Source organism: Bacillus nitratireducens (assembly GCF_036320425.1).
GTDB lineage: Bacteria > Bacillota > Bacilli > Bacillales > Bacillaceae_G > Bacillus_A > Bacillus_A nitratireducens.
The window spans coordinates 1-57,671 of sequence record NZ_JAUMJO010000004.1; the positions used below are offsets into that span (position 1 = coordinate 1).

Here is a 57,671-nt window from a genome sequence, read left to right on the forward strand (position 1 = left end):
CGGAAAACTAGATGGATAAGTGGAAAGCCGTATACATCGAGAAATGTACGTACGGTTTGGAGGAAAGTACACGAAAACCTAACATAGTAATATGTCAAGGCGTCGGGTGCTCATCCTACCATTTACATAGTAATGGGATTGACTTTAGCAGAATAGCAGAGAAATATGTTCCAGCGACAACATCTATAGCGAAAAGCCAAATATTATTTCGTGATTATTCAATTGAAGAGTTCATCGTTATTTTATTAGAGCATATAGAAGAAGTTTGTTACAGATTGAGAAGAGAAAAGAAATGCGCGCAAACTATTAGAAAGTGAAAATGAGCACTTAAAAACACAACTGAAAAAAGATTTAGGAAAGGTTTATGAAAATTTATAAATATGTGATATCGTCCTATCAGTTTTAAAATAACACCCTTAATAAAGCAGGATTTGAACATTTTCATTTTAAGAAATAGAATTTAAATCATAATGATACATATTAAAATCTTTTGCAAATACCTCTTGAACCAACTGAATTGTTTCTGCGTCATAAAAACTATCATAAGTAGGTAATCGTGGAAAAACAGGGGTTGTAATATCAGCGTCTGCATAAACTCCTTTGTAAATCATCTTACTCCCTTGATAATGCCAAGATTTTGATAATAGATCTAATGGTGATTTTTTTAATTTATATACCTCTTCTAGCTTCGAAATGTCTGTGTTAAAATTTTCTAGATGGATATAGTTTGTAACAAATTCTTCTTCTCCTTGTATATATTGTTGTGTAAAGTGAGGATCTACTTGATCTAATTTTGTCATGTGTGCTTTTAAGTAATACAAAAATAGTTTAAAGGAAATGGGTTTATTGCAAGTTTCATCACCATACAGAAATTGCCGAATGGGTTTCCATACGGGATTCTCAATATTTGGTGGTGGGACCAGAGCAACAAAAGAACTTACTGCCCTTCTATAAGGATTTCTTACTAGTTTGTACGTCTTCTTCTCTTTAGCTTGTAATTCACTAGCTAATTGTGCTAAATAATGTGTAGAGTTCTTATATACTTCATACTCATAGTTGTGAATGAACGGGTTGTACTTTATCGCTTCTTTAAATAAATTAATTTGATAAAAAAACCAGTGGGCTAGCGAAGTACATCCGCTTTTTTGGCTCCAAAACAAAATGAGTGGAAAATCTTTATGAAAATGAGGGACACGCCCTTGCTTGTATATAAAATTATATAGTTCTATATGATCCATTTTGAACCTCCATTCTTATATAGCAAAACATGAAATATTTTTAATAAGGGATAACTAACTTTAGTCCACTAACACCAATAATGATAGCTAAAAATATTTGAAGAGGTTTAACAGGAATCTTAGTGGAGAATTTACTACCAAGTATGACACCTGGGATAGAACCAATGAGTAAGTGAATTAATAAAAGATAATCTACGTTTCCTAAATTCATATTTAGTATGCTTGCAACCGTCACTAATAAAAAAGCATGTGTAATATCTGTGCCTACTAATTCGGATGGTTTCATTTGATATAAATATATCATTGCAATAGCAAATAAAGAGCCTGATCCAACGGAAGTAAGTCCCACAATAAAACCGAGTATTGCACCGATAAGAATTGTTAGATTCTTTTTTTGTACCATAGTCTGTTTTTGAAAAAAATTTTGTGTAGATTCATTATAGAAAAATATTTTTATAAAAATAGAAATTGCCGCAAGGATTAAAACATATCCTAATATATATTTTATAATTCCCTCTCGATTATCATGAAAAATTGGCAAGAAATGAATTGTTATTACTGCGATAATTGCACTAGGCAAACTCCCAACAGCTAAATATTTTACTAGTTTAAAATTGATGGTCTTCTGTTTCCAGTGTTGGGATATTCCAAACATTTTAGTGATAGAATTATATACTAGATCCGTTCCAACAGCTACAGAAGGACTTATGCCTAATGTTAGAAGAAATGGAGTCAGTAATGCGGCCCCGCCTATCCCTGTTACTCCAACCAATCCCCCTATGATGAAACCCATCATTATAATAGAAATACTCATTATAATTCCCCTTCCATACTGCTGGCTTTTAATAGTGGTTGTCGTTTTAAATACATAGTGGGGGTTATAGGTATAGTAGTTGAAAATTTATTTCATTCTTTTTATATCCATATGCTTCAAAATCGTCATTATATATTTCTGAAACAAGTTTTAGAGCTTCTTCATCATAAAAACTTCGATAGGTTGGTAATGAAGGGAATTGTGGATTTGTAATATCATTATCTGCATAGTTTCCTTTATGAATCATTTGATGTGACCTGTGATGAGAGGAATTTGTAAGGAGTGATATATCTGATGGCAGCAATCCATATTCTTGCTCTAGATTTGGAATTGTTTTGTTAAAATTCTCTAGTTTTATATATTTTTTGATGAACTTTTCTTCTCCTTCAATATATTGTTGTGAAAAATGTTGATCTAACTCACTGAATTTAGGGCCTATATTCTTTACATAATATAAAAATTGTTTAAACGAGATTCCTTTTTGAATATTTTTATGGTTATAGAAATACTTTCTAATACTTTCCCACTGTTTCGTTGCATAAGGGTTATCATAAAGTGTTAAAAATGAGCTTACAGCTCTTTTATAAGGGTTTCGTACAAGTTTTATAGTTTCTTTTTTTAGCTTCAAGAGTTCTAGTTCTAAATCTTTATAATAATTGGTTCTGTTTTTGTATATATCGAATTCATAATAATGAATAAACGGTGCATAATTCATCGCTTCCTCATATAGCCCAATTTGGAAGAAAAACCAGTTCGCTGGGGAAGTGCAACCACTTCTGTGACTCCAAAATAGAATTATGGGGAAATCTTTATGAAAATGTGGAATATGTTCGCCATATTCAATCAATTCTTTAATATTGTCCTTCATCAGCCAATCCCCCTTCGTTATTCTGATATTTATTGAACACTTAAATACAATGGTAGCTACTCATACCATTGTATTTAAACACCACTATAAAGGTACTTAAGTTTGCATATAAAATCCCAGTGTATTAAAAATAACTTACATATGTGTCTGGATTTTCCGGGCATATCAAAATGCAATAATTGCTTATCAAATTTTAAAATATAGAAATCTATTATAAGGAGAATTATGTATGAAGATATGTGTACAAAGATAGAGGTATTAATATCGTTATAATAATCTAAAAAATGTCTTGATAATATGGAAACCGTTTGCCAGTATGCCAGAACAGTTCGCAGTTATTAAAGAAATTATAAGTGAACAAACGAAAGTCCCACGTCCAATCTTAACGCAGGATGCAAAGGAAATGATTGAAAATCAGCTGTTAATTTCATTTTTAGGTGAAGAAGAGGTTTTACTTACATATTATAAAGATGGCTATCTATATAAAAATTACATAACAGTAATCAATATTAATCCAATAAATGAGAAGATTATATGTACTGATGTGATGCATTTTATAATAAACGAATGTTTAAGTTTGTTGATGTAATTGAAGTGAATTAGAGGGGGAGAAATAAAAATAATTATCCCTTCTAACTTAATTATATCATGTAAATCAAGTTCGAAATAGACTGTTTATTCGTATTTACTACTGCTACAATCAAGAACACATGCATAGTAAGGAGAGATGTTACATGAGTTCTTTCGTTCTCGATTTTCAGGAAATAGAAAACGCGCAGCTTTCACTAGTTGGTGGAAAAGGTTTGAATTTAGGGGAGTTAACAAACATTCAAGGTATACAAGTACCTGAGGGTTTTTGTGTTACAACGGTAGGATATGAAAAGGCTATCGAGCAAAATGAAGAGCTTCAAACTTTGTTGCAGCAGCTAACAAAGTTAAAAATGGAAGAGCGAGCTCAAATTGGTGAAATGAGTAAGAAGATTAGAGAAGTTATTATGGCGGTAGAAATCCCTTCTGATGTAGTGGAAGCGGTAACTCATTATCTCTCACGTTTTGGAAATGAACATGCGTATGCCGTGCGCTCTAGTGCTACGGCTGAAGATTTACCGTATGCTTCGTTTGCTGGTCAACAAGATACGTATTTAAATATTATCGGAGAAGAAGCGATCCTGCAGCATGTAAGAAAGTGTTGGGCTTCTTTATTTACAGAGCGAGCAGTCATGTACCGAATACAAAATGGTTTTGAACATAGCCAAGTTTCTATATGTGTTGTCGTTCAAAAAATGGTTTTCCCGCAGGCTTCAGGCATTTTATTTACTGCTGATCCGGTTACTTCTAACCGAAAGGTGTTATCGATTGATGCAAGTTTTGGACTTGGTGAGGCGTTAGTATCAGGACTGGTTTCGGCCGATAATTATAAAGTAAAAGAAGGCGAAATTGTCGGAACGATGATAGCGACTAAAAAATTAGCTATCTATGCTTTAAAAGAGGGCGGAACAGAGACAGGGCAGATTGAACCAGATCAGCAAAAGCTTCAAACATTACCTGAACAACAAATATTACAGCTAGCACGCATCGGAAGACAGATTGAAGCTTATTTTGGTTGTCCACAAGATATTGAATGGTGTTTAGTTGATGATACATTTTATATTGTCCAAAGCAGGCCGATAACGACTTTATATCCAATTCCAGAAGCAAATGATCAGGAAAATCATGTGTATATATCGGTTGGTCACCAACAAATGATGACTGATGCAATGAAACCACTAGGGTTATCTTTTTTCCTGTTAACGACTAATGCTCCTATGCGTAAAGCGGGAGGAAGGCTATTTGTGGATGCTACACAAAGATTAGCTTCACCTGCTAGCAGAGATTTCTTAATAAATACTTTAGGAAAATCGGATCCGCTCATAAGAGATGCATTAACGACTGTAGTCGAGCGAGATGATTTTATTACATTGTTACCGGATGATGAAAAAGAAAAGAGTGTTGGTAAAAGTGTGCCACCTGCAAACTCGCAACCACAAATCGAAAACGATCCGGCAATCGTTACGGATTTAATAAAGACTAGTCAAGCATCACTTGAAGAGTTAAAACGAAATATGCAAACAAAATCAGGGGTGGATGTATTTGATTTTATTTTGGAAGACATCCAGCAATTAAGAACAGTATTATTCAACCCACAAAGTATAGCCGTCATTATGGCAGGTATGGACGCTTCATCATGGATCAATGAAAAGATGGAGCAATGGCTAGGCGAAAAGAATGTAGCAGACACACTTTCACAGTCTGTACAAAACAATATTACGTCAGAAATGGGGCTAGCATTACTCGATGTTGCTGATGTGATTCGGCCATATCCAAAAGTCATTGAGTATTTACAGCATATAGAAGATGACAGCTTTTTAGATGAGCTAGTTACGTTTGAAGGTGGAGATAAAGTACGAGATGCAATCTATGCTTTTCTGAATAAATACGGAATGAGATGCAGCGGAGAAATCGACATTACGAAAACACGCTGGAGTGAAAAGCCAACTACAATTATCCCGATGATTTTAAATAACATAAGAGATTTTGAAATGGGTGCTAGTAAGCGGAAATTTGAAGTAGGGCTGCAGGAAGCTTTGAAAAAAGAGGAAGAGTTATTAGATCGATTGCAGCATTTGCCGGATGGCAAACAAAAAGTAGAAGAGACGAAACAAATGATTCGTAACATCCGTAATTTTATCGGTTATCGTGAATATCCAAAATACGGCATGATTAATCGCTATTTCATATATAAGCAGGCAATATTGAAAGAAGCCGAGCAACTCGTGCAAAATAGCGTTATTAATGAAAGAGAAGATATATACTATCTAACTTTTGAAGAACTTCACGAAGTCGTCCGCACGAATAAACTGGATTACGGGATTATTCATAAACGGAAAAATGAGTACAAATTATATGAAAAACTAACGCCTCCGCGTGTTATCACGTCTGATGGAGAAATCATTACTGGGAAGTACAAACGAGAAAATCTCCCGGCTGAAGCAATCGTAGGGCTGCCTGTTTCTTCAGGAGTGATTGAGGGGAGAGCACGCGTTATTTTAAATATGGAAGATGCGAATTTAGAAGATGGAGATATATTAGTTACTGCCTTTACTGACCCTGGATGGACACCATTGTTTGTGTCTATAAAAGGGTTAGTCACCGAAGTTGGCGGACTGATGACGCACGGGGCAGTTATTGCACGTGAATATGGATTACCAGCAGTCGTCGGAGTAGAGAATGCTACGAAACGAATAAAAGACGGACAACGAATTCGGGTACATGGAACTGAAGGATACATTGAAGTGTTGTAATGAAATAAAAGATCATCCGCTATTATAGTGGATGATCTTTTATTATATAGCGGACTTATTTTTTTAAGCCAGCCGCATAAAAAGGTCCATGAACTGCGATTGTTGATAAAATACGAGCAATTTCTTCAGGTGTTTCTTTTTGCCCGTTATTTAACCATTGCTGAATAACACCAATATGAGCAGATGCCATATAAGAAGCTAAGTATTGGCTTGGGACAAGTAAATTCTTCTTATTAATGAGAGGACCATTCGTATCTTCAAATAGCGTTTTCCACATAAAGTCTTTCAGTTTTGTTTGGAAAGATAAATCTCCTTTTGGGCTTAATACAGCTTTCATAAAATCACTATTTTCATTTAGAAATTCAAGAATAGAAGTGATAAGTATAAACGGCATTGTTGGGGAAGGATTTGACCCAAGATCAGCAATAACTTCAGGCAATCTCTGTTTGGCAATGCTAGAAAACTCATACATAATTTCTTCTTGGCATTTCGTCATTAAATCAAATTTATCTTGATAATGCGCATAGAAAGTACCGCGATTAATGTTTGCTTTCGTTGTAATATCTTTTACTGTAATGGCGTCAAAACCTTTTTCTTCAATTAATTCCACCAATGCATTTCGTATGGCAGTTTTCGTACGAACAACACGTAAATCTAAATTACTATCACGCAAAGCATGTCCCTCCTTCTTTTTAGCCAACACATTTCAAGGATGTGTCTTATAACCGACACATTCACGATTTTTGATTATTGTATAAGGTTCAACTCGAACATATAATTCAAATATAAATGAACAACACGTTGTTGGTTATTATAAATCAAATTATAGGAGGAGAAAAGAAAATGTTTAAAAATAAACTTTTATATGTATCACCAGTTATTGCACTACTTGTTGTTTTTATTTTTTCATTAACGTTATTTCCAACTGTTCAACCTCAGCCGAAAAACTTGCCAATTGCAATTGTAAATGAGGATCAAGGAGTAGAAATTCCGAATCAACCGAAAATGAACATGGGGCAAACGATTGTTGATAATATGAAAAAGACATCAAAATCAGATGAAGAACCTGCGGTGAAGTGGGTAGAAGTGAAAAATAAAGAAGCGGTTCAAAAAGGTTTAAATAATCAAGAGTATTACGCAGCGTTAGTTATTCCGAAAGACTTTAGCACAAAACAAGCATCATTACGAACACCACAGCCATCGTCACCAGAGGTAGAAATATTCATCAATCAAGGAATGAATACAGCGGCATCAACTATGGTAGGACAAATGTTAAATGCGATCGTTGATAATATGAACAATACTGTTCGCACACAACTATTAGAAGGATTGAAAGCAAAAGGAGCTACATTAACAGCAGACCAAGTTTCAAATGTAGTAACACCTATTGCAAAGAAAGTGACAAACGTAAATGAAATCGGAAAAAATAGTGCGAACGGTAACTCGCCAATGTCTTTATTCCAGCCGTTATGGATTGCAAGTTTAGCGAGTGCAGCAATTATCTTTATTGCGATAAGTAAAATGCCAGTAGGTACAAGAAAAGAAAACTTCGTATTAAAACTAAAGCAAATAGTAACAGGCGCAATTGCCGCACTTGTTATTGGGTTCGGTCTTACATGGATTGCGGATGGTATGGTAGGACTTAACATTTCAAATTTCATCGATACGGCACTGTTTCTATCTATTACGTCCTTTTGCTTCTTCTTAATGATATCGGCGGTACTTTCATTAGTCGGACTAAAGGGAATCGGTTTATTCGCTCTCTTACTATTCTTCGGAGCACCGTTATTATCGTTAGCACCTGAAATGTTGTCACCGTTTTATCAAGATTGGGTGTACGCATGGTTGCCAATGCGATTTATGATTGAAGGACTTAGAGAAATATTCTTCTTCGGCAAAGGATTAAGCTGGAATACACCTCTTACTGTACTCGTTTGGATTGGTGTAGTGAGTATGGTTATCGTACTTGGAAGTGCTTTAAAGCGTAGTGAGATGAAGGGGAAGATAAATGAATTAAATATGTAAGGAATAAAAACCGTTTCACTAGTAGTGAAGCGGTTTTTTATGTTGAAATTTGAAGGGAGTTTAAAAATTTAATAAAAATTTAAAGTTTATCCTACTTTTTATTTTAATAGTTTTTTCTATTCTAAATGTACGTTAAGTCAAGGAGGAAATAGAGCTTATGTTAGCGTGTGTTGTTATAGAAGATTGTTGTTTGAAACAAAATTAATTTCATTGTTTGTATATTGTTTTAAAAAATAAATTGAATAAAAAAAGTGAGGATAATATGAAAAGAGCAAACAAATTACTCATCGTTGGTGTGATAACAATTGGTTTAGGAGTCGGATCGTATATGACATTTGCAGGAGAATCTGAACCGGTCAAAACTTATAAAACATATGAAGTGACAGAAAAACAAATAGAGAATGAGCAAAAATTAGGTGGCGAAGTTATCCCAAATGGTATAGAAACAATTTCATTCGACCCAACAAAAGGTACGTATGAATTAGCTGTTAAAAAAGGTGATGAAGTAAAAAAAGGGCAACTTCTTTTTAAATATAATGACCCTATTACTAAACAAGGTGTAACAGAAGCGGAAATGCAAAAGAAAATCGCACAAAAAGAAGTAACACTGCATCAGAAACAAATTGATACAGCGAAGCAGAAACTAAAAAAAGATAAAAATTCTGCTCTTCCTGAGGAAGCGTTAAAAGCATCAGAAATCGAAGTACAACAATTAGAATCGCAACTTGAAATGAAAAAGTTTGAAGTAGAAAAAGCTGATGAAATGATTAAAGCAGCAAAAGAGAAAGTAAACACACTTTCTGTAACGAGCCCGGCTGATGGTGTAATTGATGACATCGTCAAAAATAATGATGCTGGTATGAGTGGAATTACACTTCGTCACGCTGGTCCATTTAAAGTAAAAGGTCAACTGTCTGAATATGAGCTTGCGAGTGTAAAAATTGGGCAAGAAGTAACAGTTTCATCCAAAACTATATCTGGTAAGACGTGGACCGGAAAAGTTACAGAAATCGGATCTACACCATTAAAGAATATGGATGAAAACAAAACAGTTTCTAGCTATCCATTCACTGTTACATTAAACGATAGTGAAGGATTACAAAACGGTTTCCACGTAAACGTGACAAACAAAACAGGTGAAGCAACTGGTACAATCGTTCCGAAAAGCAGTATGGTGAAAAAAGGTGACAAAGATGTTGTATTCGTTGTCAAAGATGGAAAAGCGAAAGAACAAGTAGTTACGGTTGAATTTGAAACGAATCATGAAGCAAAAGTTTCTGGAGTGAAAAAAGGTGTACAAATTATCTCTGAACCTATGAAAAATGTAAAAGATGGTATGGAGGTTAACATAAAATGATTCATTTAAAAGGCATCACGAAATCTTTTCAAAACGGTACAGACTCTGTCCAAATATTACATGGAATCGATGTAATACTGAACCAGGGAGAATTCACTTCCATTATGGGACCATCAGGTTCTGGTAAGTCAACCTTAATGAACATTATCGGTTGTTTAGATAAACCAACTGCAGGTACGTATGAGCTAGCTGGTCAAAATATTTCAACTATGTCTGAAACAGAACTTGCACACGTTCGTAATAAAGAAATCGGATTTGTATTCCAAAATTTCATGTTACTACCAAGGCTTACAGCACTTCAAAATGTCGAATTACCACTTATTTATGCAGGAGTTGATAAAAAAGAGAGACGCGAGCGTTCGTTAGCTGCTCTAGCGAAAGTGGGGTTAGCTGACCGTGCTACTCATCTTCCAAGTGAGTTATCAGGTGGTCAAAAACAGCGTGTTGCTGTAGCGCGTGCAATTGTAAATAATCCGAAATTTATTTTAGCAGATGAACCAACAGGTGCACTTGATACGAAAACGAGTGAACAAATTATGGACCTCTTTTACGAATTAAATAAACAAGGTTCAACGATTATTATGATTACTCACGATCGTGAAATCGGAGAAGCAGCAGCACGTCAAATTGAAATCCGTGACGGTAATATCGTTCAAGATTGGAGAGAATAAATTTGAATACGAATGAAAATATACGCATGGCCATATCTTCTATTTTTGCGCATAAAATGCGATCTATATTAACAATGCTAGGCATTATTATCGGAATCAGTGCAATTATTACCATTATTTCAATGGGAGATGGACAGACTGCAAAGATGCAAAAGGAACTTGCAGAGAATCAGCATATGGATGAACTTAAAATAGAATACTTCAACCCTGATTCTCCGACAGAAAAAGCAAAAATCACACCAGATATGGTAAAACAATTGCAAGCGATACAAGGTGTAAAAGATGTGTATCCCAATGCACATATGGATGTAAAAGTATATACAGGATCAAAAAATGTCTCTTTTAGTTTAAATGTGGGAACAGGAAACTTTATGCAGGACTCTAAAATGAAAATGGTGCATGGGCGAGAGTTAACAACGGATGAACTGAAAAAGCCAATTCCTGTTGTAATTGTAGCTGAAGATTTATTTAAAACACTATTTGATACCTGGAAAGATAATTTATATATAGATATAAAAGGAAAACCATATAAGGTTGTCGGGGTGTACAAATATGAAGACGGTTTTCAACGTCAATTTAAATTGTATGAAGGATATACATCAATTGACAATGCACCTTTAATTGCAGGGATTGAGGAATACGATACAGTGAAAATTAAGTTATCTTCTCCAAGTGAGCGAGAGGCTGTAGAAAAACAAGCTATATCTGTATTGAATGAATTGAAATCCCCAGAATTTGAGCATTCTTTTACAGTCGAGGATACGAAAGCATATGGTCAAAAAATAGAAGAGTCAACACGAACGATGAAAATAGTATTTGCTAGTATTGCTGGGATTTCCTTACTTGTAGGTGGTATTGGTGTGATGAATATTATGTTAGTATCCGTTACAGAGCGTACACGTGAAATAGGTATTCGAAAAGCACTCGGTGCAACGAGAGGAAAAATATTAACACAATTTCTCATCGAGGCATGTATTTTAACGTCATTAGGCGGGGCGATTGGTTTTGGATTAGGTATGTTTTTTGCTTGGATCGCTTCATTAATAGGTGAATGGCCACTAGTTATTTCTGTAAGTCTTGGATTACTCTCAGTTGGAATATCGATGTCAATTGGTATTGTCTTTGGCATACTTCCGGCTAATAAAGCAGCTAAATTGGATCCGATTGAGTGTCTGCGATATGAATAGGAAGAGTGTGGTTACGAACCATTGGGGACGAGCCAACTGGAGTACTGGAATCTAAAACAGCGACAGATTTATTAGAAAGTATGAAGTCATTAAATAAAGATGAGACCTCAACGATTTTAATGGTAACGCATGATACGTTTGCAGCAATAGTTTCTGGAGGTTAAGATAAATGAATTTATTTGATATAGTTCAACGTAACATACGGCGTAATTTTAAAGAGTATATACTCTATTTTGTATCGTTAGCTTCAAGTATGCTTATCTATTTTATATTTGCATCACTTCGATATAGTACTCAAATAAAAAAAGAAATGGTTAATAATGTGATGATTAATAGCGTTCTTCAATCTTCAAAAGTGATTCTCATTATTTTTATAGCCATATTTATTATTTATTCTACTAATTTTTTTATAAGGAAACGAAAAAAAGAGGTAGGATTATATTCTTTACTAGGAATAACTAAAAAACAAATTGGTACGATGTTATTTTGTGAGACTATGATAATGGGAGGCGTTGCTTTAGTAGTTGGCATACTGATTGGTAGTGTGAGCTTCAAGTTATTTTTAGAACTGCTAATGAATTTAATGAAATTACATGTACCTATTCATTTCGAGTTATCTATAAAAGCAATAATAGACACGTTCATCGTATTTTTATCTATTTTATTATATACAGCATGGAAAAACTCTCGCATCATTTATAAATTTCCATTGATTGAAATGTTTCAAGCTAATCATCAAGGAGAACGTATGCCAAAAGGTTCGGTACTTAGGGCGTATATAGGTCTTATTTTAATGGGATTAGGATATATATTAGCAGGCTTCTTCCGTGAAGTAGTAAATATTGTGCGGAATCCTATTGATCCTATGAACCCTATAATAAACCCTATAATGATTCCAGTTTTTATTTTGTTTGTAGTTGTTTTTGGGACATATCTTCTATTCACTTCTTATACAGTTATTGTATTAAAGAAAATTAGAAGTAAAAGAGAAATATTTTATAGCGGTATAAATATAATAAACATTTCGCAATTACTATACCGAGTAAAAGGGAACGCTAAGTTGCTTGCAACAATTGCTATATTAAGCGCTACAGCTTTAACGGCAATTAGTACAGTCGCAGCAGGTTATTATGTAGGACAATCTGAAACAAATGGAGATTTTATGCAACTGTATGGAGTTTCATTATTTATTGGAAGTTTTTTAGGGGTAATATTTGTGTTGGCGACAGGTTCAATTATATATTATAAACAATTATCTGAAGCGTATGCTAATCAGAGATATTATGAAACTCTTCGGAAAATAGGTGTTACGAAAAAAGAGGTAAGAAAGTCAATTTCGAAACAAGTTAGCTTTAGTTTTATTTCACCTCTAATAGTCGGACTCGTTCATAGCTTATTTGCGATACCGATAATAAACAACATGCCTATATATAATATCATTATTCCTATTTTAATTAGTAGTGGTGCATATTGTGTAATTTACTTTGGGTATTATGTGTTAACTGTTTATTCGTATTTTAAAATTGTGTATAAATAAGAATCAATACATTTTTTGATGTGATGTCAATAAAATAAGAAGAGGAAATAAAACTGAATTAAACATTTAAAAGATAAAAACGTTTCACTAGTAGTGAAGCGTTTTTTTTTGTGAAATCATTATAGAATATTCAATCGATAGGAAATGAAAGTAGTGATGGTTAGGCTTTTTCAATGTTTTAAAAGGATTAGAGTAAAAGGGCTATAAGAATGAGTCCATACTGTTCTTTTATGTATACATGCTCCTACTATTTCGAAATGCATAAAATGTTATGCGAAATAATGGAGGGGATACGATGTATAATTCGAATTATGATGATTGGTATAGACAGAATGATAAGCTAATTAGTGATATTGAAAAAGCTATAAACGGAGAGTATAGCGCTATAAGCTGCTATGCAAAATTAGCTAACATGGCTCCAAGTCAAGTAGAACAAAAACAAATTCTTGAGATCCGTAATGATGAAATAAGGCATTTTCATCATTTTGTACAAATCTATACAAATTTAACTGGCAGACAGCCGAAACCACAGATTACGGAAAATTGCCCTAATACGTACTTACAGGGATTAGAGTTCGCTATACAAGATGAGCAAAAGACCGTAGATTTTTACTTGGAAATTTCAGATGAAGCAGCAGATGCATCTACGAAAGAGTTATTGCGCAGAATAGCTGCAGATGAACAAAATCATGCGGTGTGGTTTTTATATTATTTTGTGAAGTCGAAGTGAGTGTTAAAAATGAATGGCTGATGTGTTGAACATATTAGAAATTATTTTAAAACGCAGTGCAATAATTGAATGAAAAACTTAAATATAAGCAGAAAGAAACCGTTTCATAAGTAGTGGGACGGTTTTTTCGCGGTGAAATACAAGTTATATAGGTATCGACAAAATATAGTAGTTGAATTTGGTATATAATGTATGAAATGAAAACGAAAATAAATAAGCCAGGAGCAAATAAATGAAAAGAGGAATTACAGTAGATATTCCAAATGAATATGATAACCTACTTTGGAAAGTGTTAAAGCCAATCGATATTACTTCATTTGATTGGTGGGTGGGGAGTGAGGAGTCGTACTTAGCGGCACGTGGTGGATTGGATGAGGCATTATTTCCAGAAGAACCAAGTATAGTGGAAGGATCAGATTTGAAAAGATTATTTAAAGGCAATATATATTATGTTATTTTTGCAGATTTAAAAGCGTATCCAAAAGGAGAGGAAGTAGTAGATATTGAAACATATGAAGAATTTAAAGAGAGTAAGTGTGAATTAGTTTTACTAGTTGCGGATTGTACATACGTCACAGTTTACGCTAAAGACCAAGAAGCGATTGAATTGATGTATGAAAACGCAATTGATCAAGGGTTTTATGTTGAATATGTTACAGACGAAAATGACGGTAGAACGCGTTTATCCGTGTGATAGGTATATAAAGGGGGAAGTAAATGAATCTCATTAACGTAAGTTTAGTTAAGAAGTTAATACAACAACAGTTTCCTGAATGGGCACATTTAGAAGTGAAACCTGTAAAGTTTAGTGGGCATGATAATAGAACGTTTCACTTAGGGGATAAGATGAGTGTAAGATTGCCAAGTGATGCGGCATATGCACCACAAGTAGAGAAAGAAAATAGTTGGCTTCCTATATTAAGTAAGGGACTTTCTTTGCCAATTTCTACACCAATTGCGAAAGGAAATCCGTCTGAAGCGTATCCATTGCCTTGGTCCATTAATAAGTGGATAGAGGGAGAAACGGTTACGAAAGAAAATGTTCGTGACTTAGATGAGTTTGCGGCGGACTTAGGCTCATTTTTAATAGAGTTACAATCAATTGATGCGAGTAACGGACCAATAGCTGGAGCACATAATTTTTACCGAGGCGGGCTTATATCTGTATACGATGAAGAAGCGAGAGATGCTATCGAAAATAATAAGGACGTTTTTGATGAGACATTATTAAAGCATCTTTGGGATTTAGCACTTAGGTCAACGTGGGACCACAAACCAGTTTGGGTTCATGGAGATGTAGCGCCAGGGAACTTACTTGTTAAAGAAGGAAAACTTTGTGCCGTAATTGATTTTGGTATATTAGGAGTGGGAGATCCTGCTTGTGATGCAGCGATGGCATGGACGTTTTTTGATAAAAGTAGTAGAAAAGTATTTAAAGAAGTATTGCATATAGATGAAGAAGCGTGGAATAGAGCGAGAGGATGGGCACTTTGGAAGGCGTTAATTACATATGATGCGAATAAGATTAGTAATAAGGAAGTGGCAGAAGAATCGTATCGTGTCATTCAAGTAATTGTTGATGAGTATGGGATGTAATAGAAAAAGCCTATTTTGAATCATGCAATCAAAATAGGCTTTTTTATTAATCGATACTTAAAGCTTTTTTACCCATTTGATTATAACTATGCTCAAATCGGGATTTTACCATTGGTTGGTCTTTTTTACCTTCTAATGGGTCATTATAGTAAATGTTACGATCATCTACACCAGTTATGATAATAGTATGTGCATTTCTGTATCCATTTACGGTTTTTCCTTGAGGTGTTTGCCAAGTGTGTTCTAGTTGCGGAGCAGTTATTCTGTTCCCTACCCACGCTACAACTGGTTTACCATTACGTACATAGCTTTCTAATACAGAGAAATCCTGTCCTGTTAAATCTGTACCTCTTGCATGCTTATCAAGTAATTGTTTCAATGGTGCTGGGTTAATAGAGTAACCATATCTTATTCCTCTTACGTCACCAACGAATCCAATGTCTGGATCACCCCAAACTGTAATTTTTCCATCTCCATTGATCTGTTGTCGCGTTGTATCAAATGGCATTTGATTAGCAAATTCTACTTTATTTAATGAACGTCCTGTGTAGTATTCTAAAAGCATTTGCAGTGAAACAACTGTACTTCCTTTTTGTAGTTCCGGTAATTGATTAATGGCAGGAACATTTAAGAGAAGCTTTGGACGTAAGAGATAAGACATATTTACCCATTTTGGACCTTTATCTGTACGAATTTGTACCCATCCGTCATCTCTCTTAGCTAATTCTTCTATGCCACCTTGTGGAGCATATTTTCCAGATACTCTAGAAGAAAAACTAGGGCTATCGTAAGCGAAAAATTCTCTCGGTATGTATGTTAGTTCTTTTCCTTCACCCTCTTTTAAGTATGGATTCATCCATTGAAGACCTTCGCTAGTGCGAATTTTTAACCAGATACTATTTTCTTCAACGACTGTTACAGTTTGAGGGGGATACTTACCAACCACGTATCCTGTTCTTGACGGTCTATCAAAGGTAACAAAATTTATATCAATATACATTTGTTTTTCTTGTAATGGTGTCCACTTTAACCCATGATCCGTAGCTATTTTAATCCATCCGTTTTCAGATTCATCAAATACAGTAACGGTTTGTGGTGCATATTCAGCAAGTATACCTGAATGAAGAGAGGATTCAGGATAAATAAAATAATTTTGTTTCATAGTAACTTGCTTTAATTTAATTTCTTTATCTTTCGATTGGTCTGTGCGGGCAACTAAACTTGCAGCTTCTGCACGGGTAATAGTGTTATCTGGATACCAATGACTACCACCATAACCCGCTGAAATACCAAGAGCAACAAGAAGATTGGCCGACTTTTCACTCCAGTGACCTTTTAAATCTTGAAATACAGTAGGTAATAGTTCAGTAGATTTTTTATCTAAGTTATATGAATGAGCAAGCATAGAAGCCATAGCAGCTCTCGTTAGCTTTCCAGAAGGATTGAAATTCCCATTACCTACTCCTTTAATAATCCCAGCTTTCTCAACTGCAGCAATATAAGGAGTAGCCCAATGGTCTTGAGAGTCCTTAAATGATGGCTTAGCTGAAGCGTCTATTTGTAAGTTTAATATTTTTGCCATGATAATTGCGGCAGAAGCTCTATCGATTTCAAGATTAGGTCCAAATGTACGGTCTGGTAAGCCAGATAAGACTTTTTTCTTTACTAAATAATCAACGGACGGCTTTGCCCAGCCCATAACATCAGGAAACTGATAGTAGTAATCGTCTTCGTCTTCGTAAATCTCCAACTGCGCATTATTTTCTTGTGTTACAGTTTCACTCACAGCTAAAGAACTAGATGGAGCGATGATAGCACCAAGTAGCAGTGCGCTTGCCATAGTTATTTTTATTGTTTTCAATTGTACATTCTCCTTTAATTTTATGTATGTTAAGTTAATGAATAAATTAACAAAAGAAAATAGTCCGTTACTAATTATATGTTTTTAATATGTATATGTAACATTACCGAAGAACATTATATGATAACTTTTGGAGATTGACAATGAAAAAGTAAGATTATTACTTGTTTAATTTTCGATCAATAAGGAGGAATTCAATATAATTATACAGAATATTTAGATAATAGGAGGTGTCGAATTTTGAGTGAAATTGAATTAAAAAGGAATGTAATTAAGACAGGGCGAGAGAAGGGGATTATTCTTCGGTTTATACTTGCTAGTTTAGTAGGGGTGTTTATGTTTTTCGTACCAGTTACGATAAATGGTGCTTCGTCCATTATGATTGATCATATCGTATCGTGGATTCGGACTTCAGTTCCTTCTGTAGTACCGTATTACGCATTACTTGTAATGATAATTGGTGCGATTTATCCATTTTATACGAAGAAATGGAATGTATCTATTGTAGATATTTGTTTTTCTATTTTAAAAATAGTAGGTGTTGTTTTTGGAGTATTATATTGTTTGAAAGTAGGACCAGCTTGGTTCTTTGCGCCAGATGTTGGACCGTTTTTGTATGAGAAGTTAGTTATATCAGTAAGTTTACTCGTACCAATTGGCTCGGCATTTTTAGCGTTATTAGTCGGGTATGGATTGCTTGAGTTTATCGGCACATTTTGTCGTCCGATTATGAGACCGTTATGGAAAACACCTGGGCGCTCAGCAATCGATGCGGTTGCTTCCTTTGTGGGGAGTTATTCGCTTGCACTTCTTATTACGAATCGCGTGTACAAAGAAGGAAAGTATACGACGAAAGAAGCAGCAATTATCGCTACAGGTTTTTCTACAGTATCCGCTACATTTATGATCATCATCGCAAAAACATTAGACATTATGCATTTATGGAATGTTTATTTTTGGACTACTCTTGTTGTAACATTCATCGTGACCGCTATCACCGTAAGAATCCCGCCTCTTAGTAGAAAACCAGATACATACATTACGAAAGAAGGGTTCCCAGAGCCTGTTTATAAAGAAAAAATGCTAGAACGTGCTTGGGAAGATGCATTAGAAGTGTCAAAATCTGCACCGGGCATTATGAAAAATATCGCAGTGAACCTAAAAGACGGATTTATAATGACGATGGGAATATTACCATCGATTATGTCAGTAGGACTAATTGGCATCGTCTTAGCAAAGTTTACGCCAATATTTGATTGGATTAGTTATATTTTTTATCCATTTACATGGGCTTTACAGCTTCCAGAAGCGGAACTAGCTGCTAAAGCGGCATCCGTTGGTATCGCAGAAATGTTTTTACCTTCTCTTTTAGTTGTAAGTGCACCGCTTGTAACAAAGTTTGTCATTGCGGTTGTTTCGGTATCATCTATATTGTTTTTCTCAGCTTCCATTCCTTGTATTTTATCGACAGACATTCCGTTAAAAGTATCGGAACTTATTATTCTCTATGTACAAAGAACGATATTAACGTTGCTAATTATTACGCCGATTGCTTATTTGTTACTTTAAACATGTAGCGTTAAGTTTCTGAAGTTATGCCATTTTCTGATTATTCAAATCAGAAAATGGCATAACGTTAATTATGTTCCAAAGTAACTCTAGATGATTTTTTCATAAATAACGTATTAGCTAAGTATATAATTATACCGATATTTGTGATTAAAACTCCTGCGAGTAGAAAAACTTTATCCATAGGGCTAAAAGTGAACCTAATGTAGGTGAAATAACCATAGCGCCGTGCACCATTGTAATTACTTTTTCCATTAATATTGCAGGGGTTTAGATTTGAAGTAAGTAACTATAGCATACAGAGATAGAAGTGATAAATATACCAATAAAAACCAAAATGATTAACCATAAAAATAATTGCTCGATAAAAGGCCGAACCGTTTAAGATATTCATTTTTTTTATTGTATTTCCCCATTTTCCAATGGTTATAGCTCCGACTAAAGCACCTAACCTATCAAATAAAAATATGACAAAAAATACTATAGCGTTAAAAAGTGTTAAAGCTTTCTTGGACCAAATAAAAACAAAGCCTTCGCGGAAATTGTCCCCAAACCCACTGACTAAAGCATCACTTTATCGTAAAACATAGGTTTGTGAAATGTTTTTAATCCATTCTTATTATTAAGTAACGATTTGATATTACTTTAGCTTTGAATATTCCTTGACGGGAATATTCCTATTTGGGTATAATCGATTCAACAGGAAAATAATATTAGTGATGATATTGATGTGTTATAACCGGAGACCATCACTTAACGAGGTGAGTGATATGTCGGGGAAAATTCCGGGTGTGAATATGACGACGTTGAGCGCTTTATCTGAACCGAATCGTATGAATATCGTTGAACTCTTGCGTGACGGTCCCTTAACCGTTGGGGAAATCGCCGAACATTTGGGATTAAGGCAACCACAAACTTCGAAACATTTAAAAGTGTTAAGCGATACAGGGATTGTGGAAGTGCAGGCTGAAGCTAATCGCCGGATTTATAAGCTCCGACCTGAGCCTTTCCAAGCACTGGATTGTTGGGTGCAGTCATTTAAGCGTGTGATGGAAGAGCGATTCGATAATTTAGATGAGTATTTGAAGGAATTGCAAAACAAGGAAAAGTCATAAAATCAGTTCATATTTAAGGAGGAATTAAAATGTCAAACAATACAATGGTATCGAGAGTAGAGAACGATCGGGTATTAGTACTGGAGCGCGTTTTCGATGCGCCGCGTGATCTTGTATTCAGTATGTTTAAAGAGGCAGAGCATTTGAAACACTGGTGGGGACCAAGGGGCTGGGAAGTTCCTGCATGCACTGTCGACTTCCGTCCGGGAGGCGTTTGGCACTACTGTATGAAGTGTGTTGATCAGAACCTGGGGCAATTTTTTGGTATGGAATCATGGGGCAAAGGAATTTATAAAGAGATTATTGAGCCAGAGAAAATTGTCTACACCGATTACTTTTCGGATGCTGAAGGCAATGTAAATGATTCTATGCCGTCAACCGAGATGACATTGGAATTCATCGATTTAGGTGGAAAGACAAAGCTAATAAACCGTGCAGAATATGTTTCCGAAGAAGCTCTTAAGACTGTTATGGACATGGGCATGCTACAAGGTATCACCGAAACTTGGGATCGTTTGAACGAGCGATTGGAGTCGCTGAAATAGATTTTTGTACCACAACTTTATTTTCGGTGATAATTAGATGTAAGTGTATGGAGTTTAATAAAAATTGTTTATAAAGGAGCGTTAAAATAAATGATTAATAATGTTGGTCAAATCATGTTGTATGTAAATAACCAAGATGAAGTGAAGGAATTCTGGACAGAAAAAGTAGGATTTATTGTAATTTCAGAGGAAGATAACGGTCAAGGAATGCGATGGATTGAAATTGCTCCAACTAAAGAAGCTGAAACAAGTATTATTCTCCATAATAAGGAGCTAATTGCTAAAATGCAGCCGGAGTTAAATCTTGGTACACCTTCTTTAATGTTCTTCTCAAAAGAATTCGATAGTTTATATAGTGATTTAGTAAACAAAAACGTTACAGTCGGAGAAATTGTAAATATGCCTTCAGGTAGAATATTTAATTTTGCAGATAGCGAAAATAATTATTTTGCAGTAATGGAAAAGAAGTAAGTTTCAATTCAATTTATGAGTGCGATGCTTGAATAAAGGCATCGCATTTTTTATTTTAAAAATATATTATATTCCTTAACATAAATATAATTTTATATTCCTATATAACGATTAAATATTAATAGAGTATGATATAGTTACAACAAAGGGGGCTTAAAAATGGAAGTAATTCACGAAAGAGCAAAGTTACGGTTAATGGATAGCAATGATGTCGAAAAAATGTTTTCAATCGTGGAAGGAAATCGAGACATTTGGGCGTATTTAATCTCTAAAATGGATACTGTTCAAGATATGCAGCAATATGTTCAAAAGGCGATAAAAGCTTATGGGGCAGGGAAGGATTTACCATTTGTTGTTGTGGATCAAAAGACGAATGAAATAGTAGGGAGTACACGCCTATATAACATTTCAGTGGAAGATAAGACGGTAGAATTAGGGAAAACGTGGTATGACCCAAGTGTGCAACGTACGAGTATGAATACAGAATGTAAGTACATGTTATTACAATATGCTTTTGAAAAGTTGCATATGCGGAGAGTACAAATTAAGACGGATGCACGAAATGAAAAAGCACAAAGAGCAATTGAAAGACTCGGCGCAGTAAAAGAGGGTGTACTTAGAAACGAAAGAAAATTACCGAGTGGGCATGTTAGAGATGCAGTTGTATACAGTGTTATTGCAAGTGAATGGCCAGCCGTAAAGGAACGGTTATTAGAAAAATTAGAATCGTATAAAGAAAAACGATAATTTATATTAAGAAAGGTGTATTGATCGTCTAGTTGAAAAATATACCTTTTTTCTTACAAAACAGTTACTTCTTTTATTTACTTTTGTTTCATCATTCCATTATGATAAAAAATTCGTTACAATGTAGTTGTATGGTAATAAACTTATAAATTACATAAATGTAATGAAAACCGCAAACGAAAAATGAATTGATAATCCTCAATTTTAAATGAAAACCCTTTAATGAATATATATGACAAGAAAAATTCCTTCTTTTAAACAAATTCAAACAAAATGATTTGATATATACGTTTTTATATAGAAGTATGGATGATGTGCGGAGGCAGTTATAAATGAAAGAAAATAAGAAGAGTAAGAAAAGAAGAATCTTGCAAGTATTCTTGCTTATGATTTGTTCTATTATTTTATATGTAAGTTATGCAGCTTACGATATTTGGAGTTATCGCTTTAAAACAGATGATGGAATGAAGACAGATGCTGGTATCGTGCTGGGAGCAGCTTCATGGAACGGAAAACCATCTCCTGTATTTAAAGAGAGAATTAATCATGCAATTTCATTATATAAGAACGGTAATATTAAAAAGATTATTTTCACAGGTGGTACAAAGTTTGAGGCAGAGCTTGAAGAAGCTCGTACTGCTAGAGTGTATGCAATGAAACATGGTGTAAAGGAAGAGGATATTTTAATTGAAACAAAATCCCTTTTCACAGAGGATAATTTGAAGAATGCAAAGCAAGTTGGAATAGAGAACGGAATACGCACATATACGATTGTAAGTGATCCACTTCATATGAAACGTGCGATGAGAATTGCAAAACATATTAAAATTGAAGCGTATGCATCACCAACTCCAACGTCAGCGTATAAAACGTTAGATACAGAGATTCCATTCTTTTTTAAAGAATTATGCTCGTATATTGGATATGTAACCTCATTGCCATTAAAGGCATTGAAAGGAGATTAATATAAGGAAAGAACCTATCTTTAATAGGGGATTTTCTTATTGTTCAAAAACATTGTATTTTTATCGGAATAGTGAAACAATAGAGAGGTAGCTTCATATAATCATAATGACAAAATGAACGGTTTATGAATCGAACATAAAAGGAGATTATAGTATGGCACTCTCATTTGTTGAAACAGAAGAACAATCTTTAATTATTGAACAAATAAATAAATTGATTCCGAAGTTCATGGAAAGGGAGCATCAACTAAGTGAATTAGGAGCATTTCCGTATGAAAATATTAATAATTTGAAAGATATCGGATATACGAAATTAACGTTGCCAAAAGAAGTGGGAGGCAATGCGATTTCTTTATATGACTTCGTTTTATTTCAAGAGAAAATAGCAGAAGGTTGCGGTGCTACCGCATTATCGATTGGATGGCATCTTGGCATCGTAAAAGAGTTAGCTGAAAATCATTCTTGGAATGAAGAAATGTTCACTTGGTTTTGTGAAGAAGTGCGTAATGGCGCGCTTTTTAATAGAGCTGCAACAGAACCGAATACGGGGAGTCCTACGCGCGGCGGGAAACCAGAGACGTTAGCTGTCCAAAAAGGTGAGAAGTGGATTATAAATGGAAGAAAAACGTTTACGACAATGGCACCAGTACTTGATTATTTTATCATTTCAGCAAGTATTGAAGGCCGAGAAGAAATCGGAGAGTTTGTTATTCCGAAGAATACGATAGGCGTAACAATTGAAGAAACGTGGGATAGTATCGCAATGCGAGGAACTGCGAGCCATGATCTCGTTTTACAAAATGTAGAGATAGAGAACCGCTTTTTTACGGATGTATGGGGCGGGAAAGTGAAACAAAAGGGTATTGGCTGGTTGCTACATATACCAGCATGTTATTTAGGAATTGCGCAATCAGCAAGAAATTATGCAGTTCAGTTTGCGGTATCATACAAGCCAAACAGTTTAAATCATTCTATAAGTTTATTACCAAATGTTAGAAGATTAGTTGGAGAATTAGAACTTGAGCTTATGCAAGCTCGCGTCTTTTTATATCAAATTGCGAAAAAATACGATGAGGCAGAAGATAAATTATTATTGCAAGCCGAACTAGCAGCAGCGAAATATGTTGTCACGAACGCGGCAATATCTATTGTAGATAAAGCAATGCGCATCGTAGGCGCGAAAAGTTTATCAGAAAAAAATCCGCTTCATCGCTATTATTTAAACGTCAGAGCAGGACTACACAATCCGCCGATGGATGATGCAACACTATCTATGCTGGCGGATGCGGCGTTTCGGTCGTAATGAAGAAATATAAAGTCTGTTCCGTTCTGGAGCAGACTTTTTGTTGTCGGTGAATTGATACTCTATGTTGAATCATTGATATATTTAGAGTTGAGACAGATATATTCGAAAAATCATTGATATAATTCCATGTAGTATGTCATTGTTCAAAGGAGAGAAAGCTCTCGTTTTACAAAATAAAAAGGCTACCCTTTTGATAAGAGGATAGCCTTTTTATTTTGTTCTATTGGGGTTGCACTTCAAGATTCATACTACTTTCAGAACCGTCTTGATTATGTGCAAATAATGAATAATCACCTGGTAAAGGATTGGCGATGAGTGAACGTAAAGTAAAGGATTTACTTTCATTTGGCTGTAACGTGTATTTTACTAAACGATCTTCTTTGAATTTAATTGAATAAGTAAAACTGTTTGTACCAGTATTTTTAATTGTAATATGTAAGTCACCTTGGCCGCTAAAGTCAAAACCAGTACCTGTGCCACCTCTGAATACAGTTGAATTATTAAATGAAGATGAATGAAATGTTCGGATTTCTTCTTTATTGCTTGATGAAAGGGTAACTGTTTCTGTTTCTATACTTGAAGTTGAGGAATCTAGTTTTGTATTTGGTTTTGTTAAAAAAGTAATCGCGCAAAGTGATGTAATTACAATAAATGAACTAGAGATAACGAACTGTTTTTTTGTAAGAAGCATATATGTATCTCCTTTTATAAAAATATAATAATGTATAATCCCAAGAAAAACATAACATATATGACATTTATTATCAATTTGAAAAATCTTTCTTTTCATTCTTCTTTTTATAGTTTTATAGTGGAATGCTATGTTTCTTATTTCACCTACTGTATAATAAGAAAAAAGCACGAAAAGAGGTTATCTCATGCTAGAGATTATTGCAACTTGTTTAGAAGATGTGAAGCGAATTGAAAAGGCTGGTGGAAATCGAATTGAACTCATTTCATCATATACAGAAGGTGGTTTAACACCGAGCTATGCTTTTATAAAAAAAGCAGTAGAAGCAGTGCAAATACCAGTTCATGTTATGATTCGTCCGCATGCAAAGTCTTTTACATATACGGAAGAAGAAATTGAAATGATGAAAGAAGATATTGTAGTTGCTCAAAATCTAGGGGCTGCTGGTGTTGTATTAGGTGTGTTAAATGAACAAAATGAAGTTGATGAAGAGCAACTAGCAGATTTATTATCTGTTGTAGATGGAATAAATGTAACGTATCACCGTGCGATAGATGATACAGAAAATCCAGTAGAAGCGATGAAAGTTTTGAAGAAATTCAATAAAGTTACTCACGTGTTAACTTCAGGTGGACAAGGAAATGTAGTAGATAATATTCCGGTACTTACAGAGATGCAAAAGGAAAGTGAAGGGAATATACAGCTTGTTGTCGGAAGCGGAGTAACGAAAGAGAATGTAAAACAATTGCTAGATGAGACTGGAATTACGCAGGCACATGTAGGTACAGCGGTTAGAGAAGATAAGTCATGTTTTTCTGAAATTGACCTAAAGTTAGTACAAGAATTAGTTGAAATAATAAAGTAAATATGTAAGAAAGAGGAGAGACGATGAAGACAAATACGAAGAAAGAATTGATCTCATGGATTAAAACGATAGGTATTACACTTGCGATTGCCTTTATCGTTCGCGGGGTGCTATTTACGCCGTCATTAGTACAAGGTGAGTCGATGATGCCAACTTTAGAAAATAATGAGCGAGTTCTCGTTAATAAGATTGGTTATAGTATAAACGGATTAGAACGTTTTGACGTTATCGTCTTCCATGGAAAAGAAGGGTACGATTTAGTAAAACGAGTAATTGGTTTACCAGGTGATACAGTTGAGTATAAAGATGATGTTTTATATGTAAACGGAAAAGCGATGGAAGAACCGTATTTAAAAGAATTTAAAGAAAAGGCAGCGGGCCGTGTATTAACTCCAGACTTTACGTTAGAACAAATCACAGGGAAAACGAAAGTACCAGAAGGCCAAGTATTTGTTTTAGGAGATAATCGTGAAGTTTCAAAAGACGGTCGTATGTTTGGGTTTATTTCAGAAGATGAAATTGTCGGAAAAGGACAAGCTGTTTTCTGGCCGTTGAAACAAGTGAGAGCGTTATAAAGCAAAAAAAGTATGGGAGAAATATAATCTTCCATACTTTTTTTGTGTCCTACTTATTTAAATTTTTGGTTTTGCTATAATTTGAACTTTTGAAAGAGAACCATCATTATTTCTAAATTTAATCTTGTATTCACCGTCAGGAAGCCAATCACTCCAATTTATACTGAACTCACTTATAGCTTGTTCTCCAGGTTTTAAAGTTCCGTCAATCATCCAAGAACCTTTAGCGTTATATAAAGTGTAATTAAAAGGAGAATCACCTATATTTTTCACAAAAACACTTAAGTCATTCTCATTAGAATAGTCAAATCCAGAATTACTTGATCCAAAAAAATGAATTTCTTCATTCGCTATATTATGATTTTGAGCGATTGGAGAGTTTGAATGAGTATCTTCATTTGTAGCAAATGTTACATTATAACCTATACAAAAAGATAACATAATTGCAGGGATTACTAGCAGTTTTTTCAAAAGAAACACTCCTTATATTTTATTGTACATATACTATAATAAATAAACATATTAAAAATGTAATAACTTAATGTGAAAATTTACAAATGTATTTAATTATTTACGTTTTTTAAATTACTGACAAAATATATCGGATAATATACGCGAAAAATATATTGATAGAATTGAAAGAATATTTTATAATTTTAAATTATATGTTTGTTTCGAAAAACGGAATTGAAGTTCCGAAATTCGGAACGAAAAGGAGATAGGATGAGTATAAATAAAACGGCAGTTAAGACAATGGATATTTTAGAGTTGTTTTATGAGCATGAGGAGCTAAGTTTGACAGAGATGGTTCAGCTTACGAATATGCCGAAAACATCTGTTTATCGTTTAATTGGTTCGTTAGAAGAAATGGACTTTTTACAAAAAACAGAAAAGGGCAAGTATCGTCTCGGAGTCGTTTTTTTACGATTTGGTCAACTTGTTTCCCAAAGGTTATCCGTAAGAAATATTGCGATTCCTTATATGAAAGAGCTTAGGGATAGTTTAGGGCAAGCAGTAAATTTAATTATTCAAGATGGTAATGACGCAATTTACGTTGAGAAGATGGAAGGAGTTCAGCCAGTACGTGTTTATACGGCGGTTGGAAGAAGAGCACCGCTTTATGCGGGGGCATGTCCGAGAATTTTACTATCGTATTTTTCTGAGGAAGAGAAAAGAAAGTACGTAGAGGAAACGGATTTAAAGCAGTTTGCAGATGGAACGATTGTGAATAAGGAGCATTTACTAGAAGTGTTACATATGGCAAAACAAGCTGGATATACAATTAGTTATTCTGAATTAGAAAATCATACAGCGGCTATAGCAGCTCCAATTTTTGCAAGTGATGGAACGGTTGTAGCAGGCATTAGTATTTCGGGATTGGCAATTGAGTATAGCGAAAGTAACATTACGTATTTTACTGCGAAAGTGAAAGAAACAGCGAACCGCATTTCGAAAGAACTCGGCTTTTTGGCATAGAAAGAGGGAGTGGGATGAAATTTTCTGCGTTAGGGGATCAAGCAATTATTGTTACATTTGGTGAAGAAATTGGGATGGATATATACGAAAAAGTACAACGACTATTTCAAGCACTGCAGCAACATCCGTTTGCAGGAATGGTTGAATGTGTTCCGTCGTTTACTTCATTAGCGGTTTATTACAATTTATACGAAGTATGGAAGGAAAATGATAGAAATATAAGACCATATGATTACGTTTGCCAGTTTATACGGGAGCTGTGTGATTCTTATAAAGAAGAAGTGAACCGAGATGTGAAACATATTTCTATACCAGTGTGTTACGGGGGAGAATATGGACCTGATTTAGAAGAGGTTGCACATTATCAAGGATTACAAGTAGAGGATGTTATTCGAATACATAGTGAAACAACATATTTCGTGTATATGTTAGGCTTTACGCCAGGCTTCCCTTATTTAGGGGGATTATCAAAAGAACTAGAAACACCTAGAAAAGAAACACCACGGTTACAAATTGCTCCTGGCTCAGTAGGGATTGGCGGAAATCAAACGGGTATTTATCCGCTTGAAACACCAGGAGGATGGAATATTATCGGCCGAACACCTATTTCTCTATTTAATCCAAAAGAAGAAACACCAACATATATTCAAAGTGGTATGTATTTACGATTTATACCAATAACACAGGAAGAGTACGTATCGCTTGAGGGGGCTAAAGAATGGATGTAGAGGTTTTGCATGCAGGAATGTTTACAACAGTCCAAGATTTAGGACGATCTCATTATCAACAATACGGTGTACCTGTTGGCGGTGCTATGGATAAGAATGCGCTCAGGATAATTAATATGTTAGTAGGTAATGAAGAGAATGAGGCGGGACTCGAAATTACAATAATGGGACCTAAATTGTTAATAAAGAAAACGACATTGCTCGCAATTGGCGGTGCAGATATGGAACCGTTATTAAATGGAGAGCGCATTCCATTATGGCGCCCTATATTAGCTGAAGAAGGAAGCATGCTTTGCCTCGGAAAAGCGAAAAGCGGTTGCAGAGCATATGTGACTTTTGCGGGCGGTATAAATATTGATTGTACGATGGGAAGTAAAAGTACTTACATACGTGCTGCTCTTGGCGGTATCGAAGGGAGAATGCTGAAAAAAGGAGATTATTTTCAAATTGGTACAGGGGCAGAAGTTGCGAGTCGTTTCATTCAAAACTTACAAGAAGAAGCGCGTATAAAAACGAAGTGGGCAATTTGTAATGACGCTTTACCAAAATATAAGAAGCATCCTATTCTTCGCGTCATAACAGACTTTGAATATGATCAATTTACAGAAGAAAGTATAAAGGCGTTTTTTTCGAAAGAGTATAAAGTATCCAATTATGCTGATCGAATGGGATATAGGCTTGACGGAGATGTTTTAAATAGAGCTGAAGAGATAGAAATTTTATCGAGCCCCGTTACATTCGGAACAATTCAAGTACCGAATGGTGGACAGCCTATTATATTAATGGCGGATAGACAAACGACAGGTGGTTATCCGAGAATTGGAAATGTAATTTCAGTAGATTTACCTCTTCTAGCGCAGCTGAAACCAGGAGACTATGTAACTTTTGAAAAAATAACTATGGAAGAAGCTGCACAATTGTATATAGAACAGGAAACAAGTATGAGTCTATTAAAGAAATTCATCGCTTTACGAAGCTAAGATTAGGAGGAAAGCATCGTGACTACGATCGATTTAAACTGTGATTTAGGAGAAAGTTTTGGAGCTTATAAAATGGGGAATGATGATGAAATTCTTCCGTTCGTTTCCTCTATAAACGTTGCTTGTGGTTTTCATGCGGGTGATCCGTCCGTTATGAGGCAAACGGTTGAAAAAGCCCTGCAGCAAAATGTAGCAATAGGGGCACACCCTGGATTTCCTGATTTAATTGGATTTGGAAGAAGGAACATGCATGTTTCAGCAAGTGAAGTATACGATTATGTTTTATATCAAATTGGCGCATTAGAAGGATTTGTTAAAGCTGCTGGAGGGAAAATGCAGCATGTAAAACCGCACGGTGCCTTATATAATATGGCGGCAACTAATTCGGAAATTGCAGATGCAATCGCAAAGGCAATTTATCATATTAACCCTAGATTATTACTTTACGGATTAGCGAATAGTGAGGCGTTTATAAAGGCAGCAGAAAAATATAATATAACTCTCGTACAAGAAGCTTTTGCTGATCGTACGTATAAGCAGGATGGAACGTTAACGAGCCGTACAGAAGAAAATGCTCTTATAAAAAATGAAGATGAAGCGATAAAACAAGTGCTTCAAATGGTAAAGGAAGGGTATGTAGAAGCTGTTAATGGAGGAAAAGTAGCAGTTCAGGCGCAAACGATATGTTTACACGGTGATGGGGAGAAAGCAGTCCAATTTGCGGAGAAAATATACAGAACATTCGAACTTAACGGTGTTTCTATAAATGCACCGAAATAAAGTGAAACTTTAATCAGTGGGGAGGTTCATCCCCCACTGATTATTAGCCCGTACCAATCGGGCGTTTATGGGCAGCCCGACTCCCATCAAAATTTCTTTGCCCCAGCCGAATTTTGAGGTGGGAGTTTTACTGCCCGTTAATGCGGGATAAAAAATGAGGGGAAGTGCTGGAAATGATTAAATTAATTGGGATACTACTTGTTGCAGTTGGGTTTTTATTTAGATTAAATACACTGTTAGTAGTAATGGTTGCAGGTATTGTTACTGGTATGGTTTCAGGCTTAAGTTTTTATGATGTAATCAGCATGTTCGGTAAATTTTTCATAGAAAACAGATATATGTCTATGCCAATCATATTAACTTTACCGGTAATCGGAATTTTAGAGCGTTATGGTTTAAAAGAAAGGGCAGAAGCGCTTATAACGAAATCAAAAGGCGCAACAACTGGAAGAGTATTAATGTCATATTTTACGATAAGAGAATCATCAGCAGCACTTGGACTGAATATTGGTGGGCATGCGCAAACAGTAAGACCACTTGTTGCGCCAATGGCAGAAGGAGCTGCGCAAGGTAAATATGGTAAACTCCCTGAAAAATTGAGAGAAAAGATTAAAGCAAACGCAGCAGCCGCGGAAAATACAGCTTGGTTTTTCGGAGAAGATATTTTCATCGCAACTGGAGCCATTTTATTAATGAAAGGATTCTTCGATTCAGTAGGTATGCATGTCGGTGTATGGGATATGGCGCTTTGGGGAATTCCAACTGCGATATCTGCCCTTATTGTGAGCTGGATTAGGTTTAGAAGGTTTGATAAGTATATAGAGAAAACAATGAAAGCAGAAGAAAAACAAGAGAAGGAGGCTATATAAGATGAACATCATAACAATGGATACAATTTATTATGTATTAGGTATAATCGTTGCATTTATTGCCGTTCGTATTGCATTTGATCGTGAACATCCAAACCGATTTGGTTCTAGCTTATTTTGGGCATTGTTTGCAGTTACATTCATATTCGGAAATGTAATACCTTCGTTTTACGTTGGTTGTATTGTGCTCGCTATGGTCGTGTTAGCTTCATTGAATAAAGTAACAAAATCCGAGGAGAAAGAAGTACCAGTACAAGAACGTGTGAAACATGCAGAGAAATTAAAAAATAAAATTTTTATGCCTGCAATATTAATACCTATTTTTACAATTATCGGAACGTTAACGTTAGGAAAAATCAAATGGGGAAATGTCGCACTTGTTGATCCTGATAAAGTAACATTAGTTGCATTAGCGTTAGGGGCATTACTCGCATTCATTGCGGCGATGCGTATTACAAAAGCGAAAATAACAACGCCTGTTCAAGAAGGAAGTAGGTTACTACAGGCTGTCGGGTGGGCAGTTATTTTACCACAAATGTTAGCAGCACTTGGCGGTATTTTCGCGAAGTCTGGCGTAGGACAAGTCGTTTCGGATCTAGTCGGACAAGTGTTACCGACAGAGTATCCATTCGTTGCTGTTATGGCGTATTGTTTAGGAATGATGCTATTTACAGTCGTAATGGGGAATGCATTCGCAGCATTTGCTGTAATCACTGGCGGAATCGGCTTACCTTTAATTGTACAAATGCACGGAGGAAACCCAGCAATTATGGCAGCACTAGGTATGTTTGCTGGATATTGCGGAACGCTGCTTACTCCAATGGCGGCAAACTTTAATATCGTACCTGCGATGCTTTTAGAACTGAAAGATAAAAATGCAGTCATTAAAGCGCAAGTACCAATTGCTCTTTCCATTTTCATTATCAATATGTTTATTATGTACGGCCTCGTATATCGTTTCTAATTAGGAGAGTGAAACTATGAAAACAGTATTATTAACAGGATTTGATCCGTTCGGCGGAGAAAGCATCAACCCAGCTTGGGAAGTAGCAAAAAGTCTACATGAAAAAACAATTGGAGAGTACAAGATTATAAGTAAGCAAGTTCCGACGGTATTTCATAAATCGATACAAGTATTAAAAGCATATATAGAAGAGCTGTCGCCCGACATTATTATATGTATTGGACAAGCTGGGGGCAGATCAGATATTACGATAGAACGTGTAGCAATTAACGTTGACGATGCAAGAATTGCTGATAATGAAGGAAATCAGCCGGTGGATATGCCGGTTGTAGAAGAAGGACCTATTGCGTATTGGTCTACACTTCCGATGAAAGCAATTGTGAAAAAACTTCGTGAAGAAGGTATACCGTCGTCTGTTTCACAAACGGCAGGTACATTTGTTTGTAATCATTTATTCTATGGACTCATGCACGAACTAGAGAAGAATGATAAGAAAATAAAAGGCGGATTTGTTCATATTCCGTTCTTACCAGAGCAAGCGAGCAACTATCCAGGTCAACCGAGTATGTCACTTTCTACTATTAGTAAAGGTATAGAATTGGCAATTGAGGTAGCGATGGAAGTTGAGGTGGATATTGTGGAAATTGGGGGTACGACGCATTAAATAATAGTAGATTAAAGAGGGCTGATGCAGCCCTTTTTGTGTGTTTGTATTTTGTAATTGAAGACGCAGTATAGAATATAAAGGGAAAGGTTGCAATGGGAGTATTCTAACAAATATGGAATTGTTCCGAATAAAAGGAAACTTTTTAGATAGTTTCTTAATGATGTAGAATTTTCGTCTATATGAATGGATAAACAGTTAAGTTCTGATAAACTCAAAGACATACAAAGTAATGATTTTAAAATGGTGTGATAAAAAATATCACACCATTTTTATGTAAAACAAACAGAGTGAATTTTTGCCATTAGTAAAGTATAACTGGGTAAGAGATAATCAGCAGAATTGTTAATTGTACTATGATTTTTCAAAACTGATAAATTTAAATATAAGTACGGTAAGAATGCAATATTTATCTAACTTTTACAAAAAAGAGTAACCCGCTTGGCTACTCTTCACATAGAAACTTGTATTTGTTCATTTCAATAAGAGACCGTTATTGAAGTCCCTTCATGAAATTTTGGATTTTTGATGATAATGTAAACAGCAGGATGCTAACTAAAATGGAGATAGCACCAATAACACCAAAGTAAATTGCTTCTGTTGCAGGATTATACAGTTTAACAACTTGGGCATTTATTGCTTGCGCAGACGCAGTTGATAAGAACCATAAGCTCATGGTTTGCGAAGAGAAAGCAGCTGGAGCCAGCTTCGTCGTTATTGATAACCCTGAAGGAGATAAACAAACTTCTCCAATTACAATTAAAAAGAAGCTAAGGACTAACCACATAGGATTCACTAAAGAGTGAGTACCGTTGATTAAAGCCGGAATAATCATAACTAAGAATGATAAACCTGCAAATAGCAATCCAATAGCGAATTTTTTTGCCGTTGAAGGCTGCTTCTTGCCTAACTTTATCCAAACCCATGCAAAAATCGGGGCAAGCGTTACGATAAAGATTGGACTTAATGATTGGAACCAAGCGGAATGCAATGTAATTCCATTGAACTGTAATTGAGTTCGTTGATCCGCGTATGTCGCTAAGATAATAGCACCTTGTTCTTGTATAGACCAAAATATTGTAGCTGCAATAAAGAGTGGTATATACGCAAGAAGACGAGATTGCTCTACTTTTGTTGTTTTAGGACTACGATACATATAAATGAAATAATAGGCTGGAATAACAATCCCTAAGATACTAATCAGGAATGTAAAACGATTTATAGTTAACAACCCAGTTGGAATTGTAACCACACCTAGCAATGTTAATACAACCAGACCAACACTGAAATACTTAATAGTCTTTTTTCTTTCCGAATCTGATAATGGATTAGGTACTTGCGTACCGACTAGACCAAGGTTTTTCTGTTTTGTTCCAACAAATACCCCTAACCCAATTGCCATACCAATTGCCGCAACTCCAAAACCAAGGTGGAAATTATATTGCTGACCTAATGTTCCGACAACTAAAGGTGCAAGTAAGGCACCTAAGTTAATACCCATGTAGAATATACTGAACCCTGAGTCACGACGCGCATCTGTCTCACTGTATAAACTTCCTACGATGTTCGATATGTTAGGCTTTAACAACCCTGTTCCTAGAACTAAGAAGACCATAGAGATAAATAACGCACTTTTACTACCCGGTAAAGCTAAAATAAGATGGCCAATCATAATTAAAACGCCACCAAAGAATACGGTTTTACTTGGACCAAATAAACGATCCGATATCCATCCACCGATAATACTAGACATGAACAGTAAGGAACCGTAAATTGCCATTATCGAGGTTGCGGTAGATTGATCAATGCCTAATCCACCTTTTGCGACCGAATAGTACATATAATACAGTAAAATAGCTCTCATTCCGTAATGAGAAAACCTTTCCCAAAACTCAGTGAAGAATAAAGAGAATAATCCTTTTGGATGCCCAAAAAATCCTGTTTGAGGAATACTTTGAACAAGTTCGTTTTTTTCTTTCATAATGTTAATATTACCCCTTGTTAATTTTTGATATTATACAAGTATAACTTAAGGGGCTTCCAGTAGTCCATAACTATCTAAGCCTACCGATGAAGAAAAGCAGCCTTCTGGCTGCTTTCTAAATGATAACTTTATTTTAATTGAACAGTAGTTATCTTTGAAAATTTAATTCCGCTCAAAAAGTTTGGGTTTAATTCATGCAATGAAGTAAGTAAAATGAATTATACAACACCTTCTGTAAACAACTGGTATAATAAGTATAGCAATATATATAGAGGTGATTTTTGTGCAATTTGAAGAAGTACGTTCGATATTAGAAAAAGCAAAGAAAATTACGGTGTTAACAGGTGCTGGTGCAAGCACAGAAAGTGGTATCCCAGATTTTCGTTCAGCAAATGGATTGTATGCTGATGCGAATGTGGAGATGTACTTATCAAGAGGATACTATAACCGAAGTCCGAAAGAATTTTGGAAGCATTATAAAGAAATATTTCAAATTAATACGTTTCATCAATATAAACCAAATCGTGGGCATCGTTTTTTAGCTGAGCTAGAAGAACGAGGGAAAGACATAACGATATTAACGCAAAATATTGATGGTTTGCATCAAGTAGGTGGAAGTAAACATGTAATTGATTTACATGGAACACTTCAAACTGCGCATTGTCCGAAGTGTAAAACGGGATATGATTTACAATATATGATTGATCATGAAGTGCCGCGTTGTGAAAAATGTAATTTCATTCTAAATCCAGATGTTGTTTTATACGGAGATACGTTACCTCAATATCAAAATGCGATCAAACGTTTATATGAAACAGATGTACTTCTCGTAATGGGAACGTCACTGAAAGTACAGCCTGTCGCTTCATTCCCAGAAATTGCAAAGAGGGAAGTGGGAGCAACAACCATTTTAGTAAATGAAGAACTAACAGGGCAAGAATATAATTTTGATTTTGTTTTTCAAAATAAGATTGGTGAATTTGCCAAAGGGCTATCTTCGATTAAATAAGTTTTTGTTTTCGTAAAGAAACTGAGGTGACTGATGTCCACCTCAGTTTTTTGTATGCATTATATTCATGTTATTACGTATTAAGGGGAATGGTAATAAATAGGTTGTAAAATACAAAAACTGAAAATTAAATCTTTTCTTTCTTTTGTAACTAATATAAAATTCTATATATATCATATAAATAAATTTAATACATAATGATTTTTGCGCAGAAATGTTAAAAGAATGAAGCGAGGGAGCAAAATGAGACAGAAAAAGGAGAAGCAGAAACAGTCGAAAAAGAAAAAGACTCATATTCCTTTTCGGTTAAATGTACTATTTTTTATCGTTTTTCTTTTATTTTCAGCTATTATTATTCAATTAGGTAAAGTACAAATTATTGACGGAGAAACGTATCGAAATGAAGTGAATAAAAAGGAAGATGTAACGGTGAGTACTCCAGTTCCGAGAGGGAAGATGTTTGACCGGGAAGGGAAAGTTATTGTAAATAATAAACCGTTACGAACTGTTACATATACGAAGATGAAAGGAGTGGACTCAAAAGAGGTTTTAATAGTGGCAAGAAATTTAGCAAAGCTAATCGAAATGCCGCAAGAAGAAATGGACAAGTTAACAGAGACAGATAAAAAAGATTTTTGGATGCAGTTAAACGAAAAACGTGCAGCAACAAAAGTAACGAAAGAAGATGAGAGTAAATTTAGGAAACAGGAAATCGAAGGAAAAGAATTAGACAAAAAAGTAGAAGAGTTGAGACGAGAAAGAATTACACAGGAAGAACTAAACGAGCTTTCGAAAGAGGATATAGAAGTACTAGCAATTAAAAGCAAAATGAATGCGGGATATAAAATGACGCCACAAATCGTCAAAAAAGATGTAAGTCAAAATGAATATGCAGTAGTGAGTGAAAGACTATCGATTTTGCCAGGCGTAGATACGACTGTGGATTGGGAGCGTGAATACCCAAATGACAAAATACTACGTTCCGTACTTGGTAGTGTTTCGAGTGAGAATGAAGGATTACCAAGGGAACAATTAGACTACTATTTAGTACGAGATTATAACCGAAATGATCGTATCGGTAAGAGTTACATCGAAAAACAATACGAAGATGTGTTACATGGAATGAAAGAACAGTCCAAAAATATTACTGATAGAGCTGGAAATATTATTCGGACTGAAAAAGTGACACAAGGAAAAAGTGGAAATAATTTAATGTTAACAGTTGATATGGATTTACAGAAAAAGGTGGAGGAAAGTCTTGAAAGGAATTTAAGGGCATTCCATTCTTCTGAACCGATGATGGATCGTGCATTCGTCGTTATGATGAATCCGAAAAATGGTCAAATTCTATCATTAGCAGGAAAGAAAATTGTAAATAAAGACGGCGGGATGCAAATAGAAGACTACGCTTTAGGAACGATGATAAGCTCGTATGAGTTAGGATCGACGGTGAAAGGAGCTACGGTATTAGCTGGATATCAAGCAGGAGCGATTAAGCCATTTACGCATTTCTTTGATGCGCCAATGTACTTTAAAGGAAGTTCGAAGCCGAAGAAATCTTGGAAAGACTTTGGAGATATTGATGATTTAAGAGCTTTGCAAGTTTCATCGAACGTATATATGTTCAATACAGCTTTAAAAATGGCAGGTATTGATTATGTACCAAACAACCCGTTAGATATTAAACAAGAAACATTCAATAAAATGCGCTATTACTTTAGACAATTTGGTTTAGGTGTGTCTACTGGCATTGACTTGCCAAATGAATCGATGGGTCAAATGGGTAGAACTGATACTATACCTGGTTTTTTACTTGATTACGCGATTGGACAATATGATACATATACGCCACTGCAGCTTGCTCAATATATTTCAACGATTGCAAATGGCGGTTACCGAATGAAACCACAAATTGTACAAGAAATTAGAGAGCAACCAAATAGACCCGAGGAAGTGGGAAAAGTTATACAATCGATGGAACCAGTCGTGTTAAATCGAGTGGATATGGACCTTTCATATATAAATCATGTGAAAGAAGGATTTAGAAGGGTTTTCCAAGAGGCAGATGGGACCGGTACTGGAACTTTTAAAGGACTACCTTATAAACCGGCTGGAAAAACAGGAACAGCAGAGACAGTGTACGGTGGAGAGAGTGATATTGGAAGAGATGAAAACAACTATCGAAAAAAATGTTATAATTTAACTCTCGCCGGGTATGCGCCATATGACGCTGATCCGGAAGTCGCTTTTTCTGTTGTTGTGCCATGGGTAAATAATGATAAATCAGGTATTAATTCTACAATTGGTAAAGAGATTTTGGATGCATATTTTGATTTGAAAACGCAGAGATCGGGTGCAAGTCCAGTCCCAGTAGCACAATAGCCGAATAAGGCACAGTAAAAAACTTCAAATTGTAGTATATCACTGCGCAAATGAACAGGTGCAGTGATATATTTTTGAGTTGAAAAGTGTTTTGATAAGGTGGGAATGGATATGAAAGAGGAGATTAAGAGAGGTTGGGGAAAATACATACTATTTATATTTGTCATGGTAGTAACGTACCAGTCTTTTACTTTATGTAAGGTGGAAGGAAAATCGATGCAGCCGACTTTACATGAAGAAGACTACGTATTTGTAAATAAAGCTGCTGTACATTTTTCTAGCTTACAGCACGGAGAAATCGTCATTATTAAGGAAGAGGATGAGTCGAAATATTATGTGAAACGCGTAATAGGACTTCCTGGTGACATAATTAACATAACGAATGGAACTGTATACGTAAATGACAAAAAGCAAAATGAACCTTATATAAATAAAGATTTATATAATAATACACAAGTGTTTTACAATTTTCAAAAGACAAAGATTCCGCCAAATAAGTTATTTGTAATGGGAGACAATCGTGAACAAAGTAAGGATAGTCGAAATGGTTTAGGTTATATTGAAGAAGATAATATAATAGGAAAAGTGGAATTTGTGTACTATCCTTTTTCGAAAATGAAGATCATAGAATAAGTGGGGGATGGACAAAGCCCCCACTTATTAAAGTTTCACTTTATCTTCTTTAAAAAACCTTTTGGATTAAATGAGATGAAAAACTTATGCTTAGATTCATCGATTATGAAATTACTATTTTTAGTTAAAAACTCTTCTACAGCTTCCATTGGGCCAGGGCCCCAATTAGGAAGGAGAGGATTTCCGTTAATACTTGTATCTTCTACAATAATGTAACTATCAGTGGTGACAATAGATTTATAAAGTAAGAGTTCTTTCGATACATGCTCTTTACTATGATCAGAATCTAAAATAACTAAAATCACATCATCAGGTTTGCGCATACTTAATATTGTTTGGACCGCCTGTACAGAAACAGAAGAGGCTGTTAAATACGTAATCCGATTATGTGATGGCCGATTTGGTTGCGGAGTTATATCGATAGTAAGTACATGACCTTTTCCAATTAAATCTAACATAGAAGCTAAATACAGTGCGCTACCACCATAGAAGGTTCCACATTCAATAATTAAATCGGGTTTTAATTCGTGAATGATCTCTTGGTACAAAAAAAGATCAGAAGGAAGTTTGCAGATTGGAACCCCGAACCAGTGTGTACCATGTAGCCAAACGTTGCTGTCGTAATATTGTTTTAGAAATTCGCTACTAATGTTATCGATTTTGAATTCTCCTTTCTAAAAAGGATTCTTTCATACGTAAAGAGTTTACGTATGAAAGTTGTACTATATATTATGTGGTAAGGGATTATAAGGCGATTGTTTTCACGTGAAAATAAGCAAAATAACACATGTGGAAAATGAATTACTTACAAAAGAAGATGTAAATGAAAGGAAATGAAATGATCGTATGTATAAGTACACAATTTGCTTCATTAGAAAAGGAGATAATATACTGCTATTAAATAGAAACAAAAAGCCGACAATGGGAATGTGGAATGGTGTCGGAGGGAAAATAGAAGAGTATGAAACGCCATACGAAGGAGTTATTAGAGAAACGTTTGAGGAAACGGGAATAGAGCTTCCAAGTGTAACGTATAAAGGGAATGTTATGTTTCAAGTTAAAGACGAACCTTTGGGTAGTGAGGGAATGTATGTATTCCTAACTGATTTACCAGATGGAGTACATATTGATACGCCAGTAAGCACAGATGAAGGTATATTAGAATGGAAGTCAATTGATTGGATATTAGATGGTGATAATAGAGGTGTAGTTAGCAATTTGCAAAGATATTTACCGAGAGTATTAAAAGAAGAAAACAATTTAGAGCATACATTCACATATGATAACCGGAATATTATTGATTACACAACTACACTTTTGACAGAAGATGATACGAAAAAACGATATGAAAAATATCTCATTTCTCAATAAGATAAGAAGCGTTAAAATACTAAGGAAAAGCCAAGTCCTTTATTGGGACTTGGCTTTTTTGTAGGGAATGCTAATTCAAATTTTACTCCACATAATTTGCTTTAATAATAAAGCGGTGTTGCTTCACATCGAAATATCCTTTTTGTAAGATAATTTCATGTATACGATACAATTCCTCGGTATAGCAATCTACTATAAAATCAGGAATTTGCCACGGAATTGCTTTTAAGTAATAGACAACAGCACCGACATCATAAAAACGCTGAAGGGGGAATTCTTCCTTCGCTTCTAAAATAGTAAATCCATTCTCCTTTAGTTCATTACATGCCATTTTGAGTGACCAACTTGAAAATTCGCTATTTAGCGGTGTGCCAAACTGCTCATTAAGCTCCGCACAATCAAGACCGCCAACTTGTTGAGTAAGAAATGTTCCATTGGTGGAAAGAATTCTTTTCACCTCAGAAGCAGAAAAGGATTCATGTTGATTGACAATTAAATCAAACTGACTATCTTGAAATGGTAAAGCAGTATCATCCGTAACTTCTACGATTGTAACTCCTAAAGGTTCTAATTTCTTTCGTGCAATTGGTACATTCGGAGCGTAGCCTTCAGTCGCATAAATAGTTGACGGCAACGGTTGTAACATAGATAAAAACTCTCCGCCGCCAGTTCCCATATCTAGCATTGATTCTGCATGCTGCATAAGCTGGAAGGCTGTGCTACCGTACGACCATGATAAAGGCTCGCTATTCATACGGCCAGTTTCTGAAATGAAAGAAAAATCCCAGCCACTAAAATTTGTATTAGCACTTTCTAAAAAAGTTAAAAATAATGGATCACGTTTCATAATTATGTCCTCCTATTTTTTAAAGTGAGTGATATGATGAGAAAAAAGGGAGGACCTCTTATTAAGGTGAAGCGGTTTTACGTTTCGTGTTCGAATAGATTCATAGAAATTCGCTCCTTGTGAGAATGGTTATTTGTATATTCGGGATAATTAAGTGAAAATCCTTTGAAATTATAAGGGAAGGCAGTTGTTTAATGAAAAATTGGATGAAGTTTACAGACAAAGAGAGCGATCAAATATGGGATAGGGTATATAGTGATTTTGAGTTTTCACCAAGTATTTCTATATTCCCATCATTTAAAGTGCCAAGTCCTTTTGTTACATATGATATTTCTCATTACTTTGGAGAATCGATAGATTTAAATGTATATGATGATTTGGAAGAAAAAGCATTACTAGTTTTTAAAGAAAATACAGCAGCGAATGAATATATTATGGTACTTGATTGGCAACATGAGTGTTACTGGGTGAATCCACACATAGAGTTTGAAAGAAATGAATTTGATGAGTGGACAATCCCGATTTTTCCAAATGGAGATTACAATTTCTTTATTCAAAAGGACTATAAGTGGGGGTATTTAGGCCATCCTTGGGAGAAGAGTATAACGATATTTGGAAAAGAATTAATAGAGAGCTTTGAACAAAGTAAGCCAGAAATGTTTCAAAATATTTTAAGGCAGGGCTAATGTTTTAAAGAGAAAAAACGCTTATACTTCATTTTTGAAGCATAAGCGTTTTGTTTAAAATACTTAAAAAGAAAAATCTTTTGGTAAAGTACCATTTTTTATCACCGTTCTTAACCCATGTTTTATAATCCAAGGGTTAACAGGAAGCTGTTTATCACGTAATTGTTGTAACCATTGAAAAACGAGTTCTTTATCTTCTTTTGTAATATCGTTAATATGATTGGCTACTGATTTTTGGACATATTTAGAAGGGTCATTCATTAATAGCTCAAGTAGCTTTAAATTATTTCTAAAGTCACCTTTCAGAGCTCCAATTTTTTTAGCCCAAGGAAGTCTAGGTCTAGTACCTTCTGAAACTAATCTCCTAATGTGGCTGTTTTCGTCATGAATCCACTGTTGTAATATGTCTAGTGTGTCTTCATGATATTTTTCAAGAAAAGGCCGAATGGCATATTCAGCAGTATTCCTTTTTGTTATTTCATACATTGCGTTGAAAGAGGATTCAAAATCGTTAAGCCCATATTTTTCAACGTATTTTGCGATAGGCATGTACATATATCCGTTTGTAAATGTGCCTACTTCTGTTGTATTTTCTGGTCCCAATGTTTTCAGTAATATATGTATTGCTTCATTAAAATCTTTTTGTAATGCATTGTGTAATTCATCTGCTATGGCTTCTATACGTTGCTTTAACTCTAAATTTTCAACTTTATATGTTACGGAAGATACAAAGTTTATTTTAGAGAAATTAGGATCGTGTTTACAAATAGAATCAGCCATTTTTTCTGCTAATTCTTCGTTGAATAAAAATTTTAGTGGAACATATTTGCCCATTTTTTCACCCCATTGGTCGGATAAAAACAATGTTTATTTTTTAATCGACAATCCATACACCAAAGTCTCACTGGGAGTCGTAATACTAAAACCTGTCGTTTTATAATCAAGTTTCACGGTATCACCAGTGTAGTCTTTCGTAAATGAATCCATTTGTACGATAAGCTCCGCATCTTCATATACAACATCATCTGCATGATATGTATCCCAAATTAAATCGACATCAACGAAAATGCTACAAGAGTTTGTCATTGTCCCTCTAATGCGAATAATCTTTTTGTCTTCACGTTCTAATCTATGTATAGCAACTTTTGCTTCATCAGTAATACGAATGTTCATGTGATCCCAACCTTTAAGTGTATTTACTTTATTATTGCAAAAAGATAAGAAATAGGGAAGTAAATGGGATTGTAATAAAAAAACGAGCAAACAAATTTGTTTGCTCGTTTTGCTATACTCTATTTTAGTTCACATTTATCAAGTGGAATTACTTTCGTTTTCTTAGTAAATTTATATCCTAACCATAGTACTAAGAAGAGTGGTAAACCGATATAAGAAACGAGTACACCGTTCCAATCGATAGATGCTCCCATAAATGCGCCGTAGTTTTGTCCTAAAATAACGATAACACAAAGTGTAAATGCAAAGATTGGACCGAACGGGAACCATTTTGCTCTATACGGTAAATCTTTTAAATCTTTTCCTTGTGCAACATAAGCTTTTCGGAAACGGTAATGACTAATAGCAATTCCTACCCAAGCAATAAACCCTGACATTCCAGAAGCATTTAATAACCAAATGTATACAACACCGTCACCGTATAAAGAAGCGATGAAAGCGACGCTACCAACTACTGATGTTGCGATTAATGCGTTAACAGGTACACCGCGGCTATCTAATTTGCCTAAGAACTTTGGTGCTTTTCCTTGACGAGCTAAATCCCAAAGCATACGAGTTGATGCGTACATTCCAGAGTTACCAGCAGATAGAACTGCAGTTAAAATAACAGCGTTCATAACAGAAGCAGCGAAGGCAACGCCCGCTTTTTCAAATACTAGTGTAAATGGACTTACTGTAACATCACTTGCTGCAAGGCTATCAGTCGTATAAGGAATTAATAAACCGATAACAAGAATTGCTAAAATGTAGAATAATATAATGCGCCAAAAGATAGAACGAATTGCTTTCGGTATATTGCGTTCTGGATCAGCAGTTTCACCAGCAGCCACTCCTAATAATTCAGTTCCTTGGAATGAGAAACCAGCTGCCATAAATACACCGATAATTGCCATGATGCCGCCATTAAATGGTGCATCTGCAACAGTGAAGTTTTTAAAACCAACAGCTTCACCGCCCATAATTCCAAAAATCATCATAAAACCGACAATTAAAAAGATAATAATAGTAACGACTTTAATAAGTGCGAACCAATATTCAGATTCACCAAAACCTTTAACAGATAAATAGTTTAAGAGAAAAATAATAGCTAAACAAAGTCCACTCCAAATAAGAGAAGGGGTATCTGGGAACCAAAATTTCATAATTAATGTTACGGCCGCTAGTTCAGCAGCGATCGTAATCGCCCAGTTATACCAATAATTCCATCCAAGTGCAAAACCAAGTGATGGATCAACAAATTTTGTTGCATAAGTGCTAAAAGATCCAGTAACAGGCATGTAAGCTGCGAGTTCTGCTAAGCTTGTCATTAAAAAATAAACCATAATTCCAATTGCGGCATATGCGACTAATGCACCGCCAGGACCAGCTGAATGGATAACACCACCACTGGCAAGAAATAATCCGGTACCGATTGTACCACCGAGAGAAATCATCGTAAGGTGACGAGATTTTAATCCGCGTTTTAATTCACCTTGTCCTTGTGTAGTTTGCGTTTTAGAGGTAGATTGATTTGTTGCGCTATTCATGTTCAACACTCCTTTTCTTGTAGGTTAGGAAGGAGCGGGGGAGAAAAATACAAAAAACCGCCAAAGTAATTAGGCGGAACGTTTCACAAATAACCACCCCATCATACCCTTCCGTTAAGATAGCACCCCACGTTTACACGGTAATTTTGTAAACGTGACAGTTCTGTTCCTTTCGGAGACAGCCCCAGCTCATATTTCCAGAGAAGAAATATAAACTTCGGCAACTTTTCCTTTCAAACGGAGTCAGTGACATTCTCTGTGTCTCGTCCATTTTACTTTTAAAAGTCGCAACCTCTACCTCATCGGATTGATGAGGATTTATATATTGCTAAGATATTTAATATATGGCAATTGTAATGACTTTCTGAATATATTGCAAGGAATTTTGTTAGGAAAAGTCAAAAAATATCGGTTATTGTATAGGAAACGCTTGCATAACTCCACCCGAACCTACTATTATGTAGCAATAAGCAAAGAAAAAATTGTTATACAAATGTTTCGCAAAAAATAATGAAAAACCCTTTAAAATTAAAAGAAAATTCAGAAAATATAATTCGACATAACTATCAGAAGGGGATTATTCCTTAAATTCGTTTCAAATAATAAGTATAAATCCGATAAATAGAATGAATATTCTTTTTATTTCTGATAAAATTGAGGTATTGTTTAATTGAAAAGGGGATATCATTATGAAATTAGAAACGGAAAGATTACATATAGTACCGTGTACAGAAGAATGGATTCAAATTGCGGATAATCAAGGATACAATAGTGGTCCGCATATGGTAGGATATATAGAAAATGTGAAACGAGATGCGGCTTCATTACCGTGGGGACCGTGGTATGTTATTCGAGAAGAGGATGACGTAGTTCTAGGTGATATAGGATTTAAAGGGAAACCAAACGAGGAACATACGGTAGAAATTGGTTACGGATTTATTGAGAAATATTGGAATAAAGGTTATGCAACAGAAGCAGTTAGTGAATTAATGAAATGGGCTTTTCAAACAGGCGAAGTGGAAACGATTACAGCAGAGACACTCCTTGATAACTATAGCTCCATTCGTGTATTAGAGAAATTACATATGAAAAGAGTAAATAGTACTGAAACGATGATCAATTGGAAAATAGATAAATAAAAGATACCGCTCGAAGTAAATCGGGCGGTATTATTATTAATTATGGTAGCATTTGTTTTTGATCTTTCGGATAGCCAGCTGTCGATTCGTTAGAACGATTGGAATGATTACGAACAGCAATGAAAATAGAAATAATAACGACAAGACCAACTGCAACGTAAGATAGTGAAATAATAGTTGGATCCACTTTAAATGTAGTAAGTAGTGTACGAATGTTTGTAAAGATTATAAGGCCACCAACTAATACGCCAAGTAAATGAGAAGGAACGATGCGTACTAGCCATGCAGCGATTGGTGCCGCAACGATACCACCGAGCATGAGAGAAAATACCCAAACCCAGCTTACTTGTTCCCAGCCAAGTGAAATGAAAAAGCCAATCGTTGCAGCGAGTGAAACAGGAAATTCACTCGTATCTACAGATCCAATAACTTTTCTAGCTTCATTTCCTCTTGCAAGAAGAACAGGTGTCGTAATCGGCCCCCAGCCACCACCACCAGTTGAATCGACGAATCCAGCGAATAAGCCAAGTGGTACAAGTTGTTTTGCAGACATACGTTTATTTGAAGCAACAATTTGTTTTTGAATGAGGAATCGTAATAAAATATAAACCCCTAAAGTAAATAAAAATATGGAAATGTACGGTTTAATTACATCACCAGGTAAATTGCTTAAAAAACATGCCCCAATAAATGCGCCAATTGCTCCTGGTAATGTAAGCCTAGAAACTGTATATTTATCAACGTTTCCAAATTTGATGTGAGATGCACCAGAAGCGGCAGTTGTAACAACTTCAGCTAAATGAACTGATGCCGATGCAACGGCTGGTGCGATACCAAACATTAATAATAGTGAGGTAGACGTTACCCCGTACGCCATACCAAGTGCACCATCGATCAATTGAGCGAAAAATCCGATAATAGCAAAGACAATTAATTTCTGCATAAATAATCCCCCTGTAATAATAAATGAAAAAGACACTTTTCCCGTATGAGAAAAGTGCCTTTGGTTTTTCCAATCAGCAATAATTAAATTTGTTTTATTATAATACATATTAATCGTATAAATCAACTAGGTTTTAAAGTTTTTGAATTGAATGAAAGAAAAATAAAATATACAATAAAAGGATGGAGAGAAAGGGGAGAAAGAATATGTTAGCATTTGACCATCTTGTTCATGCAGTGCATGGTACACCAGAGGAAGCGGCAAAACAAATGCAGGAGCTTGGATTTCATACTGCACTAGGCGGAGAGCATACGAACTGGGGTACTTGGAATAGTTTATGTTATTTTGATTTATCATATATAGAATTTTTAGCAGTTCAGCATGAAGAAAAAGCGAAAGAAGCAGAAAATCCATTAGTGCAGGAAACGGTTGTTAAATTGCAAAATGGAGAAGGGATGCTACAAATCGCAATTCGAACAAATGAAATTGAAGAACAAGCAGTGAATTTAAGCAAACATGGCTTACAAACGATTGGACCATTCGAAGGGAAACGTGTGAGAAAAGATGGCCGTCTTTTAGAATGGAAAATGTTATTTGTAAAGCAGGAAGAAAGTGGACCGAAATTACCTTTCTTTATACAGTGGAATGAAACGGATGAAGAAAGAAGAAACGATTTACGTAACATAGGAACAATCACTGAACATAAAAACAAAGTACAAGAAATTGAAACGATTCATTATGCGGTGAAAAGCGTTCGAGAAACAGTGCGGAAATGGAAAAAAGTAATGGAGCTAACTGCAAGCTCAGTCGTAAAAAATGAAGAATGGAATGCGGAATGTCAAAGTGTATCGTTTGGTGACATTCATGTGCAGTTTTGTGAACCAATTGGAGAAGGGCTAGTACTAGAACGTTTGAATCATCATGGTGAATATCCATTTGCAGTGGAGTTTAAAGGTGAAAATAAACGAGAGCATGAAGTGCTAGGTAGTTTGTACATATATGAATAGAGGTGAACTTTGTGGAAGAAATTTTAAGAGAGATAGAGAGAAAAATAGAGTGTCCTCGTATTGTGAAATGTACATCTATTACAAAAGGGTTTTCACATGAAGAGAAATATAAAGTTGAATTAGAGAATCGAGAAACGTATTTTGTCAAAGTGTGTGATTCTGCTAATTTTTAACGAAAACAAGAAGAATATACGTATATGAAACAGTTGGAGTCATTACATATCCCGACGCCAAAATTAATTCATTTCATAAGACTTGAAGAATTAAATAAATGCGTTCAAATATTTGAATGGATTAACGGTGTAAATGGAGAAGAGAGTTTAGGTAAGTTATCGGTGAAAGAGCAGTATGCTGCGGGGAAAAGAGCTGGAGAAGTTTTAAAGAGAATTCATGCAATAGAAAAAGAGAATGTCATTGATTCGTGGGAAACGTTTCGGTGGAACAAGTATGAGAGATACTTGAAAGCATTAGCAGAATTTGAGGTAGACTTTCTCGATATGAAGCCAGTATCAACCTTTGTAGAGGATCATAAAGACTTATTGAAAAATCGTCCTATCATATTTTTACACGATGATTACCACCCAGCAAATAGTATGATTCACAATAAGGAGTTTATCGTTATCGATTTTGGTGGATATGATTTTGGCGATCCAATACACGATTTTTATAACGTAGCGATTTTTACTACAAGAATAAGCAAACCATTTGCGGTTGGTCAAGTTCACGGTTATTGCGGAGGTGAACCTTCACTTCATTTTTGGAAACTGTATTCATTATATGCAGCAATGACATTCCCAGCGGATATCGTATGGACAAACCGAAGCACGCCACATTTAGTAGATGATATGAAAGAGAGATTAAACAGAATTTTAGAAGATCATAATCATTTTTCATCCTATATTCCGAAATGGTATCAATCACATCATGTGGATATAATAAACAATAGATAACGGAGGGGTTCATTTGGATAAAATAGCGGTAATTTCAGATGTTCATGGTAATATTCCGGCATTAGAATCTGTGCTGAAAGATATTAAATTAAGAGGAATCGAGCGCATTATTTGTCTTGGAGATTTAGTAGGAAAGGGTCCTCATTCTAGCGAAGTAATTGAAATCATTCGTAAAGAGTGTGAAGGAGTTGTTATGGGGAACTGGGATGATTTCATTACAAAACCGACTGAATTTGAATCGTTAAAATGGCATCAAAAACAATTGTCAGAAGAACAAAATGAGTATTTAAGAAGCTTACCATTTTCAATCGAATTTTTTATGAGCGGCAAACTCATTCGTATGTTCCACGCTTCACCAAGAAGTTTATATGAAAGAATTCAACCACATGCAACAAGAGAAGAGCGTATTAGTATGTTCGAAAATAGTGAGCTCACAGAGAATATAGAAGGGGAAAGAAAACCAGATGTCGTTTGCTACGGTGACGTTCACCAGGCGTATGTGCAAAATTTTAGAGGGAAAACGTTATGTAATGCTGGTAGCGTAGGAAATCCTCTTGAAATTACACAAGCTTCCTATTTAATTTTCGAAGGAACTTACAATGAAAAAGAAGCAGCGAGTTTTTCTATTCAACTCGTACGTGTACCGTATGATATTGAATTAGCAATTCGATTAGCGGAAGAACTCGATATGCCAGAAATCGAGGAATACAAGCAAGAATTACGGACTGCTTTGTATCGAGGGTTTAAGGGGAAGTAAGGAAAATATAATTCAATAAAAATATATCAATGATTTTTCAAAATATCGACTTACCAACAAACATTGATGAAGTTTATTTATTATAATTTTATTATGTAAACAGAATTACAGGAGGGAATGTCATGCTCCGAAAACAACGTATTAAAAACATTGTAGATCATATTTTTAAATTAAACTTAACCCATCCAATAAGAGTTGGAGTAAGTGGTATAACAGCTTCAGGAAAGACAACATTTGCAAATGAACTGGCAGAGGAAATGATAAAACGAGGAGTACAAGCAACACGCGCAAGCATTGATGATTTTCATAACCCGAGAGTGATTCGCTATACACAAGGCAAAGAATCAGCAAGAGGGTATTATGAAGATGCACACGATTATACAGCTTTCAAAGAAAGGCTATTAAAGCCTTTAGGACCTAACGGGAATTTGCACTATGAAACGATTTCTCATAACTTAATAACGGACATCCCTGTATATAATACGCCGCTAGTGGCACCGCCAAATATGGTGCTAATAGTAGATGGAACATTTTTATTGAAAAAAGAAATTGAGTATCTATTTGATTATAAAATTTTCGTAGATACAGATTTTGAGATTGCGAGAAAACGTGGTGCAAATCGGGAGACTAAAGCTTTTGGAAGTTATGAAGAAGCAGAGAAAATGTTTATAAACAGATATCATGCGGCTTGTAAGATGTATATAGATGAGCATAATCCGAAAGAATGTGCGAATGTTATATTTCAGAATAGTAATTTTGATGATCCGGTAGTTGTATTTAAAGGAATTTAAAATCGTTTATATAGCAAATAGTTCGTGAAAGGGGATGTGTTGGGTGGATAAAAAAGATAATCCGAACGATTGGCCTGTATGGGCGAATGAGTCAGTAGAGATAGTTAATGCAAATCCTGATTGGCAAGATAAAGGCCGATGTGAAGAACAGCAACTTTATGAACTGCTTACTCCTCTCGGTATTAGCAAAGTAATACATATAGGCAGTACATCCATACCTGGTTTATCTGCAAAACCTATCATTGATCTAATGGCTGAAACAGACTCATTTGATAGAGTACTAGATATTTCAGCAAAATTGGCTATATATGATTGGCATTATGTAGGCCCGGAATTAGATGAAAGACCTTGGAGAAGGTTCTTTGTGAAAGTGAAGAGTAATAGGCGTGTAGCTCATCTGCATTTGATGGTTAAAGGAACTGAGCGATGGGAGCAACAACTTTTATTTCGTAACCGCTTACGAGAAAATCCACAATTAGTTTATGATTATTCAAATTTAAAGCAAGAGTTAGCTAAAAGGTTTAACCAAGATAGAGAAGCATACACAAAAGCTAAAGCAAAATTTATTAAACAAGTTCTAAAATAATTCGAATTTTGATTGTAACTACGTTTGAATATGAATGAAAAAACATACTTTATTTTATAACCTAAACTTACATGAAATGCATGTAAACAAAGTGAGAAGCTTTGGTGTTCCAATGTATTTCCTTTTATTTCTCGGGAGAAATTTTATATAATTGAATCAAGTTCATAGAAAGATAGGGACTAAAGCTATATTAAAAGTCGACTTGATTTTATGAGGGAAATTACAGGGGATAAGGCGAAAATAAGTTGAAAAACGTAAAAAGGGGACAGGGAATAGAATGACAGAAGTACTAGAATTAAAAGAAGAACTACTACAAATTAAAAATAATAATTATGCTGTGCCAGAAGACGTAGACGCATATCCATATGCACAGTGGATGCTAGATTATATCGGATCACCTGATGCTGAATTACGTGATGATTTGATATATAGTACGCTTCACACATGGATTACAAATGATGTATTTAGACAAAAAGAATTACGAGGATTAATGTTACAAGCGATTAGTCCTGATTATTTATTTTATAAAATTGGTGAAAAGGGAACTGATTCTGTATTTAAACGTGCATTCTCCGTATTAATTCCGCCACTTATTTTATCTGTTCATGAAAGAGAACCGTTGTTATCTGAAGAACAACTGTACAGTGTAGCAGAACAAGTTCTGGAATATGTCTATTTAGAAGAAGATGTAAGAGGTTACGTAGAAGGAAAAGGTTGGGCACATTCTACGGCTCATGCGGCTGATGCACTAGATGCGTTAGCACGTACAATACAAAATCGTGAGTTTTCATATGCAATATTAGCTGCTGTTCGTCAGAAGATTCGATTGAATGATTACGTATACATACATTTTGAGGATGAGAGATTAGTAGCGCCAATTATGTCGTTACGAAACCAAAATCTTTTAACTGAAGAAGAGTGGAGCAACTGGTTACATAGTATAGCAATTGTTGAAGACATCCCGCATCCTCAGTATGATATTTTAGTACAAAATATTAGAGCTTTCTTAAGAAGTTTATATTTTAGAGTTTTAGAGGCAGAGGGTAGTACAGCCTTTACAGATGATATATTGGAGACTTTGAAGGATTTGCGTAGGTATTAAAAAAAGCATTTGAATTGGAAATTTTAAAAGAAATCCATACTTAGAAACAAAGAGAAAATATTAATTTTGAAAAATTTATTAGAAATTTATTTTTAAATTGTACCCTTTCAGTATAGGCTGAAAGGGGTGTCAAATGAAAAAATTATTGAAGATAGTAAAGATTATATTTTTTGTGTGTAGTAGCATTATTTTCCTTGGAACAGGCGCTGTATTTATATATCATAACTATCAATTAAGAATGGAATCGAAATTAATGAACAATGAAGGGGAAATTGTTAATTTCAATAATAAAAAAGTGAATGTTTATAACGAGGGGAGCGGGAAGGATACGTTTGTATTTATGGCCGGATCTGGAATTGCCGCTCCTGTTTATGAATTGAAAGGATTATATAGTGAATTTTCGAAAGAAAACAAGATTTCTGTAATTGAGAGGGCTGGTTATGGATACAGTGATGTTTTTCATGATGATAGAGATATTGATACGATATTAGAACAAACGAGAAAAGCGCTTATTAGAAGTGGGAATAAACCTCCCTATATTTTAGTGCCACATTCTTTATCGGGTATAGAGGCTATTTATTGGGCACAAAAATACCCAAGTGAAGTAAAAGGGATTATTGGATTAGATATTGGTTTACCTAATCAGTACGTAACTCATAAAATAGACGAGGTTGATTCATTAATAATAAAAGGGATGAATATTTTAACGAAAATTGGTTTTCAGCGATTAGCTCCTTCTATTACTTATAATCCCGAAGTAATTCAGCAATCCTTTTTAACCGAACAGGAAAAAACTATTTATAAAGCGCTCTCATATAAACAAGCTTTTAATGATGATATGAAGCAAGAACTTTTACAAAGTTACAATAACAGTAACAAATCTAATTCCTTATCATTCCCAAAAGAAACACCAATTTTATTTATAGATGCGATTGCTAGGGAAAATAAAAACTCGAAATATACAAAGCAAAAAAACAGAGATTATGAGGAGTTTGCTAGCAAGTTATTGATAGCTGATGTGAAAAAAATTGAAGGTACACATAGTATTTATTTACACGCTCCTGATGAAATATACAAACTTGCAATGGATTTTATTAATAATAAAGTGGTGAAGAACTAAACTATTGTTATTTTAGTGATGGAAGGTCTACATAATGAAAGAATATAACATATTAATTGTTGAAGATGATTTGATGATAGGAGATTTATTACAAAAAATTTTGCAGCGTGAGAAGTATAAAGTGTATTGGGAGAAAGAAGGAAAGAATGTTCTTGATGTAATTCATGAAATAGATTTAGTCATAATGGATGTTATGTTACCAGGTGAAGATGGTTATCAAATTACAAAAAAAATAAAAAATCTAGGATTAAATATTCCAATCATATTTCTATCAGCTCGGAATGATATTGATAGTAAACTAAAAGGTCTTACCATTGGAGAAGAATACATGATAAAACCTTTTGATCCTCGAGAATTATTGTTAAGAATTCAGAAAATGTTAGGTAATCAATATGGTACTTTCGCACAAATTAAACATTTATTTATAGATGCAGAATATAAAAGGGTTTTCATTAATGGTTTGCGTGATGAAGTTGTGTTTACAGCGATTGAGCGAAAAATATTTTTCTATTTGTATGAAAATAGGGATAGAATTCTAACAAAAGAACACTTCTTTGATTACTTATGGCAACTCGAAGATAGAAATCAAAATATCATGAACGTACATATAAAGAAAATTAGGACCAAAATCGATGATAAAACAGGTAACATTATTCAGAACATATATGGAGAAGGGTATAGATTAAATACCTTTATGAAGAAATGAAATTAAAGAAGAAATATCAGTTATTACTATTCACTGCTATTATTAGCGTACCATTGTTATTACTATCGATTAGTATCTTTGTATCAGTAATTTATAATGTTGCCTTTAAAACTAAAAACAAGAACATTCCTTTTCATGAATCCTTTGCATATCCTACTATGTTAATCATATTTTTATTATCACTATTAGTATTAGCTTTTGTATTTTCAAAATCAATTAATACATTATTAAATAAAATTAATGTATTAAATCAAACGATTCGAGATTTAGCAAGTGATAAAAAAATTCCAAATATAATAGATGTCAAAAGCGATGATGAGATGGGGGAACTGATTAAATCAGTAAACTTGCTTATAGAAAGAACGACTTATCGAGAATTAGAACTACAACAACAGGATCAAATAAAAAAGGAACTATTAAATAAATTACGGCATGATATTAATACACCCTTAACAGCGGTTAGATTACAATTATATTATTTAGAAGGCGAATACGAAGGACAAGCACCGGTACTTGAATCAATGTATGGGCAGATACAATATATAAGTGATTTAACTAACGAATTTAATATGCAATCTACAGAGACATTAGAGAATACTTATATTGTGAAGGATGAAGTGAATATACAAAATTTAATAGAAAACATGGTTAAAAAATGGAGCTATTTGTATAGCATTCATAAAATTGAATTAGTATATAATCCACAAGATAAAGAGTTGGTATGGAATAGTAATGAGTTATGGATTCAAAGGCTATTCGATAATATTTTGCAAAATGTGCTTAAACATTCACATGCTAAAAAACTTGAGATCCTCATAGGCAATGATATTGTTTTCTTTAGAGATAATGGGATTGGCTTTGATATAAATGTCAAAGGAACGGGAATAGGATTAAAAAATATTGAAGATATATCAAAGATGTTCAATGTAAAATACACTTTACAATCAAATAGTGAGGGGACTATGTTTTCATTTGAAAACACTCAAGTTTTAGAGAAAAGCACATAAAACCAACACCTCACAACCATACTAATAAAATGTGTTGGAGGTGAAATTTATGGACAAAAAAGACTTTGAAAAAGTTTATAATGATTACTTACATCAAGGAGAAGAGCAAGCTCAATTTGAAGTAGACAATGAAGCCAATTCAGGAGCAGAACAAATTGTTGCTGTTCGTAAAAATGATGATGGGGATTTAATTGCTTTTAAAACAAGTAGCGGAAGAGAGTTAGATTATATAGCTGCTCTTAGTGAAGCGAAATCAGGGAAGTTAGCTCATGTGGACGTATTTCATAAGTATGGTAGAGATATTATACGTAGTGAACCTGATGGAATAAAGGAAAATAACTTAGATAATTTACCTTCATTTTAAACAGGTAAACCTCAAGAAGAGAATGTTCATTTGGATATTCTCTTCTTTGTTTTGCGAAGTTTTCCTAGCAAATAGACGGTTCATTTTTAAAGTGCGATTATACTTTTAAAGAGCGCTCTAAACTTCTCTTTATCTTCTGCTGTAAATGGTTTAGGTCCCTTTGTACGCTTACCGCTTTTTCGAACCATTGCACTTAAATACCGTGTTTGTAACAATTGTTCAATATTTTCATTCGTATACTTATAGCCTTTATGGTGTAGAACGATACAGCCTTTTGCTAAAGCGAGTGAAGCAAGACCGTAATCTTGGGTTACGATTAAATCTTCTTTTTTTGCTAACTGCATTATTCGGTAATCCGCAGCATCCGCTCCGGAATCAACATAAATTGTTTCTACTCCTGATGGCTGTTCCGCATTAGAATAATGAGAAAAGCTAGTAACGAGGGTAACAGGAATTTCAGCATTCGTAGCTTCATAAATAATCACATCTTTTACAGGACAAGCATCTGCATCAACGTAGATTTTCATTTTTATCACTCCTAAAACTAGGTTCGTGTTGATAATAATGGTAGATTTAGGTTTTGTCAAACGAGGAATTTGTATTTTAATTTACAAAAATTGTATATATTTAAAATTATATGCTAACATATAATTGATGGAATAATAATAATTTTTAGAAAGAAGGAATGGAATGATTTATAAAGCAGATAACAATGTAAGGAAAAAGTTAATTGAGATGTTTGGGAATTTCGATAGTACTATTGTACTTTCCTATCTCCAAGGGCATATGGGAAGTGCGTGGGTAGACAATCCTGAAAATCCAACTGTTGCTCAAATAACTGTAGGAATTTTTGTGTTTTACGCAGGGAATCCAAACGCAGAAGAGGCGGATGAATTACTATATAATCTACCTGATTTTACTCTTGCCATTGTTGATTCGGATGAATGGAAAAAACGGATAGAGACTGTTCACAAAGGATCAATTGAGAAGTTTCAAAGGTTTAGATTTAATAAGAACCCCGGCGATTTAGATAAAGAATACATACGGGATATTTTGTCTACATTACCCCAAGATTATGAAGTGAAAAAAATCGATAAAGATATAGCAAAGTCTTCTTCATTCCATGCACTATCAGAAGATTTTACTAGTCAGTTTAATTCAATTGATGATTTTATTGATAGGGGCGTAGGGTACGCCATTTTAAATGAAGGACAAGTTGTTTCTGCTGCAACATCATTTAGTATATTTGATGATGGAATCGAGATTGAAATTGCGAGTCATCCTGAACATAGAAGAAAAGGTTTAGCTAAGATTGTAGCATCTGCACTTATATTAGATTGTTTAGATAGAGGGAAATATCCTAGTTGGGATGGAGCAAATTCTGAATCTGTTGAACTAGCAAAAAAGATAGGCTACACTTTTAAAGAATCTTATGATACATATTTTATTGAAATAAAAAAATGAACCAATACAAGTACATAAACTAAAGTGGTTTTTAGTTTATGTACTTAGTTAAAAATTAATTAAATTCTATTGACGATATGTAAGGATGCTACTTATTTTCCACAAACCAAAATAGCCTCACGTAAACGAGAAATACCTTCCTCAATTTGATCAATATTCACTTTTCCATATGATAAACGAATATAACCATCTTTCGCACCGAAAATACTACCGGGCATAAAGGCGATTTCTTGTTTTAAACTCTGCATAATAAGTTGTTTTTCGTTTATCGGTTCGTTTAATTTTCCCCATATGTATATACCACCGGTCGGGTTTGAAAAAGAGATTTTATCGTGAAGTTGCTCGTTTAGGGCGCGAACGATAACGTCTCTTTTTTCTGCTAGTTGTTTTCGTAACGGTACGATATGAGACTGAAATGGTACAGTTTCGAAAAATTGCTGCATAAGCCACTGCGGGAAAATGCTCATACCTAATTCCATTTGATGCCTTGCGTCGGATAATCTTTCTACTACAGACTGCGGAGCGACAAGCCAGCCAACTCGTAAACCTGGTGCAATCATTTTAGATAAGGAATGTACATAAATGACTGTTCCATTTTCATCAATTGATTTCAAAGTAGGGCAAGGTTGTTTCTTTTCTAGCGTAAGTAAACTAGAAGGGTCATCTTCCACAATCGCAATTCGTAAGTCTGCGCAAAGTGATAATAGTCTTTTTCTACGGTTAGGATGAAGCATTGTGCCCGTAGGATTTTGGAAGTTTGGATTTAAAAAGATCATTTTAATACGATGCTTTCTATATAATTCTTGCACATCGTCTGGATTAATACCGTGTTCATCGACAGGTAACGGGAAAATACGGATACCTGCTGATTGGAATAACGGTAAGGAATAACAGTGTGAAGGACTTTCGAAAGCAACTGCATCACCTGGATTTAATAAACATTGCACGATAAGGTGAAGTGCTTGTTGTGCGCCAGATGTAATCATAATGGATTGTTCAGTCGCTTCAACTTTTAAATATTCCTTCATATATTTTACGACCGCTTGTCTGAGCGGGAGATACCCTTGCGGGTGATCATAACTTAATGAATGAGTTAACGGTTGTTCTCGTAAAATTGATTGTAATTGATCGTGAGGATAGAGGTTACAACCGAGCTCTCCATTTGCAAAATCTATAATATTTTCATTTTGTTGTACCTCCGCACGAATATGGCGAAGTAACGGTAAGTTTGGTAAAAACGTGCCACCTTCTACAAAATTTCTCCAGTTCGGCGTTAATGTTGGAGAAACGCCCCACATATGTGTACTTACACGTGTACCTTTACCAGTCGTACTTTCTACAATTCCCATAGCGCGTAGCTCATTATAAGCAGTTGTTACTGTACTTCGGTTTACATTTAACTGTGTAGCTAATTTCCGTTCTGAAGGGAGGAAGCTTCCTGGAGGAAGTTCTCCGTATGTAATACGTTTCTCAATAAAGTCAACAACTTGTTGATAAATTGGGATTTTACTGTCGTTATCTAGCTTCCA

At 34.9% G+C, this 57,671-nt stretch carries 57 protein-coding genes, 4 pseudogenes and 1 riboswitch (1 of these 62 running past the window's edge); of the genes and pseudogenes, 45 read left to right on the top strand and 16 right to left on the bottom strand.

Features of this window, described 5'->3' with window-relative positions:
• Positions 1–116: 116 nt before the first annotated feature.
• A pseudogene (locus Q3V31_RS15525) lies at positions 117–308 on the top strand (hypothetical protein); the annotation flags it as partial.
• 138 nt (positions 309–446) lie between these two features.
• On the opposite strand, the gene Q3V31_RS15530 reads toward Q3V31_RS15525, so the two are convergent.
• The 3 genes from Q3V31_RS15530 to Q3V31_RS15540 form a co-directional block, all read right to left on the bottom strand.
• Entirely contained in the window at positions 447–1,238 is a 792-nt protein-coding gene (locus tag Q3V31_RS15530) for a sulfotransferase family 2 domain-containing protein (protein ID WP_090813636.1), read from the bottom strand.
• Positions 1,239–1,278: 40 nt separating this feature from the next.
• Positions 1,279–2,052 carry a sulfite exporter TauE/SafE family protein gene (locus Q3V31_RS15535; protein ID WP_090813635.1) on the bottom strand — a complete coding sequence of 258 codons (774 nt, stop codon included), beginning with the start codon at positions 2,050–2,052 and terminating at the stop codon, positions 1,279–1,281.
• A gap of 64 nt (positions 2,053–2,116) precedes the next feature.
• Positions 2,117–2,920 (bottom strand): sulfotransferase family 2 domain-containing protein, encoded by an 804-nt coding sequence (locus Q3V31_RS15540; protein WP_329765608.1) that lies wholly within the window; start codon positions 2,918–2,920, stop codon positions 2,117–2,119.
• A 316-nt stretch (positions 2,921–3,236) separates the two neighbouring features.
• Between Q3V31_RS15540 and Q3V31_RS15545 the strand changes: the two are divergent.
• Together Q3V31_RS15545 and ppsA are read left to right on the top strand one after the other, a co-directional pair.
• Positions 3,237–3,523, top strand: a pseudogene (locus tag Q3V31_RS15545) (YolD-like family protein).
• Positions 3,524–3,654: 131 nt separating this feature from the next.
• Complete coding sequence (gene ppsA / locus Q3V31_RS15550; RefSeq protein WP_329765609.1) at positions 3,655–6,261, top strand: phosphoenolpyruvate synthase; 2,607 nt, start codon at positions 3,655–3,657, stop codon at positions 6,259–6,261.
• 55 nt (positions 6,262–6,316) lie between these two features.
• Here ppsA and Q3V31_RS15555 read toward each other — a convergent pair whose 3' ends face one another.
• Complete coding sequence (locus Q3V31_RS15555; protein WP_001205696.1) at positions 6,317–6,934, bottom strand: TetR/AcrR family transcriptional regulator; 618 nt, start codon at positions 6,932–6,934, stop codon at positions 6,317–6,319.
• A gap of 170 nt (positions 6,935–7,104) precedes the next feature.
• On the opposite strand from Q3V31_RS15555, the gene Q3V31_RS15560 reads away from it, so the two are divergent.
• From Q3V31_RS15560 to Q3V31_RS15600, 9 genes and pseudogenes are all read left to right on the top strand, one after another.
• Entirely contained in the window at positions 7,105–8,286 is a 1,182-nt protein-coding gene (locus Q3V31_RS15560; RefSeq protein WP_329765610.1) for a YhgE/Pip domain-containing protein, read from the top strand.
• A 262-nt stretch (positions 8,287–8,548) separates the two neighbouring features.
• On the top strand, positions 8,549–9,643 hold the full coding sequence (locus Q3V31_RS15565) for an efflux RND transporter periplasmic adaptor subunit (protein WP_071734941.1): 1,095 nt from the start codon (positions 8,549–8,551) through the stop codon (positions 9,641–9,643).
• On the top strand, positions 9,640–10,314 hold the full coding sequence (locus tag Q3V31_RS15570) for an ABC transporter ATP-binding protein (RefSeq protein ID WP_090813631.1): 675 nt from the start codon (positions 9,640–9,642) through the stop codon (positions 10,312–10,314). The genes Q3V31_RS15565 and Q3V31_RS15570 overlap by 4 nt, the downstream gene beginning before the upstream one ends.
• 26 nt (positions 10,315–10,340) lie before the next feature.
• Positions 10,341–11,501 (top strand): ABC transporter permease, encoded by a 1,161-nt coding sequence (locus tag Q3V31_RS15575; protein ID WP_425332955.1) that lies wholly within the window; start codon positions 10,341–10,343, stop codon positions 11,499–11,501.
• Between the two features lie 23 nt (positions 11,502–11,524).
• Positions 11,525–11,647, top strand: a pseudogene (locus tag Q3V31_RS15580) (bacitracin ABC transporter ATP-binding protein); the annotation flags it as partial.
• Between the two features lie 23 nt (positions 11,648–11,670).
• Positions 11,671–13,038: an ABC transporter permease gene (locus Q3V31_RS15585; RefSeq protein ID WP_329765612.1), complete on the top strand. Its 1,368-nt coding sequence runs from the start codon at positions 11,671–11,673 to the stop codon at positions 13,036–13,038.
• Positions 13,039–13,333: 295 nt separating this feature from the next.
• Positions 13,334–13,768 (top strand): ferritin-like domain-containing protein, encoded by a 435-nt coding sequence (locus Q3V31_RS15590; protein WP_090813628.1) that lies wholly within the window; start codon positions 13,334–13,336, stop codon positions 13,766–13,768.
• A 232-nt stretch (positions 13,769–14,000) separates the two neighbouring features.
• Positions 14,001–14,462 (top strand): DUF2691 family protein, encoded by a 462-nt coding sequence (locus tag Q3V31_RS15595; RefSeq protein WP_000820208.1) that lies wholly within the window; start codon positions 14,001–14,003, stop codon positions 14,460–14,462.
• Positions 14,463–14,485: 23 nt separating this feature from the next.
• Positions 14,486–15,364, top strand: coding sequence for an aminoglycoside phosphotransferase family protein (locus tag Q3V31_RS15600; protein ID WP_001049142.1), 879 nt, complete (start codon positions 14,486–14,488; stop codon positions 15,362–15,364).
• Positions 15,365–15,410: 46 nt separating this feature from the next.
• Here the strand turns inward: Q3V31_RS15600 and Q3V31_RS15605 are convergent, their stop codons facing one another.
• Complete coding sequence (locus Q3V31_RS15605) at positions 15,411–17,225, bottom strand: S-layer homology domain-containing protein (RefSeq protein ID WP_016129809.1); 1,815 nt, start codon at positions 17,223–17,225, stop codon at positions 15,411–15,413.
• A 240-nt stretch (positions 17,226–17,465) separates the two neighbouring features.
• On the opposite strand from Q3V31_RS15605, the gene Q3V31_RS15610 reads away from it, so the two are divergent.
• The 7 genes from Q3V31_RS15610 (at position 17,466) to Q3V31_RS15640 (ending at position 23,940) form a co-directional block, all read left to right on the top strand.
• Entirely contained in the window at positions 17,466–18,794 is a 1,329-nt protein-coding gene (locus tag Q3V31_RS15610; protein ID WP_001289381.1) for a YjiH family protein, read from the top strand.
• 770 nt (positions 18,795–19,564) lie between these two features.
• Positions 19,565–19,909 (top strand): ArsR/SmtB family transcription factor, encoded by a 345-nt coding sequence (locus Q3V31_RS15615; RefSeq protein WP_000014568.1) that lies wholly within the window; start codon positions 19,565–19,567, stop codon positions 19,907–19,909.
• 29 nt (positions 19,910–19,938) lie between these two features.
• Positions 19,939–20,454, top strand: a complete 516-nt coding sequence (locus Q3V31_RS15620) for an SRPBCC family protein (protein ID WP_000069876.1) — start codon at positions 19,939–19,941, stop codon at positions 20,452–20,454.
• A gap of 90 nt (positions 20,455–20,544) precedes the next feature.
• Positions 20,545–20,925, top strand: coding sequence for a VOC family protein (locus tag Q3V31_RS15625; protein ID WP_000609551.1), 381 nt, complete (start codon positions 20,545–20,547; stop codon positions 20,923–20,925).
• A 159-nt stretch (positions 20,926–21,084) separates the two neighbouring features.
• Positions 21,085–21,672, top strand: coding sequence for a GNAT family N-acetyltransferase (locus tag Q3V31_RS15630; protein ID WP_000452000.1), 588 nt, complete (start codon positions 21,085–21,087; stop codon positions 21,670–21,672).
• 332 nt (positions 21,673–22,004) lie between these two features.
• Entirely contained in the window at positions 22,005–22,637 is a 633-nt protein-coding gene (locus tag Q3V31_RS15635; protein WP_000662233.1) for a YdcF family protein, read from the top strand.
• Between the two features lie 154 nt (positions 22,638–22,791).
• Positions 22,792–23,940 carry an acyl-CoA dehydrogenase family protein gene (locus Q3V31_RS15640; RefSeq protein ID WP_001218373.1) on the top strand — a complete coding sequence of 383 codons (1,149 nt, stop codon included), beginning with the start codon at positions 22,792–22,794 and terminating at the stop codon, positions 23,938–23,940.
• Between the two features lie 223 nt (positions 23,941–24,163).
• On the opposite strand, the gene Q3V31_RS15645 is transcribed toward Q3V31_RS15640, so the two are convergent.
• On the bottom strand, positions 24,164–24,634 hold the full coding sequence (locus tag Q3V31_RS15645) for a hypothetical protein (protein WP_090813656.1): 471 nt from the start codon (positions 24,632–24,634) through the stop codon (positions 24,164–24,166).
• Between the two features lie 187 nt (positions 24,635–24,821).
• Between Q3V31_RS15645 and Q3V31_RS15650 the strand changes: the two genes are divergently transcribed.
• The gene (locus Q3V31_RS15650) at positions 24,822–25,499 is read left to right on the top strand and encodes a copper homeostasis protein CutC (RefSeq protein WP_000889676.1); all 678 of its coding nucleotides are present in this window, start codon (positions 24,822–24,824) and stop codon (positions 25,497–25,499) included.
• A gap of 23 nt (positions 25,500–25,522) precedes the next feature.
• Positions 25,523–26,074, top strand: a complete 552-nt coding sequence (gene lepB / locus Q3V31_RS15655; protein WP_000856369.1) for a signal peptidase I — start codon at positions 25,523–25,525, stop codon at positions 26,072–26,074.
• Between the two features lie 57 nt (positions 26,075–26,131).
• Here lepB (Q3V31_RS15655) and Q3V31_RS15660 read toward each other — a convergent pair whose 3' ends face one another.
• Positions 26,132–26,545, bottom strand: a complete 414-nt coding sequence (locus Q3V31_RS15660) for a hypothetical protein (RefSeq protein ID WP_000735603.1) — start codon at positions 26,543–26,545, stop codon at positions 26,132–26,134.
• A 252-nt stretch (positions 26,546–26,797) separates the two neighbouring features.
• On the opposite strand from Q3V31_RS15660, the gene Q3V31_RS15665 reads away from it, so the two are divergent.
• The 7 genes from Q3V31_RS15665 to pcp all read left to right on the top strand — a co-directional run bounded on the left by Q3V31_RS15665 (position 26,798) and on the right by pcp (position 32,535).
• The gene (locus tag Q3V31_RS15665) at positions 26,798–27,550 is read left to right on the top strand and encodes an IclR family transcriptional regulator (protein WP_016129804.1); all 753 of its coding nucleotides are present in this window, start codon (positions 26,798–26,800) and stop codon (positions 27,548–27,550) included.
• 14 nt (positions 27,551–27,564) lie between these two features.
• The gene (pxpB, locus tag Q3V31_RS15670; protein ID WP_016129803.1) at positions 27,565–28,278 is read left to right on the top strand and encodes a 5-oxoprolinase subunit PxpB; all 714 of its coding nucleotides are present in this window, start codon (positions 27,565–27,567) and stop codon (positions 28,276–28,278) included.
• Positions 28,269–29,258, top strand: a complete 990-nt coding sequence (locus Q3V31_RS15675) for a 5-oxoprolinase subunit C family protein (RefSeq protein ID WP_090813626.1) — start codon at positions 28,269–28,271, stop codon at positions 29,256–29,258. Before pxpB ends, Q3V31_RS15675 begins: the two co-directional genes overlap by 10 nt.
• Positions 29,259–29,276: 18 nt before the next feature.
• Complete coding sequence (gene pxpA, locus Q3V31_RS15680; RefSeq protein ID WP_016129802.1) at positions 29,277–30,038, top strand: 5-oxoprolinase subunit PxpA; 762 nt, start codon at positions 29,277–29,279, stop codon at positions 30,036–30,038.
• A gap of 173 nt (positions 30,039–30,211) precedes the next feature.
• Positions 30,212–30,907 carry a DUF969 domain-containing protein gene (locus Q3V31_RS15685; protein WP_000593391.1) on the top strand — a complete coding sequence of 232 codons (696 nt, stop codon included), beginning with the start codon at positions 30,212–30,214 and terminating at the stop codon, positions 30,905–30,907.
• 1 nt (position 30,908) lies between these two features.
• Positions 30,909–31,871, top strand: a complete 963-nt coding sequence (locus Q3V31_RS15690; RefSeq protein ID WP_001021645.1) for a DUF979 domain-containing protein — start codon at positions 30,909–30,911, stop codon at positions 31,869–31,871.
• A gap of 16 nt (positions 31,872–31,887) precedes the next feature.
• Positions 31,888–32,535, top strand: coding sequence for a pyroglutamyl-peptidase I (pcp, locus tag Q3V31_RS15695; protein WP_000859723.1), 648 nt, complete (start codon positions 31,888–31,890; stop codon positions 32,533–32,535).
• 493 nt (positions 32,536–33,028) lie between these two features.
• Here the strand turns inward: pcp and Q3V31_RS15700 are convergent, their stop codons facing one another.
• On the bottom strand, positions 33,029–34,516 hold the full coding sequence (locus Q3V31_RS15700; RefSeq protein ID WP_000660283.1) for a peptide MFS transporter: 1,488 nt from the start codon (positions 34,514–34,516) through the stop codon (positions 33,029–33,031).
• Positions 34,517–34,802: 286 nt separating this feature from the next.
• Between Q3V31_RS15700 and Q3V31_RS15705 the strand changes: the two genes are divergently transcribed.
• From Q3V31_RS15705 to lepB (Q3V31_RS15715), 3 genes are all read left to right on the top strand, one after another.
• Positions 34,803–35,528 carry an NAD-dependent protein deacylase gene (locus Q3V31_RS15705; protein ID WP_001159149.1) on the top strand — a complete coding sequence of 242 codons (726 nt, stop codon included), beginning with the start codon at positions 34,803–34,805 and terminating at the stop codon, positions 35,526–35,528.
• Between the two features lie 243 nt (positions 35,529–35,771).
• On the top strand, positions 35,772–37,910 hold the full coding sequence (locus tag Q3V31_RS15710; RefSeq protein ID WP_001249178.1) for a peptidoglycan D,D-transpeptidase FtsI family protein: 2,139 nt from the start codon (positions 35,772–35,774) through the stop codon (positions 37,908–37,910).
• 111 nt (positions 37,911–38,021) lie between these two features.
• Entirely contained in the window at positions 38,022–38,543 is a 522-nt protein-coding gene (gene lepB, locus Q3V31_RS15715) for a signal peptidase I (protein ID WP_000656819.1), read from the top strand.
• A 35-nt stretch (positions 38,544–38,578) separates the two neighbouring features.
• Here lepB (Q3V31_RS15715) and Q3V31_RS15720 read toward each other — a convergent pair whose 3' ends face one another.
• The gene (locus Q3V31_RS15720) at positions 38,579–39,202 is read right to left on the bottom strand and encodes a cephalosporin hydroxylase family protein (RefSeq protein ID WP_071734932.1); all 624 of its coding nucleotides are present in this window, start codon (positions 39,200–39,202) and stop codon (positions 38,579–38,581) included.
• A 187-nt stretch (positions 39,203–39,389) separates the two neighbouring features.
• On the opposite strand from Q3V31_RS15720, the gene Q3V31_RS15725 reads away from it, so the two are divergent.
• Complete coding sequence (locus tag Q3V31_RS15725; RefSeq protein WP_000280171.1) at positions 39,390–39,914, top strand: NUDIX hydrolase; 525 nt, start codon at positions 39,390–39,392, stop codon at positions 39,912–39,914.
• Between the two features lie 82 nt (positions 39,915–39,996).
• Here the strand turns inward: Q3V31_RS15725 and Q3V31_RS15730 are convergent, their stop codons facing one another.
• Positions 39,997–40,761, bottom strand: coding sequence for a class I SAM-dependent methyltransferase (locus tag Q3V31_RS15730; protein WP_016129800.1), 765 nt, complete (start codon positions 40,759–40,761; stop codon positions 39,997–39,999).
• Between the two features lie 194 nt (positions 40,762–40,955).
• On the opposite strand from Q3V31_RS15730, the gene Q3V31_RS15735 reads away from it, so the two are divergent.
• The gene (locus Q3V31_RS15735) at positions 40,956–41,447 is read left to right on the top strand and encodes a DUF2716 domain-containing protein (RefSeq protein ID WP_000800541.1); all 492 of its coding nucleotides are present in this window, start codon (positions 40,956–40,958) and stop codon (positions 41,445–41,447) included.
• 63 nt (positions 41,448–41,510) lie between these two features.
• Here the strand turns inward: Q3V31_RS15735 and Q3V31_RS15740 are convergent, their stop codons facing one another.
• From Q3V31_RS15740 to Q3V31_RS15750, 3 genes are all read right to left on the bottom strand, one after another.
• Entirely contained in the window at positions 41,511–42,281 is a 771-nt protein-coding gene (locus Q3V31_RS15740) for a DNA alkylation repair protein (protein WP_000521701.1), read from the bottom strand.
• Positions 42,282–42,314: 33 nt separating this feature from the next.
• Entirely contained in the window at positions 42,315–42,620 is a 306-nt protein-coding gene (locus Q3V31_RS15745; protein ID WP_001026200.1) for an iron-sulfur cluster biosynthesis family protein, read from the bottom strand.
• A gap of 119 nt (positions 42,621–42,739) precedes the next feature.
• Positions 42,740–44,206, bottom strand: coding sequence for an amino acid permease (locus tag Q3V31_RS15750; protein ID WP_001083392.1), 1,467 nt, complete (start codon positions 44,204–44,206; stop codon positions 42,740–42,742).
• Between the two features lie 112 nt (positions 44,207–44,318).
• A riboswitch (Lysine riboswitch) is annotated at positions 44,319–44,511 on the bottom strand.
• 384 nt (positions 44,512–44,895) lie between these two features.
• Here Q3V31_RS15750 and Q3V31_RS15755 point away from each other — a divergent pair.
• Positions 44,896–45,345: a GNAT family N-acetyltransferase gene (locus tag Q3V31_RS15755; protein WP_071734931.1), complete on the top strand. Its 450-nt coding sequence runs from the start codon at positions 44,896–44,898 to the stop codon at positions 45,343–45,345.
• Positions 45,346–45,385: 40 nt separating this feature from the next.
• Here Q3V31_RS15755 and Q3V31_RS15760 read toward each other — a convergent pair whose 3' ends face one another.
• Positions 45,386–46,396 carry a sulfite exporter TauE/SafE family protein gene (locus tag Q3V31_RS15760; protein WP_002076481.1) on the bottom strand — a complete coding sequence of 337 codons (1,011 nt, stop codon included), beginning with the start codon at positions 46,394–46,396 and terminating at the stop codon, positions 45,386–45,388.
• Between the two features lie 98 nt (positions 46,397–46,494).
• Here Q3V31_RS15760 and Q3V31_RS15765 point away from each other — a divergent pair, with 98 nt between their 5' ends.
• From Q3V31_RS15765 to Q3V31_RS15810, 10 genes and pseudogenes are all read left to right on the top strand, one after another.
• Positions 46,495–47,295, top strand: a complete 801-nt coding sequence (locus Q3V31_RS15765; RefSeq protein ID WP_090813624.1) for a VOC family protein — start codon at positions 46,495–46,497, stop codon at positions 47,293–47,295.
• Positions 47,296–47,306: 11 nt separating this feature from the next.
• Positions 47,307–48,245 (top strand): annotated as a pseudogene (locus Q3V31_RS15770) (aminoglycoside phosphotransferase family protein).
• Between the two features lie 13 nt (positions 48,246–48,258).
• Positions 48,259–49,002 (top strand): metallophosphoesterase family protein, encoded by a 744-nt coding sequence (locus Q3V31_RS15775; RefSeq protein WP_000357663.1) that lies wholly within the window; start codon positions 48,259–48,261, stop codon positions 49,000–49,002.
• 122 nt (positions 49,003–49,124) lie between these two features.
• Positions 49,125–49,793: a nucleoside/nucleotide kinase family protein gene (locus Q3V31_RS15780; RefSeq protein ID WP_071734930.1), complete on the top strand. Its 669-nt coding sequence runs from the start codon at positions 49,125–49,127 to the stop codon at positions 49,791–49,793.
• Positions 49,794–49,836: 43 nt separating this feature from the next.
• Positions 49,837–50,379 (top strand): GrpB family protein, encoded by a 543-nt coding sequence (locus Q3V31_RS15785; RefSeq protein WP_000358203.1) that lies wholly within the window; start codon positions 49,837–49,839, stop codon positions 50,377–50,379.
• A 277-nt stretch (positions 50,380–50,656) separates the two neighbouring features.
• Entirely contained in the window at positions 50,657–51,481 is an 825-nt protein-coding gene (locus tag Q3V31_RS15790; RefSeq protein WP_329765613.1) for a DUF2785 domain-containing protein, read from the top strand.
• A 133-nt stretch (positions 51,482–51,614) separates the two neighbouring features.
• A complete protein-coding gene (locus Q3V31_RS15795; protein ID WP_090813623.1) occupies positions 51,615–52,601 on the top strand; it encodes an alpha/beta fold hydrolase in 987 nt (328 codons plus the stop codon).
• Between the two features lie 34 nt (positions 52,602–52,635).
• Positions 52,636–53,307 (top strand): response regulator transcription factor, encoded by a 672-nt coding sequence (locus Q3V31_RS15800; protein ID WP_000666450.1) that lies wholly within the window; start codon positions 52,636–52,638, stop codon positions 53,305–53,307.
• Positions 53,304–54,314, top strand: a complete 1,011-nt coding sequence (locus Q3V31_RS15805) for a sensor histidine kinase (protein WP_000768498.1) — start codon at positions 53,304–53,306, stop codon at positions 54,312–54,314. The genes Q3V31_RS15800 and Q3V31_RS15805 overlap by 4 nt, the downstream gene beginning before the upstream one ends.
• 49 nt (positions 54,315–54,363) lie before the next feature.
• On the top strand, positions 54,364–54,678 hold the full coding sequence (locus Q3V31_RS15810; protein WP_000358172.1) for a DUF3892 domain-containing protein: 315 nt from the start codon (positions 54,364–54,366) through the stop codon (positions 54,676–54,678).
• An 86-nt stretch (positions 54,679–54,764) separates the two neighbouring features.
• Here Q3V31_RS15810 and Q3V31_RS15815 read toward each other — a convergent pair whose 3' ends face one another.
• Positions 54,765–55,205: a YaiI/YqxD family protein gene (locus tag Q3V31_RS15815; RefSeq protein WP_000708786.1), complete on the bottom strand. Its 441-nt coding sequence runs from the start codon at positions 55,203–55,205 to the stop codon at positions 54,765–54,767.
• A gap of 163 nt (positions 55,206–55,368) precedes the next feature.
• Between Q3V31_RS15815 and Q3V31_RS15820 the strand changes: the two genes are divergently transcribed.
• The gene (locus Q3V31_RS15820; RefSeq protein WP_000639429.1) at positions 55,369–56,142 is read left to right on the top strand and encodes a GNAT family N-acetyltransferase; all 774 of its coding nucleotides are present in this window, start codon (positions 55,369–55,371) and stop codon (positions 56,140–56,142) included.
• Positions 56,143–56,234: 92 nt separating this feature from the next.
• On the opposite strand, the gene pdxR is transcribed toward Q3V31_RS15820, so the two are convergent.
• On the bottom strand, positions 56,235–57,671 hold the 3' portion of the coding sequence (gene pdxR / locus Q3V31_RS15825) for a MocR-like pyridoxine biosynthesis transcription factor PdxR (RefSeq protein WP_090813621.1). The gene runs 6 nt beyond the window's last position; only the last 1,437 of its 1,443 coding nucleotides appear in the window; the start codon falls outside the window, past its right edge; its stop codon occupies positions 56,235–56,237.

Excerpts from the sequence above, each read along its gene's own strand:
- Q3V31_RS15530 (WP_090813636.1), bottom strand. The coding sequence starts at position 1,238 with ATGGATCATATAGAACTATATAATTTTATATACAAGCAAGGGCGTGTC.
- Q3V31_RS15535 (WP_090813635.1), bottom strand. The coding sequence starts at position 2,052 with ATGAGTATTTCTATTATAATGATGGGTTTCATCATAGGGGGATTGGTT.
- Q3V31_RS15540 (WP_329765608.1), bottom strand. The coding sequence starts at position 2,920 with ATGAAGGACAATATTAAAGAATTGATTGAATATGGCGAACATATTCCA.
- ppsA (WP_329765609.1), top strand. The coding sequence starts at position 3,655 with ATGAGTTCTTTCGTTCTCGATTTTCAGGAAATAGAAAACGCGCAGCTT.
- Q3V31_RS15560 (WP_329765610.1), top strand. The coding sequence starts at position 7,105 with ATGTTTAAAAATAAACTTTTATATGTATCACCAGTTATTGCACTACTT.
- Q3V31_RS15565 (WP_071734941.1), top strand. The coding sequence starts at position 8,549 with ATGAAAAGAGCAAACAAATTACTCATCGTTGGTGTGATAACAATTGGT.
- Q3V31_RS15570 (WP_090813631.1), top strand. The coding sequence starts at position 9,640 with ATGATTCATTTAAAAGGCATCACGAAATCTTTTCAAAACGGTACAGAC.
- Q3V31_RS15575 (WP_425332955.1), top strand. The coding sequence starts at position 10,341 with ATGGCCATATCTTCTATTTTTGCGCATAAAATGCGATCTATATTAACA.
- Q3V31_RS15585 (WP_329765612.1), top strand. The coding sequence starts at position 11,671 with ATGAATTTATTTGATATAGTTCAACGTAACATACGGCGTAATTTTAAA.
- Q3V31_RS15590 (WP_090813628.1), top strand. The coding sequence starts at position 13,334 with ATGTATAATTCGAATTATGATGATTGGTATAGACAGAATGATAAGCTA.
- Q3V31_RS15595 (WP_000820208.1), top strand. The coding sequence starts at position 14,001 with ATGAAAAGAGGAATTACAGTAGATATTCCAAATGAATATGATAACCTA.
- Q3V31_RS15600 (WP_001049142.1), top strand. The coding sequence starts at position 14,486 with ATGAATCTCATTAACGTAAGTTTAGTTAAGAAGTTAATACAACAACAG.
- Q3V31_RS15615 (WP_000014568.1), top strand. The coding sequence starts at position 19,565 with ATGTCGGGGAAAATTCCGGGTGTGAATATGACGACGTTGAGCGCTTTA.
- Q3V31_RS15620 (WP_000069876.1), top strand. The coding sequence starts at position 19,939 with ATGTCAAACAATACAATGGTATCGAGAGTAGAGAACGATCGGGTATTA.
- Q3V31_RS15625 (WP_000609551.1), top strand. The coding sequence starts at position 20,545 with ATGATTAATAATGTTGGTCAAATCATGTTGTATGTAAATAACCAAGAT.
- Q3V31_RS15630 (WP_000452000.1), top strand. The coding sequence starts at position 21,085 with ATGGAAGTAATTCACGAAAGAGCAAAGTTACGGTTAATGGATAGCAAT.
- Q3V31_RS15635 (WP_000662233.1), top strand. The coding sequence starts at position 22,005 with ATGAAAGAAAATAAGAAGAGTAAGAAAAGAAGAATCTTGCAAGTATTC.
- Q3V31_RS15640 (WP_001218373.1), top strand. The coding sequence starts at position 22,792 with ATGGCACTCTCATTTGTTGAAACAGAAGAACAATCTTTAATTATTGAA.
- Q3V31_RS15645 (WP_090813656.1), bottom strand. The coding sequence starts at position 24,634 with ATGCTTCTTACAAAAAAACAGTTCGTTATCTCTAGTTCATTTATTGTA.
- Q3V31_RS15650 (WP_000889676.1), top strand. The coding sequence starts at position 24,822 with ATGCTAGAGATTATTGCAACTTGTTTAGAAGATGTGAAGCGAATTGAA.
- lepB (WP_000856369.1), top strand. The coding sequence starts at position 25,523 with ATGAAGACAAATACGAAGAAAGAATTGATCTCATGGATTAAAACGATA.
- Q3V31_RS15665 (WP_016129804.1), top strand. The coding sequence starts at position 26,798 with ATGAGTATAAATAAAACGGCAGTTAAGACAATGGATATTTTAGAGTTG.
- pxpB (WP_016129803.1), top strand. The coding sequence starts at position 27,565 with ATGAAATTTTCTGCGTTAGGGGATCAAGCAATTATTGTTACATTTGGT.
- Q3V31_RS15675 (WP_090813626.1), top strand. The coding sequence starts at position 28,269 with ATGGATGTAGAGGTTTTGCATGCAGGAATGTTTACAACAGTCCAAGAT.
- Q3V31_RS15685 (WP_000593391.1), top strand. The coding sequence starts at position 30,212 with ATGATTAAATTAATTGGGATACTACTTGTTGCAGTTGGGTTTTTATTT.
- Q3V31_RS15690 (WP_001021645.1), top strand. The coding sequence starts at position 30,909 with ATGAACATCATAACAATGGATACAATTTATTATGTATTAGGTATAATC.
- pcp (WP_000859723.1), top strand. The coding sequence starts at position 31,888 with ATGAAAACAGTATTATTAACAGGATTTGATCCGTTCGGCGGAGAAAGC.
- Q3V31_RS15700 (WP_000660283.1), bottom strand. The coding sequence starts at position 34,516 with ATGAAAGAAAAAAACGAACTTGTTCAAAGTATTCCTCAAACAGGATTT.
- Q3V31_RS15710 (WP_001249178.1), top strand. The coding sequence starts at position 35,772 with ATGAGACAGAAAAAGGAGAAGCAGAAACAGTCGAAAAAGAAAAAGACT.
- lepB (WP_000656819.1), top strand. The coding sequence starts at position 38,022 with ATGAAAGAGGAGATTAAGAGAGGTTGGGGAAAATACATACTATTTATA.
- Q3V31_RS15725 (WP_000280171.1), top strand. The coding sequence starts at position 39,390 with ATGTATAAGTACACAATTTGCTTCATTAGAAAAGGAGATAATATACTG.
- Q3V31_RS15730 (WP_016129800.1), bottom strand. The coding sequence starts at position 40,761 with ATGAAACGTGATCCATTATTTTTAACTTTTTTAGAAAGTGCTAATACA.
- Q3V31_RS15735 (WP_000800541.1), top strand. The coding sequence starts at position 40,956 with ATGAAAAATTGGATGAAGTTTACAGACAAAGAGAGCGATCAAATATGG.
- Q3V31_RS15740 (WP_000521701.1), bottom strand. The coding sequence starts at position 42,281 with ATGGGCAAATATGTTCCACTAAAATTTTTATTCAACGAAGAATTAGCA.
- Q3V31_RS15745 (WP_001026200.1), bottom strand. The coding sequence starts at position 42,620 with ATGAACATTCGTATTACTGATGAAGCAAAAGTTGCTATACATAGATTA.
- Q3V31_RS15750 (WP_001083392.1), bottom strand. The coding sequence starts at position 44,206 with ATGAATAGCGCAACAAATCAATCTACCTCTAAAACGCAAACTACACAA.
- Q3V31_RS15755 (WP_071734931.1), top strand. The coding sequence starts at position 44,896 with ATGAAATTAGAAACGGAAAGATTACATATAGTACCGTGTACAGAAGAA.
- Q3V31_RS15760 (WP_002076481.1), bottom strand. The coding sequence starts at position 46,396 with ATGTATTATAATAAAACAAATTTAATTATTGCTGATTGGAAAAACCAA.
- Q3V31_RS15765 (WP_090813624.1), top strand. The coding sequence starts at position 46,495 with ATGTTAGCATTTGACCATCTTGTTCATGCAGTGCATGGTACACCAGAG.
- Q3V31_RS15780 (WP_071734930.1), top strand. The coding sequence starts at position 49,125 with ATGCTCCGAAAACAACGTATTAAAAACATTGTAGATCATATTTTTAAA.
- Q3V31_RS15790 (WP_329765613.1), top strand. The coding sequence starts at position 50,657 with ATGACAGAAGTACTAGAATTAAAAGAAGAACTACTACAAATTAAAAAT.
- Q3V31_RS15795 (WP_090813623.1), top strand. The coding sequence starts at position 51,615 with ATGAAAAAATTATTGAAGATAGTAAAGATTATATTTTTTGTGTGTAGT.
- Q3V31_RS15800 (WP_000666450.1), top strand. The coding sequence starts at position 52,636 with ATGAAAGAATATAACATATTAATTGTTGAAGATGATTTGATGATAGGA.
- Q3V31_RS15805 (WP_000768498.1), top strand. The coding sequence starts at position 53,304 with ATGAAATTAAAGAAGAAATATCAGTTATTACTATTCACTGCTATTATT.
- Q3V31_RS15810 (WP_000358172.1), top strand. The coding sequence starts at position 54,364 with ATGGACAAAAAAGACTTTGAAAAAGTTTATAATGATTACTTACATCAA.
- Q3V31_RS15815 (WP_000708786.1), bottom strand. The coding sequence starts at position 55,205 with ATGAAAATCTACGTTGATGCAGATGCTTGTCCTGTAAAAGATGTGATT.
- Q3V31_RS15820 (WP_000639429.1), top strand. The coding sequence starts at position 55,369 with ATGATTTATAAAGCAGATAACAATGTAAGGAAAAAGTTAATTGAGATG.